This is a genomic window from Actinomycetospora soli (assembly GCF_021026295.1).
Taxonomy (GTDB): domain Bacteria; phylum Actinomycetota; class Actinomycetes; order Mycobacteriales; family Pseudonocardiaceae; genus Actinomycetospora; species Actinomycetospora soli.
Genome location: NZ_JAJNDA010000021.1, coordinates 1 through 57,356, shown reverse-complemented (window position 1 = coordinate 57,356; position 57,356 = coordinate 1). Strand labels below are relative to the sequence as shown.

Below are 57,356 nucleotides of genomic sequence, written 5' to 3'. Positions count from 1 at the left end.
CATCTCCGAGGAGGTCGGCCTCAAGCTCGAGTCGGCGGACCTCTCGCTGCTCGGCCGCGCCCGCAAGGTCACGGTCTCCAAGGACGAGACCACCATCGTCGACGGTGCCGGCGACGCCGAGCAGATCGCGGGTCGCGTGACCCAGATCCGCTCGGAGATCGAGCGCTCGGACTCCGACTACGACCGCGAGAAGCTCCAGGAGCGCCTCGCCAAGCTGGCCGGCGGCGTCGCGGTCATCCGCGCCGGTGCGGCCACCGAGGTGGAGCTCAAGGAGCGGAAGCACCGCATCGAGGACGCGGTCCGCAACGCCAAGGCCGCGGTCGAGGAGGGCATCGTCGCCGGCGGCGGCGTCGCCCTGCTGCAGGCCTCGACCGGCGACGTCTTCTCCGGCCTCGGGCTGGACGGGGACGAGGCCACCGGCGCCAACATCGTGCGCACCGCGCTCGAGGCGCCGCTGAAGCAGATCGCGCACAACGCCGGCCTCGAGCCCGGCGTCGTGGCCGAGAAGGTCCGTGGCCTGAACACCGGTGAGGGCCTCGACGCCGCCACCGGCGAGTACAAGGACCTGATCAAGGCCGGCATCATCGACCCGGCCAAGGTCACCCGCTCGGCGCTGCAGAACGCCGCGTCGATCGCCGCGCTGTTCCTCACCACCGAGGCCGTCGTGGCCGACAAGCCCGAGAAGGCGGGCGCCGGTGCCGGCGCCGACCCGACGGGCGGCATGGGCGGCATGGACTTCTAGTCCACCTGCTCGTTCCTGACGACGGGCCGTACCCCCTGCGGGGGTGCGGCCCGTTCGTCGTTCCTGCGCCTCTTCCGGGGTGGCAGGAAAGCGTCGTTGCTGTCACCCAGTGGCAGGGACGGCCCGTCCTCGATCAGGCCCCGGCCGCTCGCGTCTCGACCGCGTCCCGCCACAGCTCCCGCAGCACCGCTGCGCTGACGGCCCAGCGCTCCGCGCCGACGCGGGCGGCCAGCTCGTCCTCTCGCCGCGCGAGCGCCGCCCGCAACGCCCGCTCGACCCGGTCCCCGGCCTCCGTCCGCCGCACGACCCGGGCCCGGCGGTCCGCGGGATCGGGGACCACCTCGACCAGTCCGCCGTCCTCCAGGGGGCGCAGCGTCTGCGCCAGCGCCTGCTTGGTCAGCCCGCTGACCTCGACCAGGCGCGCCACCCGGGTGCCGTCCGGGGGCAGGGCCGAGAGCAGCCGAAAGTGCCGGGCGCCGAGGCCCGGGGCGTGCTCCGCCGCGACCTCGTACACCGTGCGGCGGAGGTCGAGGAGCAGCTGCTCGAGGAGCCCCGGGAGCGGCGGTTCGACAAGCTCGTTGACGATGACGTCCCCTCCCGGCACACTCGTCGGATTCCGACAAGGAGCTTGACCATACCGGGAGCGTGATCATGACGCCGTCGTTGCCGGGCGGAATCCCGCCGAGCGGGCTCGCGGACGGTCTGGGTCGGCTGCTCGGACGGCGGGTCGTCGACGTCGCGGTGCAGGCCGTCGGGTGCATCGCCCACGTGGCCACCGCCCCGACCACGGCCGGGCTGCACCGGGTGTCCGTCCTGGCCCGCACCGCCGACGGCGAGCGCGTGCCGGTCGGGGTGGTCGCCAAGGTCCTCCGGCCGGCCCGCTTCGGTCTCCCGCCGCAGATGCCGGACGACGCGCGGGACCACCTGGACCGGGTCATCCCGTGGCGTCTCGAGGCGGAGGTCGTCACGACCGTGCCGCCGGACCGGTTCCCGCCGGGGCTGCGGCTCCCCGCGCCCGTGGCGCTGACGGAGCGCGACGAGGAGATCGTGCTGTGGCAGGAGGAGGTGGAGGTGGCCGACCGGCCGTGGACCGCCGAGGACGTCGTCCGCGCGGCCGGTCTGCTCGGTCGCCTCGCCGCCCGCCGGGCGCGCGACGTGGTGCCGTGGACCGGGCCCTCCTTCGTCCGCTCGTTCCTCGACGACGCCGTCCGCTCGTGGGCGGCCCCGCTGCTCCTGGCGCCGGGGGCCTGGGAGCACCCGGAGTTCGCCGCCGCGGTCGAGCGGGGGCTCGAGGAGCCGGTGCGCGCCCTCCTCGACGACCTCGCCACCGACGACGCGCCCGGTGTCGCCCCCTGGGCCACCGTCCCCGTCCTGCCCGCGCACGGCGATCCGACGCCGGACAACCTGCTGCGTCCCGCGGCCGACCCCGGGTCCTTCGTCGCGATCGACTGGGCGAGCGCCACGAGCGCACCCGTCGGCTGGGACGTGGTCCCGCTCGTCCTCGGTCGCGCCGAGGCAGGGCGTGCGTCCGCCGCGGAGGCGGTCGCCGTCCTGCCCCGGGCGCTGGACGCGTACGCCGACGGCCTGGCGGCCGAGGGGTACGAGATCGACCGCGCGGTGCTCACCGCCGCGGTCCGGGCCCTCACGCGGATGCGCTACGGCGTCACGGTGCTGCCGCTGGACGCCCTGATCGGGGGCCGGACCCGGACGAGCGCGCGGAGTGCGCAGGCCGACCTGGTGGCCGCGGTGCTGGCCCTCTGACCTCTCCTGCCCCGGGCGTCTTCCGCTGACTGCGACCTGCACTGGTCGAACCGGGACGAATCACCTACCGTGCGTGCCCGACGAACCACCGTGAGGGAGCGCGCATGAGCCAGGTGACGGACCCGGCGTCGACCGAGCGTCACAAGCTGCCGGTGCGGACGCTCGTCGCGGCCAGCATCGGCAACGCCGTCGAGTGGTTCGACTGGACGATCTACGCGACCTTCGCGGTCTACTTCTCGTCCCAGTTCTTCGACAAGTCGAATCCGACGCTGGCGCTGATCGGCACGACGTCGACCTACGCGCTCGCGTTCTTCTTCCGCCCGCTCGGTGGAGTGCTGCTCGGGCGTCTCGCCGACCTGCGCGGCCGCAAGTTCGCGATGCTCGTGACGATCCTGCTGATGGCAGGCGGTTCGCTCCTGATCGCCGTGCTCCCGACCTACGCCGCCGTCGGCTGGCTCGCGCCGATCCTGCTGCTGCTCGCCCGGATCGCGCAGGGCCTCTCGCTGGGCGGCGAGGTGTCCAACGCCAGCGCGTACCTCGCCGAGATCGCGCCGCCGAACCGCCGCGGCCGGTACTCGAGCTTCTTCTACATCTCCACGGGCGTCGCGCTGCTCGCCGCGTCGCTGCTCGGGCTGCTGCTGACCTCCACGCTCAGCCGCCCCGACCTCGAGTCCTACGGGTGGCGCATCGCGTTCGTGGTCGGCGGCGTCCTCGGCCTCGTCGGGCTCTGGCTGCGCCGCAGCCTCACCGAGACCGAGCAGTTCGAGGAGAACGTCGAGAAGGCCAAGGCCACGAAGAACCCGCTGCTGCGGACGCTGACCCACTACCCGCGGTCGGTCCTGCAGCTCTTCGGCTTCACGCTGCTCTCGACGCTCTGCTACTACACGTTCTTCAGCGCCCTCACCCCGTACGCGGTGCAGTTCCGCGACGCCGCCGGCAGCGACGTCTTCCTCGCGCTGTCCATCGGCACGGTCGTGTTCATCGCGCTGCAGTACCCGATGGGCGCCTGCGCCGACCGGTTCGGGCGCAAGCCGCAGATGCTGGTGTGGTCGGCCGCGTTCGCCGTCCTGACCGTGCCGCTGAGCCTGCTCATCACCGACCGGCCGCCCCTGGTGAACCTCATCATCGTGTTCTCGGTGGGGCTGGGGCTCTACGCGGTGTTCTCCTCGATCGCGCCGGCGATCATGAGCGAGATCTTCCCGACCGAGCTCCGCGCCCTCGGCATCGGCGCCTGGTACAACCTGACGGTCGCCCTGTTCGGCGGCACCGCGCCGCTGCTCATCGCGGCGTTCTCCGGCGCGGGTCAGCCGCAGCTGTTCTTCTGGTACGTCACCGGGGGCGCCGTCGTGGCGTTCGTGATCATCCTGACGCTGCCCGAGACGAAGGGCCGCGTGCTCGACTGACCCGGCCCGACGTCGGGAAAATAGTTCCCGGCCTGCTCAGGGGACTCTCAGCGGATCCCGGCATCCTGGACACATGGAAGGCCTGCGGATCCTGCTGAACCTGGTGTGGCTCGTGCTGGCCGGGGTGTGGATGGCGATCGGCTACGTGATCGCCGGGATCATCTGCTGCGTGCTGATCGTGACGATCCCGTGGGGGATCGCCTCGTTCCGCATCGCACTGTTCACCCTGTGGCCGTTCGGGCAGCGCCTCGAACGTCGGCCCGACCACGGGATCGGGTCGACCCTCGGCAACGTCGTCTGGTTCGTCGTCGCGGGCTGGTGGCTCGCGATCGGGCACGTGGTCACCGCGATCGCGCTGGCCGTGACGATCATCGGCATCCCGTTCGCCTGGGCGAACCTGAAGCTCATCCCGGTGTCGCTCACGCCGCTCGGCCGCCGGATCGTCGACGTGGACGACCCGCGGACCTTCGGGGTGGGGCCGACGACGGCCACCACCCCGATCTCGAGCGCCCGTCGCGAGGTGCCCTGGTACGGGCGCTAGGCGCGCTCAGTCCGCGTCGACCTCCGGGACGGGCGGACCGAGGATGTCGTCGGCGTCGACGATCCGGTACGCGTAGCCCTGCTCGGCGAGGAAGCGCTGCCGGTGGGCGGCGTAGTCCGCGTCCACCGAGTCGCGCGAGACGACCGAGTAGAAGTGGGCCTGCCGGCCGTCGGCCTTGGGGCGCAGCAGCCGGCCGAGGCGCTGGGCCTCCTCCTGGCGGGACCCGAACGTCCCCGAGATCTGCACCGCGACCGAGGCCTCGGGCAGGTCGATGGAGAAGTTCGCGACCTTCGAGACGACGAGCCGCGGCAGCTCCCCGCGCCGGAACGCGTCGAAGAGCTTCTCCCGCTCCTTGTTCGTCGTCGAGCCCTGGATCACCGGGCAGTCGAGCGCCCGACCCATCTCCTCGAGCTGGTCGATGTAGGCACCGATGACCAGCGCGGGCTCGTCGGGGTGGCGCTCCAGGATCGAGCGGACGACCGGGATCTTGGTCCGCGCGCAGGCGCACATGCGGTAGCGCTCGTCGGCCTCCGAGGTGGCGTAGACGATCCGCTCGTTCTCGGTCATCGTCACGCGGACCTCGACGCAGTCCGCGGGCGCGACCCAGCCCTGCGACTCGATGTCCTTCCACGGCGCGTCGTAGCGCTTCGGGCCGATGAGGGAGAAGACGTCGCCCTCCCGGTTGTCCTCGCGGACCAGGGTGGCGGTGAGTCCGAGCCGGCGGCGGGACTGCAGGTCGGAGGTCATCCGGAAGACGGGCGCGGGCAGCAGGTGCACCTCGTCGTAGATGATCAGACCCCAGTCGCGCTCGTCGAAGAGCTCGAGCGCCCGGTGCACGCCCTTGGTCTTGCGGGTCATCACCTGGTAGGTCGCGATCGTGACCGGGCGGATCTCCTTGCGCTCGCCCGAGTACTCGCCGATCTCGTCCTCGGTCAGCGAGGTGCGGGCGACCAGCTCCCGCTTCCACTGCCGACCCGCGACCGTGTTGGTCACCAGGATCAGCGTGGTCGCCTTGGCCTTCGCCATCGCGGCCGCGCCGACCAGCGTCTTCCCGGCCCCGCAGGGCAGGACGACGACGCCGGAGCCGCCGGCCCAGAAGCCCTCGACGGCCGCGGCCTGGTAGTCGCGCAGCTCCCAGTCGGCCTGCTCGAGCTCGATCGGGTGCGCCTCGCCGTCGACGTAGCCCGCGAGGTCCTCGGCGGGCCAGCCGACCTTGAGCAGGATCTGCTTGAGCAGCCCACGCTGCGAGGGGTGCACGACGATCGTGTCGTCGTCGATGCGCTCGCCGAGCAGCGGCGCGATCTTCTTGTTGCGCATCACCTCCTCGAGCACGGCCCGGTCGAACGACACCATGACGAGGCCGTGCGCGGGGTGGTTGGTCAGCTGCAGCCGCCCGTAGCGCCCCATGGTCTCGACGACGTCCATGAGGAGGTTCTGCGGCACGGCGAAGCGCGAGTGGCTGACGAGGGCGTCGACGACCTGCTCGGCGTCGTGGCCCGCCGCGCGGGCGTTCCACAGCGCGAGCGGCGTGACGCGGTAGGTGTGCACGTGCTCCGGCGCGCGCTCGAGCTCGGCGAACGGCGCGATGGCGGTCCGCGCCGCCGCGGCGTTCTCGTGATCGACCTCGAGCAGCAGCGTCTTGTCGGACTGGACGATCAGCGGTCCGGTCCCGGGGGTGCTCACGGCGTCCGGCCTCCAGGGTCTCGCGGGTTCTCGACGACTCCTCGTCGGACTCCATTGTCCTCGCCCTGCCGACGATCTCCCGTGCGATCCCGCACGAGGGGCGTGACCTGCCACATCCCGTGATCGGAGCCGCTCGGAGGGGGTGCCCGCAGAACGGGGAGATGATCTCGTCGGGGGCCCGGTCTACACTCCGACGTCACCGACACCTGCTCCGAGGAGTGACACACCACCCGACGGGGCCGTCACGTCCGCACACCCGCGTCCGTGCCCGGCCGCTCTGCCCACTGCCCCCGGTCCGGGGCGCACCGGTCCGCCGTGGCGGGCCCAGGTGGCCGCTCCGACCCCGTAGCAACGGAACCGACCATGCGATCCACAGACGCGCGGAGTGCACGGTGCGTGCACCTCTGCTCGCCGACCGGGGTGACCCCGTCACTCACGGAGCGCCGTGGTGTCCGGTCCGTCGGCAGTGTAGCCCATGAACAACTACACAGGGTGCAGCAGGCGTCCGTTCGAGGGGGCGTGTCCGTGACAGGCGACCGACCGACCGGTGCAAGGGGAAGGACCAGCGCGTGACCGCTCCCGTCCGTCGAACCGACGCGCGAGGCGAGGCTCGTGGCGGTGTCACCGACGCGCAGGCCCGCCCGCCCCTGGGTGAGCGGCTCGCCCTGCGCAACTGGAGCCTGCCGGTCAAGCTCGCGGCCGTCCTGCTGGTCCCCACCCTGTTCGTCATCACCCTCGGCGTGCTGCGCATCGTCGAGCAGACCGAGAAGGCCCGTTCGTACGACGGCGTCCAGCAGGCGGTGGCGCTCGAGAGCAACAACGCGCGGCTGCTCGGCGCGCTCGACGCCGAGCGCCGCGCGGCGGCCGTGCTCCTGTCCACCAACCGCGCCGGCGGGTTCGCCCCGGTGCAGGAGGCGGCGGACGCGACGAACGACCAGCTGGCCCGGCTGCGCAGCGCCTACGGGTCGGCGGACTCGGTCGACGACCAGACCCGCTCGGCCTACCGCGACGCGTTCTCCGCGGTCGAGGGCCTCGACCGCGTCCGCGACGACGTGCGCGGCGGCGCGGTCGACCCGGCGGGGGCGATCTCCCGGTACACCGACGCGACGTCGGCGGTGCTCACCTTCGACGAGTCGCTGACCCGCGAGGCCGCCGACCCGTCCATCGCGGGGCTCTCCACCGGTCTCTACGCCCTGTCCGTCGTGCGTGAGCAGGACGCCTACGTCCAGGCCGTGGTCGCGGCCGCGATCGCGGGCGGACGGATCGACGCGCCGTCGATCGACCAGGCGCGCAACGCGACGCTGCGCCGGTCGATCGCGGTCGACGAGTTCCGCAGCGCGGTCGGCACCGACAACGCCGGCCTCGCCGACGCCCTGGTCGGGCCCGACGTCGACCAGCGCGACCGGTTGGCGCAGGTCGTGCTCGGCCGCGGCAGCGCCGGGCTGCCCCTGCAGGTCTCCGCCCAGGACTGGGACGCCGCGTCCACCGCCGTCCAGCAGAAGGTCACCGGCGTGTCCGACCAGCTGCGCGAGCGGCTGCAGACGAACGCGACCGCGCTGCAGGACGGCGCACGCAACGCGGCCGGTGTCGCCTCGGTGGTGCTGCTGCTCGCGCTCATGGCGGGCGCCGCGGTCGTCTTCTTCGTCACGCGCTCGCTGCTGCGCCCGCTGCGCCTGCTGCGCCGCACCGCGCTCGACGTCGCGGAGCGGCGCCTGCCCGACGCGGTGCGCAGCCTGCGCGAGGGCGAGGCCCCGGACACCGACGTGAGCCGGACGCCGATCGAGACGCGCGAGGAGATCGGGCAGGTCGCCCGCGCGTTCGACCAGGTGCACGAGCAGGCGGTGCGCCTCGCCGCCGAGCAGGCCGGTCTCCGGTCGGCCTACAACAGCATCTTCGTCAACCTCTCCCGGCGTTCGCAGGCGCTCGTCGAGCGCCAGCTGCGCCTGATCGAGCAGCTGGAGAACAAGGAGGAGGACCCGGAGGCCCTCGGCGACCTGTTCCAGCTCGACCACCTCGCGACCCGCATGCGGCGGAACTCGGAGAACCTCCTGGTCCTCTCCGGGACCGACCTCGCCCGTCGCGGCGGGCGCCCGGTCCCGCTGGTCGACGTGCTGCGGGCCGCCGCCTCCGAGGTCGAGCAGTACCAGCGCGTCGAGCTCTCGCCGCCGCCGTCGGTGCAGCTGCTCGGCCGCACCGCCGCCGACGTCGTCCACCTCGTCGCCGAGCTGCTGGAGAACGCCACCGCCTTCTCCGCGCCCGAGACCCGCGTCGACGTCGCCGCCCGGCCCGAGCCGGACGGCGCGGTGGTGCTCGAGATCGCCGACAGCGGGGTCGGCATGACCGCCGAGGACCTGGCCGACGCCAACCAGCGGCTCGGCTCCCCGCCCACCGTCGACGTCTCGGCGTCCCGGCGCATGGGGCTGTTCGTGGTCGGTCGCCTGGCCATCCGGCACGGCATCGGCGTCACGCTGCGCACCCGTGACGAGGGCGGCGTCGTCGCCGCCGTGCGCATCCCCGCCTCCGCCGTGCTCTCCGGTGCGCCCGGCAGCCGGCCCGGCAGCGGCCCGTCGACGCGCGCTCTCGGCGGCACCGGCCTCCCCGTGCGGTCGCCGGGCTCCAACCCCATCGGCGGCCAGGTCAACGGGACCGCGCGTCCCGACGCGCCCGGCATCCCGCGGCAGGAGCCGCGGGAGGGCACCACGGATCTCCCGCGTCGCACGGCGGCGCGCGGTACCGCCGCGGCCGGTGCCGCCGGCGCGGCGGCGGGCGCCGGTGCGGCGGCCTTCTTCGCTCCCGGTGGCTCGCCGGAGCAGACGTCGACGGGCTCCGAGACGCCCGCGACGACACCGGCCCCGCCGGAGGCCCCGGAGCCCGAGGCCGCCCCGCAGCGCCGCAACGGCCTGACCGGCGCGCTCGCCGCCGCACTGCCCCGGCGCCCCGTGCGTCCGGGGAGCGCGACGCCGCCGGAGGAGCCGCCCGCGACATCGGTGTCCGGCCCGCAGGCCGACGCGTCCGACGTCGAGGACGACGACGAGGACGACGACGACCGCGTCGCCACGGTGTGGGGCGGTGGCGAGGACGACGGCGTCGCCGTCTGGAGCCAGGGCACCCCGGACGCGGAGGAATCCGCACCGGGTGGTGTCCCGGAGCGCGCCGTCGCCGCGCACGCCTGGCGCGGTGCGGACGGCGAGGCGGAGCAGGACGACACCGCGGCCGACACCGCCGCGGCGACCGAGGACGCCGGGCCCCCCGGGCGGCACGGCCTGCGCCCCGAGCCGGCGACGGCGTGGGCGCCCGACGCCGGGACCCGCGACGGCCGTCCCGCACCGCGCCCCCGCCCGGCGCAGGGCTGGTCGGAGGCGCCCGGAGCAGTGCCCGCGGGTCAGGGTGGTCCGGCCGGCCCCGGTGGCCGCCCGCTCCCGCCGCGGCCGCTGCCGCCGCGCCCGGGTGGCCCGTTCCCCGGGACCCCGGGCGGCCCGCCGCCCGGACCCGGTCCGTGGGGTCCGCCCCGCGACCAGGGGCCGCGCCCGACCGGGTCGGCGCCCGCACCCGCGCCCACGATGTGGAACGGCGCGGAGATCGTGCCCCCGCCCGGCGCGGGGAACCCGGAGAGCCCGGAGAACCGTGACGGCACCGGGCACGACGGTGTCGGCGTGATGGGGGCCGCCCCCACGCAGCCCGCGGTCGCGGACCGGCCGGACGTCGCCGGGACGGAGGACCGCGAGGTCGTCGGGACGTCCGACGCCGCGACCCCGGAGCCCGAGGAGGCCGTCGAGGTCCCCGCACGGTCGGAGGTCGCGGCCCCGGAGGTCGCGTCCGAGGACACCGCGCCGGAGGACAGCGCGTCGGCGGACATCGCGTCCGAGGACATGACGTCCGGGGACATCGCGTCCGAGGACATCGCGTCCGGGGACATCGCGTCCGGGGACATCGCGTCCGGGGACATCGCGTCCGGGGACATCGCGTCCGGGGACACCTCGTCCGACGACGCCGAGTCGGAGGCGCTCCCGTCCCGTCCCAGCCGCCGGTCCCTGCGTCCGCTCGCGCAGCGTCGTGCGGACGGGCCGCTGCTGCGGCCCGGTTCGGCGCCCCGGTTGCGCCCGCGCCCGGCCGACGAGCAGGAGCTCGACGCCCCGGACGAGGTCCCCGCCGCGTCCGCCGAGGAGCTGTTCGCCCCCGGCGACGACACGGCCGCGCCCGCGGCCCCGGCGAGCCCGCCGGTGCCGACCGCGACCGGCGTCACCCACGGCCCGGCCACCGGGTACGCGAACGGCGCCGGCACGAACGGGCACGGCACGAACGGGCACGGCACGAACGGGCACGGCACGAACGGGCACGGCACGAACGGGCACGGGACCAACGGCAGCAACGGCAGCAACGGCACCGGCGCGCTGCCGGTGCGGCCGGTGGCCGAGGGCCTGCCGCGCCGCCCCGCGGCGGTCCTGCCGAACCGCGAGCGCACGCCGATCTTCGACGAGGTCGCGTCGGTCTGGTTCCGCGAGGCCGAGCCGAACGCGCCGGACGCCGTCGACCCCGAGTGGTCGGACACCGGCCGTCCCGGGTTCGACGCGGGGGCGCCGTCGCTCACCGCCGTCGACGCCGGCACCACCGAGTCCGGCCTGCCCCGCCGCCGGCCGCGTGCCCACCTCGTCCCGGGCAGCGCCCGACCTTCGCCGTCCCCGGTCGCGACCGGGGGCAGCGGCGGTCCGGGCGAGACACCCCGCCGCAGCGCGGAGGCGGTCCGCGGCCGGCTGGCCAGCTACCAGCGCGGGGTCGCGGACGGGCGCTCGTCCCGTCCCACCCCGTACCCCGCAGGCGGCGCCGCCGCCGACACCACGAACGCCATCGAGGAGGAGCAGTGACGGCACCCCAGTCGCAGCCCAGCAGGTTCGGCTGGCTGGTCTCCAACTTCGCGGAGCGGGTCCCGGGTGTGGCGCACGCCGTGGTCGTCTCCGCCGACGGGCTCCTGCTGACCGCGTCCAACCGCCTCCCGCGGGATCGGGCCGACCAGCTCGCCGCGGTGGCCTCCGGGCTGGTCAGCCTCACGCAGGGCGCGGCCCGCTGCTTCGAGGCCGGCGAGGTGGTGCAGACGGTGGTCGAGATGGAGCGCGGCATCGTGCTGCTGATGTCCATCAGCGACGGCTCGTGCCTGGCCACGCTCGCCGCGCCGAACTGCGACATCGGCCTCGTGGGCTACGAGATGACGCTGCTCGTCGACCGGGTCGGCCAGCTGTTGACCCCCGAGCTGCGCGCGGAGCTCCAGGGATCGGGGTTCCGGTGAGGTGGCCCGGGGGGAGTGAGCGACGGTGAGCGAGGACGACGCCTTCGCCGAGGTCCTGAACGGGATCACGGGTGGGTCGTCCCGGCGCCCGGGTGAGCGGCGGGGTCTGTTCCGGCGGCGCCGGAAGGACGACGCCGGGGCGGCCGCCGACGAGGAGGCGGCCCGCCGCCTCGACGCCGAGGACGCCGGCGGCGCCCACCGCGGTCCGCCCGGCGGCCCGCCGTCCGGACCGGCCGGCTTCGCCGGCGGACCGGGCTTCCCGGGGGGACCGGGCGGACCGGGCCACCCGGGGTCGGTGCCACGGCCGGGTTCGCTGTTCCCGAACGGCGACCCGGCACTCCCGCCGACCGCGCCGGGCGGCATCCAGGTGCCCGGCCGCCACGAGTTCGTGGCGCCGGACTATCCGGACGGGCCTCGGCACGGGAACGAGCCGCCGGAGGCCTCCTTCGTGCGGCCCTACGCCTGGACCCGCGGCCGGACCCGCCCGGCCTACGACCTCGCCGTCGAGACGCTGCTGTCGACGACGGCCCAGGGCCGTGACCCCGCCCAGGTCGTCCAGTACGAGCACCGCATGATCGCCGACCTCTGCGCCGAGCCCAAGTCGGTGGCCGAGGTCGCGGCGCTGCTCCGGCTGCCCCTCGGGGTGGCCCGGGTGCTGCTCGGCGACATGGCCGCGCACGGATCGATCGTGGTGCACGAGACCGCCTCGTCGACGGGTGACTCCCCGGACATGGCGTTGATGGAAAGGGTGCTGAGTGGACTACGACGGCTCTGACGAGGCGGTCCCGACGACCACGTCGGCCAAGATCGTCGTCGCCGGGGGGTTCGGGGTCGGCAAGACGACTTTCGTCGGCTCGGTCTCGGAGATCGACCCGCTGACCACCGAGGCGGTGATGACCGACGCCAGCGCCGGTGTCGACGACCTCACCGCCGTGCCGAACAAGCGGACCACCACGGTGGCCATGGACTTCGGCCGCGTCACCCTCGACGCCGACCTGATCCTCTACCTGTTCGGCACGCCCGGGCAGGACCGGTTCTGGTTCATGTGGGACGACCTCGTGCGGGGTGCCATCGGCGCGGTCGTGCTGGTCGACACCCGCCGCCTCGCCGACTGCTTCGCCGCGGTCGACTTCTTCGAGGACCGGAACCTGCCCTACGTGCTGGGCGTGAACCTCTTCGACGGCGTGCTCACCCACTCGCTGGAGGACGTGGCGGAGGCGCTCGCCATCGACCCCTCGGTGCCGGTGGTGACGGTCGACGCCCGGAACCGGGAGTCGACGAAGGAGACGCTGATCGCGCTCGTCGAGCACGCGATGCAGGTCTGGGCGGTCGGCGCGCGCGCCTGAGCCCCGCATCCGGACGAACGGGTCGTTCGTGCGCTCGTGCCGCACGACCGACCCGTCGGTCCGGGACGAGCCGGGTCAGTTCTCGGTCAGCACGCTGACCGAGGTGATCCGGTGCAGGGCGAACGACACCGCCGACCCGGGCCCGCCGTCGTCGGACTCGACGGCCGCGTCGGTGCCCTCGAGCAGCCCGCCGCCGACGCGCAGCGGCCGCACCACCCGCTGGGACGCGGTGCCGGCGGCGTCGACGTAGCCGATCCACACCGTCCGGCCGGTCCGCGCGGCGTCGGCGAGCACCGCCACGGTGGCGGAGGCCGTCTGGCGGGTCGACCCCGGCACGGTGGCCGCGCCGCGGGCCGCCGTCGCGGCCTTGTCCCCGGCCCGCAGCTGCGCCACGAGGGCGGCGATCTGGTCGCCGGACAGCGACGGCGAGCCGGACCCGGAGCGGTCGGGGCGGCGCGGAGCGGTGCGGCGTCCCCGCGCCCGCAGGTCCAGCACGCCGCCGTCGGCGTCCTCGGCGACCGGGGACAGCCCGGCCGCCCGCAGCGCGTCGAGCACCTCGGCCAACGGAGCCGTCGACACGACGACGGTCGGGGCGAGCCGGCGCAGCTCCAGCGCCTCCGCCGCGGGCAGCGCCATGACCTCGGCGAGCAGCGCCTCGTCCTCGGAGCGCAGGAAGGAGGCCGCGGTGCCGCCGCGCAGCCGCCCGTGGCGCCGGGCCACGTCGTCGACCAGGTACGTCAGGCCCTGCGGCACCGGGGTGGCCGACCGCTTCGCGAACAGCTCGTGCACGTCGGCGGCGGTCCACCCGAGGTCGAGCGCCCGCCGGATCGAGGCCTCGCTGATCCGGTACACCGTCGCGCCACCGGCCGACTCCACGTCGGCGAGCCGGTCCATCGCCGCCGCGAGGTCGGGCTCCAACCGCCCCGGGGCGACGGCGGTGAGGTCGGCCTGGAGCAGCACGTGGCCCACCGGCTCGGGCATCGCCGGCCGCAGGGCGGCCGCCGCGGCGGCGTCCGGGTCGTCGTCGGGGCGACGCGGGACGCGCAGCAGCTCCCGACCCGCCGTCGTGATGGCATCCAGGGCGACGACGCCGAGGGCCGTCGCCTCGCGCACGGTGGCGCGGACCAGGTCGTCGCGCATGCGCCCGCCGCGGCGCGGGGCGCGCCAGGCCAGCGACTCGACCAGCGACTCCACCGAGGGCGGACCCGCACCGTCGTCGAACTCGGCGAGCCGCGCCAGCACCCGGCGTCGGACCTGGGCGGCCCAGGGACGGCGGACCTCGTCGGAGAGCGGGCCGACGAGCTTGTCCATCGAGTCGCGCTGCCCGATCGACGACGGTTGGCGCGGCATCTCCAGCCACCCCCGTGCCAGCGCCACCCACTGCGTCTCCGGCGGGGAGGCGAGCCAGCGGTCGGCGGTGGTGGTGGGGCACCAGACGGCGTCGGCGTCCTCGCTGACGGCGAGCAGGGAGGCGGCGGCGAGGACCTCGACGAGCAGGCCCGCGGCGGTCTCGTCGACGTCGAGCTGCTTCGCGAGCCGGCGCAGGTCGCGGACGCCGAGGCCCCCGGAGCGCAGGACCGCGGGCGGGGCGTCGGACCAGGCCGCGATGACGGCCTCGGCACGACGGACCGTCTCGAGGGCCTCGCCCGCGGCGGTCGCGTCGATCGTCGCCGGGTCCTGCGTGCGGGGCGCGGGCATGGGGTCGCCGGCCACGATCGATCCGAGCGGCCGGTCGCCGCGCAGCCCGAGGCCGCCCTCGCGGGTCAGCTCGACCGTGTCGTCGTCGATCCGGCGCAGGATGCCGGCGGCGAGCAGGCGGGCGACCGGGTTGTCGTCCCCCTCCTTCGCGCGGCTGCGCCCGACCGGCCCGTCGCGGTCCAGGGCGTCGACGACGGCGCGCTGGTCGGCCGGCAGCCCGGCCATCACCGCCGCCGGGTCCTCGCGGTGCAGCAGCGAGTCCGACGGCGCGGGCCGCCCGAGGCCGGCGGGGTAGCGCCGGGCGGTGTCGCGCAGGGCGGGGACCGCGCGCACGCCCGCGGCCCCGGACCCGTCGTCGGAGACGTCCCAGACCAGCGCGAGGACCCGCAGCCGGTCGAGGGCGGCCCGGCCGAGGGCGCGGGGGACGTCGGCGCCGAGGAGGTCGAGGACGGCGTCGGGGTCGACGGGGGCCTGGTCGGCCTCGGCGACCAGCAGGGCGTCGACGAGGGCGAGGTGCAGCGCGTCGAGGTCCTCGCACGCCCGCCCGACGGAGGTCCGGACCCCCGCGCGGGTGGCGACGACGCCGGTGTCGGCGGGTGCGGGCAGGGCCAGGTCGGGGCGGGCCGCCAGCAGCGTGCCCAGCGTGTCGTCGTCCTGGGCACGCAGGTGCTCGAGGAGGGTCCTGGCCATCCCTACCAGGCTAATCGGTCGTGATCGGGGAGGTGGTGCGGTCGCCCCCTCCCGTCCGGATGCGGCAGACTGGACGCCAGACCACGTGACCAGGGAGGAACCGGTGGCGACGCAGCGCGACGGCGAGCAGGCCGAGAAGACCGTCCAGCCCCGGCAGGACCCGGGATGGCCGCAGGTCGACGGCGGGCACCCGATCACCGAGCTCATGGCGCCCACGCAGGGCGCGGCCTCCCCGTTCGGCGAGATCGAGTTCCCCCTGCCGGCCGACCAGCTCGGCTACGAGCACCCGGTGACGGAGATCAATCGCTGATGACGGTCGCCGGCCTCCTGCTGGCGGCGGGGGCCGGTCGCCGGATGGGCACGCCGAAGGCGCTCGTCGAACTCGACGGTGAGCCGTTGGTGGCGCGGGCACTGCGGGCCCTTCGCGACGGCGGGTGCACCCCGCGCGTCGTCGTGGTCGGTGCGGCCGCCGACGAGGCGGCCGCGGCCGCGCGCGCGGCCGACCCCGACGCGGTCGTCGTGACGGCGGACGCGTGGGCCCGGGGCATGGGGGAGTCGTTGCGGGCGGGGGTCGCCGCGGTCCCGGCCGGGGCCGACGCCGTGCTCGTGCTGCTCGTCGACACCCCGGGGATCGGGCCGGACGCGCTCGCCCGGGTCGCCGCCGCCGCGACCCGCGACGGGATCGTGCGTGGCGCCTACGGCGGCCGTCCGGGGCATCCGGTGGCCTTCGGACGGGACCATCTGGCCGCGGTGGCGGCCGCTGCGCACGACGATGTCGGGGCGCGGGGCTACCTTGCCGGGCGGGACGACGTGGCGGCCGTGGAGGTCGGCGACGTCGCCACCCGACACGACGTCGACACCCCGGCCGATCTGGCCGACTGGCAGGAGGGCTGAACCGTGGCGGTCCCCGGACCCGGCTATGCCATCACCGCGCGGGTGGAGGCGCCGCCGAGCGCCACCGCGGCGGGGGACCTCGCCGTCGCGGTCGGGCGGGTCGGCGGCGTGATGACGGCGTTCGACGTCGTCGAGTCGCGGACCGACTCGATCATCGTCGACATCAGCTGCAACGCCCTCTCCGAGCGGCACGCCGAGGAGATCACCGAGGCCCTCGGCGCGCTCGACGGCGTGCGGGTCCGCAACGTCTCCGACCGGACGTTCCTCGTGCACCTCGGGGGCAAGATCGAGGTCAACGCGAAGGTCGGCCTCCGCACCCGCGAGGACCTGTCACGGGCCTACACCCCCGGCGTCGCGCGGGTGTGCCAGGCGATCGCCCGGCGCCCCGACGACGCGCGCCGACTGACGATCAAGCGGAACACCGTCGCCGTGGTCACCGACGGGTCCGCGGTCCTCGGGCTCGGCAACCTCGGGGCCGCGGCGGCGATGCCGGTGATGGAGGGCAAGGCCGCGCTGTTCAAGCGCTTCGCGGGCGTCGACGCGTGGCCGGTGTGCCTCGACACGCAGGACACCGAGGAGATCATCCGCACCGTCGAGGTCCTCGCCCCGGTCTACGGCGGGATCAACCTCGAGGACATCGCCGCGCCGGCCTGCTTCGAGATCGAGGCGCGGCTGCGGGAGTCGCTGGACATCCCCGTCTTCCACGACGACCAGCACGGCACCGCCGTCGTCGTGCTCGGCGCCCTGCGCAACGCGCTACGGGTCGTGGGCAAGCGCGCGGAGGACTGCCGGATCGTGGTGTGCGGGGTCGGCGCGGCCGGGTCCGCCATCATCCGGCTGCTGCTGCCCCTCGGACCCGCCGACCTGATCGCGGTCGACGTCGACGGGATCATCCACGCCGAGCGGGAGGGCCTGCACCCGTCGCTGCGGTGGGTGGCCGACCAGACCAACGTGCAGGGGCGGACCGGCGACGTGCACGACGCGCTGCCCGGCGCGGACGTGTTCATCGGGGTGTCGGCGCCGAACCTGCTGCACGCCGACGACATCCGGGGCATGGCCGACGACGCCATCGTCTTCGCGCTCGCGAACCCCGATCCGGAGATCGACCCGGGGATCGCGCAGCACCACGCGGCCGTGGTGGCGACGGGGCGGTCGGACTACCCGAACCAGATCAACAACGTGCTGGCGTTCCCCGGCATCTTCCGCGGCCTGCTCGACGCCCAGGCCCGCGGCATCTCCGACGCGATGCTGCTCGCCGCCTCGGCCGCGATCGCCGACGTCGTCGCCGAGCCCAACCCGCTGTTCATCGTGCCGAGCGTCTTCGACTCCACGGTGTCGCCCGCGGTCGCCGCGGCCGTGCGGAAGGTCAGCGAGGCGGAGGGCGCCGAGCTCGAGTCGGTGCAGGCCGCGCTCGACCTGGGCGCGCAGTCCGCCGAGGGCGTCACGCAGGAGGACCTGTGAGCACCGCGCACGGCCTGACCCACGTCGACGAGACCGGTGCCGCGCGCATGGTCGACGTCGGCGACAAGGAGGTCACCCGGCGGGTGGCCACGGCGAGCGGGACGCTGCGCACCACCGCCGAGGTGTGCGCGGCGCTGCGCGACGGGACGGTGCCGAAGGGCGACGCCCTCGCCACCGCGCGGATCGCCGGGATCATGGGGGCGAAGCGCACGCCCGACCTCATCCCGCTCTGCCACCCGATCCCGCTCGCGGGCGTGACGGTGGACCTCGAGGTGGGCGACGCCGAGGTGCGGGTGACCGCCACCGCGCGCAGCGCCGACCGGACGGGCGTGGAGATGGAGGCGCTGACCGCGGTGTCGGTCGCCGGGCTCGCGCTGCACGACATGGTGAAGGCGCTCGATCCGGCCGCGACCATGGACGGGGTGCGGCTCGAGCGCAAGGAAGGCGGACGCTCCGGCGTCTGGACGAGGCCGGAGGGCCGATGAGCGAGGCGACCGGACCACTGCGGCGGGCGCGGGTCATCACCGCGTCGAACCGCGCGTCGGCAGGGGTGTACGAGGACCGCGGCGGCCCGGTGATCGTGGCGTGGCTGCGCGAGCGCGGGTGGACCGCGGAGGACCCGCAGGTCGTTCCCGACGGCGAGCCGGTGGCGGAGGCGCTGCGGGCCGCGGTCGCGGAGCGGGTGCAGGTGGTCCTGACGACGGGCGGCACCGGCATCTCGCCCACCGACGGCACCCCCGAGGCCACGCGCTCGGTGCTCGACTACGAGGTGCCGGGGATCGCCGACGCCGTGCGCGCGGCCGGCGCGGAGAAGGTGCCGACGAGCATGCTCTCCCGCGGGGTCGCCGGGGTCGCCGGGCGCACACTGGTGGTGAACCTGCCCGGCTCCCCGGGCGGGGTGCGCGACGGACTGTCCGTGCTCGAGCCGGTGCTCGAGCACGCCGTCGACCAGATTCAGGGAGGGGACCACCAGTGAGTGCACCGAGCGGCGGGGACGCGGCGCAGGGGAGCTCGACCATCGAGCACCGCGCGGCGGTGCTGCGGGCCGCCATCGGCGAGGAGCCGCTCGACGTCGCCGAGCACGCCGCCCTGGTGGACGGCCCGCGCAGTGGTGCGGTGGTGACGTTCGCCGGCGTGGTGCGCGACCACGACCACGGCCGCTCGGTCCGCACGCTCGACTACGAGGGCCACCCCTCGGCGGGCTCCGTGGTGGAGCGGGTCGCGGACGAGATCGCCGGACGGTTCGCCGGGGTCACCGCGATCGCCGTGTCGCACCGCGTGGGCCCGCTGGCGATCGGCGACGTCGCCCTCGCCTGCGCGGTCGCCGCCGAGCACCGCCGCGAGGCGTTCGACGCCTGCAGCGAGCTCGTCGACGAGGTGAAGCGGCAGCTCCCGGTGTGGAAGCGCCAGGAGTTCGCCGACGGCACCGAGGAGTGGGTGAACTGCCCGTAGCCCTCGCCGCGAGGGTGGCGTGGGGCAGGTCTGACGGCCCGCGGGCGTGCCCGGTGTGGACCTCGGGGCCGCGGCGGGCTTCCGGCGCCACCGGCACGAGCCCCACGGCCCGCCCGTCCGACGGGACGTATTCACCGCACCCCCGACACACGCCGACCCCCGTCGGTGCTCGGGGCACCGGCGGGGGTCGTGGCGTGCGGGCGGATCAGCTCAGGGCGAGCTGCTGACCCACCGAGATCGCGTCGGGGTCGGCGATCCCGTTGCGCTGCGCGACCTGCTGCCAGCTCACGCCGTGCGCACCGGCGATGGAGCTGAGCGTGTCGCCGGAGACGACGGTGTAGGCACCGGCGGGGGCGACGGCCGAGGGAGCCGGGGCCTTGATGGCCTCGGTCTCGCTGCTCTGCTTCTTCGACGAGCCGGACGAGCCGGACGAGCCGGACGAGCCGGAGCTCTTCGACGAGCCCGACGACGCGGACTTCGTCGACGACTCGCCGTTGGACTTGTTGGAGGTGTTGCCGGTCTTCTTGGAGCAGGTCGGCCAGGCGTTCATGCCCTGCTCGGCCTTGACGCGCTCGGCGACCTGGATCTGCTCCTCGCGGCTGGCGTTGTGGGCGCTGCCCGACCCACCGAAGGCCTTCCACGTGGACGGGGTGAACTGCAGGCCGCCGGAGAACCCGTTGCCGGTGTTCGTCGACCAGTTGCCGCTGCTCTCGCACTGCGCGAGCGCATCCCAGTCCGTGTCGGCGGAGGCGGTGCCGGCCGTGAGCGCGAGCGGGGTCGCCGCGAGCGCACCGACCAGCGTCAGCTGAGCCGCCTTCCGGGTGAGGGCGTGCGCCAGCGACTTCTCGGAACTACGAAGCATGACCTCTCGTCGCACCGCGTCCCACGAAGCAGCCGACCGGGAGGAGTCCTCCCCACGGATCGTCGACCGGTTCCACGCGGTCTCACCGTGGGTACGCCGCACGTGGGGCGCACCATGCCTTCAGCTCGCTCGGCCTGTCCGGTCCGCACCTCTCGTATCGGGTCACCCGGGGCCGCTGGACAGGCGTCGGACGCGGCGACCTCGGGGCTGGTCGATGGCCGCATCGGACACGGCCGACAGCGAACGGTACGGAGCACAGTCGTGGTTTCAAGCGCCTCTCAGAAAGCCCAAGATCACCCTATCGGCGCCTTGCCACAACTCCTCGTCACGATTCTTGCAGGTCACGGACGGTTCACGGCTCGATCGAGGCTGTGTAACACGCCTGTGACTCACAGACGTGGTGTCGCGGTCGTCACTCTCCGATCGGCCCGTTCTGCGGCGTGTGCCACAGCAACCTGAGCATGATCGCCCCTGGTAGGGGACGATGGAGCGGTGACCGCCGCCACCGAGTTCGACCGGCCCGACGCCGTCGCCGCCGCCCTCGAACGCACCGGATACCTCGCCGACCCGGGCCTCGCGTCCGCGGCGTTCCTCGCGATGCGCATGGGACGGCCGCTGTTCTGCGAGGGCGAGCCGGGCACCGGCAAGACGGCGCTCGCGCAGGCGCTGGCCGAGGTGCTCGGCGCGCCGCTCGTGCGCCTGCAGTGCCACGAGGGCATCGACGCCGCGCAGGCCCTCTACGACTGGGACTTCCCGCGCCAGCTGCTGCACCTGCGCACCATGGAGGCCGCCGCCACGGCGTCCGGGGACGCGCTGGACGCCGACGCCGTCGAGGCCTCCCTCTACGACCGGCGCTTCCTGCTCGCCCGTCCGGTGCTCGAGGCGCTCCAGACGACGCCGAGCGTGCTCCTCGTCGACGAGGTCGACCGCGCCGACGACGAGTTCGAGGCCTTCCTGCTCGAGGTGCTCGCCGAGAACTCGGTGACGATCCCCGAGATCGGGGTGGTGCGCGCCGAGCAGCCGCCGCTGGTGGTCCTCACCTCCAACCGCACGCGCGAGGTGCACGACGCCCTCAAGCGCCGCTGCCTCTACCTCTGGCTCGAGCACCCCGACCTGGGGCGCGAGATCGCGATCCTCAAGGCGCGGATGCCGCACCTGTCCGACGAGCTGGCCCAGCAGGTCGCGCAGGCCGTGCACCGGCTGCGCGGACTCGACCTGCTCAAGCCGCCCGGCGTCGCCGAATCCCTCGACTGGGCGGCCGCGCTCGAGCTCATCGGGGCGCGCCACCTCGACCTGGAGTCGGCGACCGCGACGCTCGGCGCGGTGCTGAAGTACCGGGAGGACGCCGACCGCGCCCGCGACGCGCTGGACGCCCTCCTCGCCTCATGACCTCGATGGACCGGGGCGGCAGCAGCGATGCTCCCGCCCCCCGCAAGCACGCCGGCGCGGTGCTCGCCTCCGGGATCGTCGACGGCCTCACGGAGCAGGACGAGGACGCCGTCCTGCGCGACTTCGTCGCCTTCACGCGGCTGCTGCGCAACGCCGGCGTGCCGGTCACGCCCGACCGCACCGCCACCTACCTGCGCGCGCTGGGCGAGATCGACGTGGCCAGCGAGGTCCAGACCTACTGGGCGGGCCGGGTCACGCTGTGCGGCGACCCCGACGACGTGGCGCGCTACGACCACGCCTTCTTCGCCTGGTTCTCCTCGGACCCGCGCGAGCAGCGGATGGGCCGGCCGGCCCCGCCGAAGCCGCGCACCGCGACCATCGCGGCGCTCAACCCGCCGCAGGGCACGGGGCAGGGCGACGACGACGACGAGACGCCCGAGCTCAAGGTGGCCGCCTCCGGGGAGGAGGTGCTGCGCGACCGCGACATCGCGGAACTGACGATCGGCGAGCGCGAGCACCTGCGCCGGATGCTCGCCCTGCTGACGCCGAACCCGCCGCGCCGGCGCGCCCGCCGTCGCCGGCCGCACCGCCGGGGCGAGCCCGACCCCCGGCGCACGCTGCGCGCGACCCTGCGCCACGCCGGGGAGATCCCGGGCCTCTCGCGCAAGAACCGCCGCGAGCGGCCGCGTCGGGTGGTCATCCTGCTCGACGTCTCGGGCTCGATGGCCCCGTACGCGGACGCGCTGCTGCGGTTCGCGCACGTGCTCACCCGGCGCACCCCGCAGGCCGTCGAGACCTTCACCCTCGGCACGCGCCTGACCCGGGTGACCCGGGAGCTGCGTCAGCGCGACCCCGAGCGGGCCCTGCGCGACGCGGGGAACACGATCCCCGACTGGTCCGGCGGCACCCGGCTCGGCGAGGTGCTGGCCGCCTTCCTCGACCGCTGGGGGCAGCGCGGCGTGGCCCGGCGGGCCGTCGTCGTGATCTTCTCCGACGGGTGGGAGCGGGGCGGCACCGACCTGCTCGGCGAGCAGATGCAGCGACTCGCCCGCCTGGCGCACCGCGTGGTGTGGGTGAACCCGCACGCCGGCAAGCGCGGCTACGAGCCGGTGCAGGGGGGAATCGCCGCGGCCCTCCCGCACGTTGACCGACTGTTGGCGGGTCACTCGCTCGCCACGCTCCAGGAGCTCACGGAGGTGCTCGCCGATGCGTGACGTGCTGGGAACCCTCGAGGGATGGTGGACCGAGGGCCGGTCGACGGCGCTCGCGACCGTGGTCGGGACGTTCCGCTCGGCTCCCCGCCAGCCCGGTGCCTCGATGCTGGTCGGCCCGTCCGGCGAGGCCGTCGGCAGCGTGTCCGGCGGCTGCGTGGAGGGCGCCGTCTACGAGCTCGGCTCGGACGTGCTGCGCGGCGAGGACCCCACCCTCCAGCGGTACGGGGTCTCCGACGACGACGCCTTCGCGGTCGGTCTGACCTGCGGCGGCATCCTCGACGTGTTCGTCGAGCAGGTGGACCGCGAGACCTACCCGCAGCTCGGCGAGATCGCCGCGGCGGTCCGCGAGCACCGGCCCGTCGCCACGGCGACGATCGTGTCCGGCCCCGGCGTCGGGCGACGCCTGGTGGTCTGGCCCGACAAGGTCGAGGGCTCGCTGGGCAGCGCCCGGCTCGACGACGCCGTGCGCGACGACGCCCGCGGGCTGCTCGCCGCCGGGCGCACCACGCTCGTCACCTACGGGACCGACGGCGAGCGCCGCGGCGAGGGCCTCGGGGTCTTCGTCGAGTCCTTCGCCCCGCCGCCCCGCCTCATCGTGTTCGGCGCCATCGACTTCGCGGCCGCGGTCGCGCGCATGGGCACCTTCCTCGGCATGCGGGTCACGGTGTGCGACGCGCGGCCGGTGTTCGCGACCTCCAGCCGCTTCCCCGAGGCGCACGAGGTCGTCGTCGAGTGGCCGCACCGCTACCTGGCCGCCGAGGCGGAGGCGGGCCGGATCGACTCGCGGACGGCGCTCGCCGTGCTCACCCACGACCCGAAGTTCGACGTCCCGCTGCTCGAGGTCGCCCTGCGGCTGCCCGAGATCGGCTACATCGGCGCGATGGGGTCGCGGCGCACCCACGACGACCGGCTGGAGCGGCTGCGCGAGGCCGGGGTGACCGACGAGGAGCTCGGCCGCATGTCCAGCCCGATCGGGCTCGACCTCGGCGCCCGCACCCCGGAGGAGACCGCGGTGTCCATCGCGGCGGAGATGATCGCCCAGCAGTGGGGCGGCGACGGCACCCCGCTGTCGGACCGGCAGGGGCCGATCCACGGTGACTCGAACGTCGAGCCCGGCATCCAGGCGGCGGAGCTCACGACGGGTTCACGCTGATCAGACGGCTACCGGCGAGTAGTCACGATCGTTCGCTCCGAGGCTGCCCATCGGACTCGTCCGTCTGTAACGTGGGCTACACCGAGCAGCCGAACCAACGGTGGGGAGGGGGCAGCGTGGTCCTCGTCGACTCCGTGACCCGCGCGGGTCAGTCCCTGGTGGTCAGCCGACGACCGGAGGGGGCGGGGTCCCCGGGCCGCGTCGCGCCGCCCCCGCGCAGCGCGGCGGCCGGGACGGGGCACCTGCAGTCCGAGCCGGAGACGCCGCGGCTCGCCAAGTTCCACGTCCCGGAGATCGTGTTCGGGTCGGGCTCGCTCTCCGAGGCCGCGCACGCGGCCGCCCGGCTGGGTGCCCGCCGACCCCTGCTGGTCACCGACGACGGCCTGCTCGCCGCGGGCTGGCCGCAGCAGCTGACCCACCACCTGCACGGCGCCGGGATGCGCCCCGCGGTGTGGAGCGGGGTGACCCCGAACCCCAAGGACCACGAGATCGCGGCCGGCCACGAGTACTACCGCGCCGAGCGCTGCGACGTGCTCGTCGCGGTCGGCGGCGGCTCGGTGATCGACGCGGCGAAGGGCATCGCGCTGCTCGCCGGCAACGGCGGCGCGATCACCGACTTCGAGGGCGTCGACCGGATGGTCAACCCGATCCCGCCGATGGTGATGGTGCCGGCCACCTCGGGTACGGGCGCCGACGTCAGCCAGTTCTGCATCGTCACCGACACCGTGCGGAACACCAAGATCACGATCCTCGGCCGTGCGCTCGTGCCCGACGTCTCGGTGGTCGACCCCCAGCTCCTCACGACGATGCCGGACTGGCTGAACGCCGCGACCGGGCTGGACGCGCTCACCCACGGCATCGAGGCCTACGTCTCGCGGGCGCACAACCCGCTGACCGACCACCACGCGCTGCAGGCGATCTCGCTGGTCGGCGGGCACCTCGAGCGCACCATGGACCACCCGCTCGAGCAGGAGTCGCGGGTCTTCATGGCCCAGGCCGCCCTCGAGGCCGGCCTCGCCTTCACCAACGCGATCCTCGGTGCGGCGCACGCGATGAGCCACCAGGTCGGCGGGCTTCTCGACCTGCCGCACGGCGTGATCAACGGGATCCTGCTGCCGCACGTGGTGCGGTTCAACGCGGAGCCCGACCCGGCGCGCTTCGTGCCGATCGCCCAGGCGCTCGGGTTCCGCGGTGCCGCCGACGGCCGCTGGTCGCAGGCGCTGGCCGAGGACGCCTCGGAGTGGGCGGCCGCGGAGGTGCGCCGCCTCGCCGACGAGCTCGGCGTGCCGAAGGGCCTCTCCGAGATCGGGGTGACCGAGGCCGACGTCGAGAAGCTCGCGACCATGACGATGGCCGACGCCTGCCTGTCGACCAACCCGCGCGAGGCGACCCGCGACGACATCGAGGCGCTGTTCCGGCAGGCCCTCTAGCGCAGTGACCGAGCACCGCATCACCGAGGGGCCGGACCTCGATCTGCTCACCGGCATCCGGTCGGGCAAGCCGTCCTTCTACGTCGAGTACCTCGCGTCGGCCGAGCGCCTGCGGCGGGTCATCCACGCCCTGGACCGCATCAGCCGCGCGCTCGTGCGCACCACCGAGGGGCCGGGGACGCTCGTCCGCTCGGTCGCCGAGGCCGCGTCGGAGCACCTGACCGCCCACTGGGTCGTCTTCGCCCTCGCCGACGGTGCGCTGCCGGAGGCGTCGCCCCGCCACCTCGTGCTCGGGCCCGACCTCGCCGAGGTGTCCGTCGACGGGCCCGGGGACCTGCCGCCGTTCGTCCTGCGGCACCTGCACGCGGTCCGCCGCGGCGACCACGACGAGTCCGACCTCGACGTCGGCGCCACCGACGGCGCCGCGACCGAGGCCCACCCGCACGACCCGCACCACCTGCACGTCCCGGTCCGCCTCGACGGCACGGTGGTCGGCGAGATCGTCGCCTGGACCGGCGTCGACCGGCGCATCGACGCCACCGACGCGTCCGTGCTGCGCGTCCTCGCCAGCCAGACCGCGGCCGCGCTGCAGAACTCGGCGCTGCACCAGCGGACGCTGCGGCTCTACGACGACGCGAGCCGGCACGCCGAGGACCTCGCCGCCCGCAACGAGCAGCTCCAGCGCACGCGCGACGCGCTGACCGTCGCGCGCCAGCGCGAGGTGCTCGACTCCGAGCGGCACCGCATCGCGCGCGAGCTGCACGACTCGGTCACCCAGTACGCGCTCTCGGCGGGCATGCAGATCGAGGTCGTCCGCTCGGAGATCCGCGACGAGGGGCAGCGCGAGCGGCTGGAGACGGCGAAGCAGCTCACGCGCCGCGCCGTGGAGCAGCTCCGCTCGGCGATCTACGCCCTGAACCACTCCGGCGAGCACGGGCACCGCAGCCTCCCGGCGATGCTCGAGGAGCTCTCGACGGTGCACATGCCCTCCGACCTGCGGGTGGAGGTCCGGATCGAGGGTCGACCGGTGTCGCTGCCCTCGGCCGCGGAGCGCTCGCTGTTCCGGGTCGCGGGCGAGGCGCTGTTCAACGCCGCCGTGCACGCGCAGGCGACGGTCGCCGTCGTCCGGCTCTCGTTCCGCAAGGACCGTCTCGTGCTCTCCGTGGCCGACGACGGGACCGGGGACCCCGAGCGCGTCCGCCGCTCGCTGCGCGTCTCCGCGGCCAACGACATCGACGGGTCGCACCGCGGGCTCGCGAACATGGCCGAGCGCGCCCGCGAGTTCGGCGGCCTCCTGCAGGTGCAGCGCGCCCGCCAGGGCGGGATCCGCGTGCAGGTCAGCATCCCGTTGCCCATCGAGGCCCGTCCGAGCCCGAGCGAGGCCACCGAGCCCACGGAACCGACAGAACCGTCAGGAACGACGGGGACGGCGGGTGCCGCCACGGGTGAGGATGGGGGCAGTCCGATCGACGCTGGGAGCACGACATGACCGACATCCGCATCCCCGCCCGCGCGGCGGTCCGCCGGGGCGAGGTCCGCATCGTGCTGGTGGACGACCACGCGATCGTCCGGCAGGGCCTGCGCTCGGTGCTGGAGCGCGAGCCGCAGCTGGCGATCGTCGGCGAGGCGTCCTCGGCCGCCGAGGCCCTCGCGGTGGTCGCCCACGAGCGGCCCTCGATCGTGCTGCTGGACCTCAAGCTCTCCACCAGCTCCGACTCCGAGGGCCTGCAGCTGTGCCGCCAGCTCACCCAGGCCCACCCCGGCGTCGGGGTGCTGGTCCTGACGACGTTCCTCGACGACCGCCTCGTCGTCGAGGCCGTGCACGCCGGCGCCCGCGGCTACGTGGTCAAGGACGTCGACACCACCGAGCTGATCGCCGCCATCCGCGCGGTCTCGCGCGGCGAGTCCGCGTTCGACTCGCGCTCCGCGGCGGCCGTGGTCCGCTCGCTCAACGGGCAGCAGCCGCACGGCGAGACGCTGACCGGCCGCGAGCTGGACGTGCTGCGCCTGCTCGCCCGCGGCATGAGCAACCGCACGATCGGCCGCGAGCTGTTCATCTCCGAGACGACGGTGAAGTTCCACGTCGGCAACCTCATGCGCAAGCTCGACGTCTCGCGCCGCGCCGAGGCCGTCTACGCCGCCTCGAAGATGGGCCTGATCTAGAACACCACCTCGGTCGCCGCGATCACGTCCTGGTCGGCGACCACCTCCACCGCGGTGACGCGCCCGTCGACGACGGTGAACCGGAACATCGACACGACGCGCTTCGCCGTGGCGTAGGCGAGGCCGGGGACGCCGTCGATCAGGACCGGCACGGCGGCCTGCGCCCGGCCCGCGAACACCCGGGCGACCGCGTCGGCGCCCGGCACCTCGGGGGCGAGGTCCGGGGCGCCGCGACCGGCGTTGATCGTCGCCATCCGCACCGCCACCGGGTCGGCGCGCAGGACGACCTCCGGGTCGAGCAGCTGGAGCAGCGCGCCGAAGTCGCCGTCGCGGGCCGCGCTCAGGAAGGCCGACACCACCTCCGCCGGAGCACGGGAGGGCCCCTCGTCGGCGTGCTCGGCCGCATCGTCGCCGGCCGGCCCCCGGACCCGACGCCGGCCGCGGCTGGCGAGCTGGCGCGTCGCGGCGACGGACCGGTCGACGATCGGGGCGATCTCCTCGAAGGGCAGCCCGAAGACGTCGTGCAGGACGAACGCGAGCCGTTCGCCCGGGCCGAGACGGTCCAGCACGAGGGTCAGGGCCGGCCCGACGGCGTCGGCCGAGACGGCCAGGGACTCGGCGCCGGGGTCGGCGTCGGCGAGCTCCACCGCGTCGTCGTCGGTGGGGCGCCGTGCCCGGAGCTGGTTGAGCGCGATCCGCGCGACGACCGTGGTGAGCCAGCCCGCCAGGTTGTCGATCGCGTCGGCGTCGTCCTGGCGGGCCAGGCGCAGCCACGCCTCCTGGACGGCGTCCTCGGCCGCGTCGGGGCCGACCAGCCGGCCGGCGACGGCGAGCAGGTGCGGACGGTGGGCGGCGAACCGCTCGGCCAGCTCGGTGGGGTCCATCGCTGTCACATCCTTCACGTCGCGGGTGTCGATGACATGACCGACCGGCGCGCGCGGACGTGACCGGCGGTCCCAATCCGAGGAGTCGTCATGACCACCAGCACCGTGCTCGAGGCCCGCATGCCCAACCCCGCCGCCGTGCTGCCCGGGGTGGGCGAGGCGATCGGCGGCCTGATCGCGGCCACCCGCGCGGGCGGCCTGCCCGAGCCGCTGCTCGCGCTCGTCCACCTGCGGGTCAGCCTCGTCAACGGCTGCGCGTCGTGCGTGCACGGGGGCACCGTCGAGGCCCGCGCGAAGGGGGAGACCGACGAGCGGCTCGCGACCGTCGGGGTCTGGCGGGAGGCGCCGTGGTTCAGCGACGAGGAGCGGGTGGCGCTGGAGCTCGCCGAGCACGTGACGCGCCTCGCCGACACCGGGGACGCCGTGCCGGACGCGCTCTGGGCGGAGGTGGTGCGGGTGTTCGACGAACCGGCCCGCGCGGCGCTGCTGCTCTGGATCGCCGTGGTGAACCTGTTCAACCGCTGCAACGCCCCGGTCCGGCAGGTGGCCGGGACGGGGTGGTGAGCCGCGCCCGGACGTGGCAGGAAAGCGTCGTTGCTGTCACGAGGTGACAGCAACGACACTTTCCTGCCACCAGGGGGCCCACGCAGGGAGGGGCCTCAGGGCAGCGGTGTCAGCAACCGGTGCGGGGAGCGGAGGGCGACGCTCACCGGGTCCTCGCGCCGTCCCGGCCCGCCGACGGCGCGCACGACGAGGTCCGGCGGGGGCGGCACGGTGCCGCACGTCGGGCAGTGGCCGTCCGCGGTGGTGTCGGTGCCGCACGCGACGTGCGCGAACCGGCGCACCGAGCCGCCCGCCTCGGTCTGCGCCGCCTCCCCGAACGCCGCGAGGGACCGCAGCGCCGGCCAGAGCGGCCACGCGGCCTCGGAGACGCGGTAGGACCTGCCGTCGGGAACGAGGAGCCCGGCGGCGACGAGCCGGTCGAGGCGGTCGGACAGCACGGCCCGCGGCACGTCGAGTCGGGCGACGAGGTCGGCGAAGCGGTGGACGCCGAAGAAGCAGTCCCGGAGGACGAGCAGGGTCCAGCGGTCGCCCACGACCTCGAGGGCGCGCGCGATCGCACAGTCCTGCGCGGGATATCCCTGGCCGAGCGGCATGACCACGATCCTAGTTCAATGACCGAACCTCCGTGCTAGCGTCCCGGACCGTGCGGTCCCGAACCACGCTGGCCGTCGCCTCCGCCGCGACGTTCCTGGCGCTCGTCGTCTTCACCTCCACGCTGGCGACCATGCCCGCCACCGCGGCCGCGCTCGGCGCGGGCCCCGAGGGCCAGGCCTGGATCCTCAGCTCGATGAGCATCGGGCTGGGGGTGGCGCTGCTGCCGGCCGGGGCCGTCGCCGACGACCTCGGACGACGACGGGCGCTGGTCCTGGGGGCGCTCGTCCTCGCGGTCGGGTCGGTGCTGTGCGCGGTCGCGCCGAGCACCGCGGTCCTGGTCGCGGGCCGCATCGTCGCCGGGATCGGCGCCGCCGCGCTCGTCGCGTCCAGCCTCGGCCTGATCGGGCACGCCTTCCCCGCCGGGACCCCCGACGCGCCGCGCGCCAGCGGCATCTGGGGTGCCTCGCTCGGCGGCGGCATCGCGATCGGCCCGCTCCTCGCGACCGGCAGCGAGCGGCTCGCCGGCTGGACGGCGGAGTACTGGATCGAGGCGATCCTGGCGGTCGGACTCGCGGTGTGGGCGCGGCTCGCGGTCGAGGAGTCGAAGGCCGAGCACCCGCGGCCCGTCGACCTGCCCGGGGTGGCCCTGCTCGCCGTCGGGATCGCGCTGCTGCTCACGGGCCTCGTGGAGGCGCGTACCGGCGCGCTCCGGCCCGCGCCCGTCGCGCTCGTCGTGGGCGGCCTGCTCGTCCTCGTGGCGTGGCTGCTGGTCGAGCGTCGTCGGGCCGCGCCGATGATCGACCCGACGTTGTTCCGGTCGCCGCGCTTCCTCGCGATGATGCTGGCCGCCCTCGCGACCGGCATGGGCATCATCGCGACGACGTCGGTGCTGCTCTCCGTGGCCGAGCGCGGCCTGCGGGCCTCCGCCCTGGCGGCGGCCGCCGTGCTGCTGGCCTGGTCGGTGACGAGCGTCGTCACGTCCCTGCTCGCGCGGCGGCTGCCCGCCTCGATCAGCGGGCGCCTACAGATGGCGGTGGCGCTGCTGGTGGTCGCCGGCGGGCAGGCGCTGCTGCTGGGGGCGACGCCGGAGTCGTCGGTGTGGCGGTTCGTGCCGGGGCTGTTCGTCGCCGGGATCGCGAGCGGGGTGCTGAACGCCGCGTTCGGGCGGGAGGCCGTCGCCAGCGTCCCGGCGGGCCGGGCGGCGATGGGCAGCGGCGCGAACAACACCGCGCGCTACGTGGGGTCGGCGATCGGCACGACGGTCGTCGCGGTGATCGCCACCCGGCCGGGCCTCGCGCCCGGACCCACGGGGCTGCTCGGCGGGTTCGACGACGCCGTGGTGGTCGCGGGCGTGTTCTCGCTGCTCGGGGCGATCGCGGTGTTCGCCTGTCGCGGCGCGGGCCCCGAGCAGGCATCCTTGAAGGATGGACAAGGCAGCGCTCGCCGAGACCCAGGGCCCTCTCAAGCAGCAGTACCGTGACGACCCGGAGTCGGCCACCGTCGTGCTCAAGGCCGACGGTGACCTCGACGGCTCCGGCATCGCGTGTCGGGTGCAGACCGCCCAGGCCATGGTGGAGGCCGGCCTGCACCCCGCCACCGGCGGCACCGGGGAGCTCCTCTGCTCCGGGGACATGCTCCTCGAGGCCCTCGTGGCCTGCTCCGGGGTGACGCTGCGCGCGGTCGCCACCTCGATGGGCGTCGAGGTCCGCGGCGGCACGATCCACGCCGAGGGCGACCTCGACTTCCGCGGCACGCTCGGCGTGTCCAAGGAGGCCCCGGTGGGCTTCAAGGACATCCGGCTGTCGTTCGACCTCGACACCGACGCCGACGACGACACGCTCGCCACGCTGCACAAGCTGACCGAGCGGTACTGCGTCGTCTACCAGACCCTCGTGCGCTCGCCCGAGGTGTCGCTGACGCTGGACAAGCGCGAGGCCGCACAGGCCTGACCCACCCGCGGAACGACGAACGGGCCGCCCGCCACGATCTCTCGTGGCGGACGGCCCGTTCGTGCGTTCCGGGGACCCCTAGTCCGTGTGGTACGGGTCGTAGTGGATCTGCATGAACGGTGTCCCGGCGTCGAGCATCGCGGACACCGTGGAGCGGACCATGGGCGGCGAACCGGCCACGACCACCTGCCGGTCGGCCCACGCGCCGTAGCGCGCGACGACCTCGCCGAGGGTGCCGGTCTCCGCGCCGTAGCGGCGGCCGTCCTCCTCGACGACGGGCACGACGGTCAGCCAGGGGTTGTCCTGCGCCATCCGCCGTAGCGTGTCGATGTCGTAGAGCGAGCTCCACGTGCGGCCGCCGACGAACAGGGCGACCTTGCGGTCAGAGCCGTCGAGCATGAGCTGCTCGATGAGTGCGCGGCACGGGGCGAGTCCGGTGCCGCCGGCGACCATGAGCAGGTCGGCCCGCGAGCGCGGGTCAAGCGTCATCTGGCCCATGGGCGGGCCGATGCGCCACACGTCGCCGACGCGGGCGTGGGACACGATCGCCCGGCTCACCCAGCCGCCGGGGACGGTGTGGACGTGGAACTCCATCACGCAGTCGGGGCCGGGCGCGTTCGCCGGCGTGAGCGAGCGCCACATCCGGGGCCGCTGCGGGGTCTCGACCGTGACGTACTGCCCGGCCAGGTAGGGCACCGGCTGGCTGGTCTGCACCCGCACGATCGCGAGGTCGGGGGCGACCCGCCGGTGCTCCATCACCCGTGCCATCCAGACGGCGGGTCCGCGCTCGGCGTCCGCCGCGTCCCGCATCGCCTGCGAGACGACGCCGTAGGCACCGACCCAGGCGTCCTTGACCTCGGCGGTCCAGAGCGGACCCGCGATCTCGCCGAGCGCACCGAGCAGGGCCTCACCGACCCGGTCGTAGTGCTCGCCGATGACGCCGAATTTGCGGTGGTCGCGGCCGAGCTGGCGCAGGAAGACGCTCAGCTCGTCGGGCCGGTCCACCATCTGCACCACGTGGATGAGCGCGCGCAGCAGTCGAGTGCGCTGCAGCTCCATCGTCACGGGGAAGAGCTCGCGGGTCTCCGGCGCGATGCGGAAGAGCCAGCCGTAGAACAGCTGCGTGAGCTCGTCGGCGCGGGGCGCCACGGCCTCGAAGCTGGACCGGATGATCGCGACCATGTCCGCGGCGTCGTTCGACGCGGCCGCGGCCTCCCGCGGCTGCGGCAGCCCCACGCCCTCGGGCACGGCGTGGTTCGGGCCCGGGCCGGACAGCGCGGTGGTGCGGGGCGGCTCGTCGTGGCGCGTCGTGGACCAGCCGTCGGAGGCGTAGCCGCGGTCGGAGCCGTAGCCGCCGTAGCCCCCGGTCTCGGGGCCCCCGGCGTACCCGGTGGAGTGACCCCCGGACGAGTAGGCGTCGGGGCCGTAGCCGCCGGTGGCGTACCCGCCCGTCTCGTAGCCGCCGGTCTCGTAGCCGGACCCGCCGGTGTCGTAGCCGCCGGTGTCGTAGCCGCCGGTCTCGTACCCGCCGGTCTCGTGGCCGCCGGACCACGGGTTCGGCTCCGGCCGGGCCGACGGGAGGCCGGCCGGCGGGAAGGTGCTGCGGGGCGGGGGCGGGGGCACGGGTCCGCGACCCTGGGGGTGGCTCATCGTCGTCCCGTCGTCGCGCCGGTCGTCGGCGATGTCGAACACGGCGTCGTCGGGGTCGTAGGCCCCGGTCGTGTGGTGAGCGCGGCCCGCCGCGGGGTCGAACGGCCCGGCTCCGAAGGGGTCCCGGCCGCCGACCGCGGACCGGTCGAGCGCCGAGGCGCCCCAGTTCCCGGAGTGCTCCCCGGGCGTCCGACCCTCGCGGGGAGGTCCCGCGGGCCCGACGGGGCCGTGCCGGCCCGCGTCCGGACCGTTGTTCCTCGCTGCGGTCACGTCCGGTCGACTCCTCATCTCGCGATGACTCGCTCGCCCCCCGCCCGGCCACCCCGGCGGTGGGCACTGTGGCGCGACGCTACTCCGCGTCCGCCCACGAACGAGCAGGGTGGCACACGGTGCGGTCAGCGTACGGCCACGGCCGGTGAACGGCGACGTACGCACCGCCGTCGTGGGAGCCCGGACGACCCGTCGTCACTGGTCGTGGCGGGTCGACCGTTCTTCCGGTGACGTGATCGTCACTCGTCCGAGGTCGGCGCGTCCGTCCCGGGAGTGTCGGTCGTGTCCGTCGCGTCGGTCGTGTCGCGGTCGTCGGCCGCGGACGGCGTGGTGGTGACGGTCGGGCCCGCCAGCTCCGAGCGTTCCGCGACCCGCCGCGGCGCCGCCGTCGAGGTGGGCGTCGTCGTCGTGGAGCGCGGGGTGGCCGAGCGCGTGACGGTCGGGCGCGGCGGCCGGGTCGGCCGCGGCGTCGTGCTGCGGGTCGGTCGCGGCTTCGTCGTGGTCGTCGAGGTCGCGCTCGAGGTGGTCGTCGACGTGGACCGGGGCGTTCCCGACGACGGGTCGGTGCGGGCCGGGCCGCCCGGCGCCGCCTCGCGGCGGTCGTCCGGGCGCAGGAGGTCGGCGCCCGCGACCGCGGGGTCGAGGTCGGCCGTCTCCGGGGCACCGCCCGTCGTCGTGCCGGGGAGCTCCGTCGCGGGGTCGGCGAGGACCGGGGACGGGGCGGCGGGCAGCTGGCCCTCGGCGCCGGTGGGGGTCAGCCCGAGCGCGAGCCCCACACCGCCGACGCTGAGGGCCCCGAAGGCGGCGACGGCGGCGGGCAGGGCGGTGGACCGACGGCGCCGCTGACGGCGGGCCCGCGGCGCGGCCTCGTCGAGGAGGGCGGCCATCTCGTCGGCGCGGGCGCGCAGGTCGCTCGCGCGCACGCGTCCACGCGCGCCTCCCCAGGAGCCGCCGCCGTGCGTGCGACCCCGTCCGGTTCGGCTCACTGTCGGCCTCCCACCGTCGGTCTCGTCACGCTGGGTTCCCGCGACGACTACTGCCGGTCGTCGGTCAGGGTGCCAGAGCGACGGGGCTCCCGTCGCGCCCACCTGACACGGAGAGCACCAACGGGTGACACAGGGTGAGATGGGTCCGCCCTCGGGTGGGCATCGGGCGACCCCCTACAGTGGGCCGGTGTGACCGGTCACGATCGGGTTTCGGCTGCGCCGCCGGAGTGGTCGCTCGGCCGAAAGGTCGATCATTCGAGTCCGGCTCGCGGCTGACGTGAGTCCGAACGGCGAGATCCGCTGCGCGGTCGCGTCGGTGAGGATGGAGTCCGGGCGCGCGGGGGTCCGGCTCGGACGTCGTCGGGGACGACGTGCACGACCGATATGTCGACGACGTGGCTGAAGGCATCGGCGACGGACGCAGGACCTCGGAGCACACGGAGGTGGCATGGCGCGCGGGATGGCCACGATGGCCGTCGTCGAGAGCTCGGCGGACGCCGGCCCGACGAGCACCCCGGCGACCGGGACGCCGGCCGCGGCCGTCCCGGCGGACGCCGTGACCGCGGCGGTCGCGCCGACCGGGACGCCGGCCGCCCGGAGCGGCGACCCCGGGGTCGCCACGGCGCCGCTCGTGGCCGCGCCCACGGCCGCCGTCGCGCCGGTCGCGGCCCCGGCCGGGCCCGCGGTGGTGCCGACCCCGGCCGACGGCGCCGCGCGTCCCCGGCCGCGACCCCGGCCCGCGCCGTCCCCGGAGCCGGCCGGCCCCTCGTGGGGAGCCCCGGCCGCCGAGCGGACGTCGGGGGTGCCCGCCGTGGACCCGGCCGAGGCCGAGGAGTTCCTCCGGCAGTTCTTCGCCGAGGCCGAGGAGCCCGGCGCCACGACGGTGAAGGGCGAGGCCGCGGCGGAGGTGACGCTCGAGGAGCGGATCGCCGCCGTGCGCGACGAGATCGCCCGGACCGGCACCTACGTCCACACGACGGCCGAGCTGACGTTCGGGGCCCGGGTCGCGTGGCGGAACTCCGCGCGGTGCATCGGCCGCCTCTACTGGCGGAGCCTCCACCTCCGCGACCGCCGCCACGTGAGCGCGCCCGACGAGGTCGCCGCGGAGTGCGTCGGCCACCTCGACGAGGCCACGCGGCGCGGTCGGATCCGGTCCACCATCACGATCTTCGCGCCGGACACCCCCACCGCGCCGGGGCCGCGCATCTGGAACGAGCAGCTCATCCGCTACGCCGGCTACCGCACCGGCGGCCGGGTGCTGGGCGACCCGCGGCACGTCGGCTTCACCGACCACGCCCGCTCGCTCGGCTGGGTGCCGCCGTCGCCGATGGGGCGCTTCGACGTGCTGCCGCTGGTCGTCTCCGGCGGCGGCGAGTGGGCGGAGAAGGGCCCGCAGTTCGTCGAGGTGCCGGCCGAGTCGGTCCTCGAGGTCGACCTGCACCACCCCGACCACAGCTGGTTCGCCGACCTCGGGCTGCGCTGGCACGCCCTGCCGGTGATCAGCAACATGCGCCTGGACATCGGCGGCGTCTCCTACCCCGCCGCGCCGTTCAATGGCTGGTACATGGCGACCGAGATCGGCGCGCGCAACCTCGCCGACGCCGACCGCTACGACATGCTGCGCGAGGTCGCCGAGAAGATGGGCCTCGACACCTCCAGCGACCGCACGATGTGGCGCGACCGCGCGGCCGTGGAGCTGACGCTCGCGGTGCAGCACTCGTTCGACGTCGCCGGCGTGTCGATGGCCGACCACCACGGCGAGTCCGAGCGCTTCCTGCGCCACCTCGAGCGCGAGGAGCAGGCCGGGCGCTCCTGCCCGGTCGACTGGAGCTGGATCGTCCCGCCGATCTCCGGTGGCCTCACCCCGGTGTTCCACCGGTACTACGACGAGCCGACCGACACCGGACCGATGTTCCGGGTCGACCCGCAGGCCGCGGCGCGCGGGAGCGGCTGCCCGATCTGACGCCCCCTCCCGGTCGGCAGGAAAGCGTCGTCGTTGTCACGCGGTGACAGCGACGACGCTGTCCTGCCACGAGGGGAAGGGGCGCCTCAGCCCGCGTCGGCCACCAACCAGCCACCGTGGTCGTCGGACAGCCGGTAGGGCAGGCCGGTGCGCTCGCCGAGCTCCACCAGGTCGTCGCGGGTGAACCGGCGCAGGTGCCCGTAGACCGGGTCGGGGGTCTCCTCGTAGGGCACGGCCACGACGAGCCGGCGGCGGGCCACGCGCACCATCTCGTCCACGATCGGCCCCGACCCGTCCTCGGGCAGGTGCTCGAGCAGGTGGATCGCCGTCACGGTGTCCACCGACCGGTCCGCCAACGGCACCGCCCGGGCGTCGCAGGCGAGCGTGCGGAGCCGCTGCGCGGCCTCCGGGACCACCCCGGCCCGGGCGACGGCCGCGAGCAGCCGCATCGTGCCCGGCGTGTGGTCGGTGGCGACGACGTCGAGCCCCCGCTCGGCCATGAGCAGCGGGAGGAAGCCGAAGCACGCGCCGAGGTCGGCCACCGTGCGCCCCACGACCTCGCCGAGAGCCCGCGCGTGGACCGGGGCGAACCCGGCCAGCGAGGCCTCCGGGGGCAGCCCCACCGTCGGCGCCCCGCGCGGGTGGCGCAGGACGGCCAGGGAGTTGGCGTAGAAGGTCGCCCACGCCGTGAGCGGGTCGAGCACCGTGGAGCGCACGATGCCGGTGACCACCCGCTCGAACAGGGGCGCGGAGTCGATCACGTCGCCGAGCTCGTCGGCGACGAACGTGGAGATGTCGTCGTCGAGCTCGTCGGGCCGGAACCGGTGGAGCACGAGCAGCCGGTCGCCGAGCCGGTGGAGCTCGAAGCGGTCGGTGACGAGCTCCGGGGTGCGGCCCTCGGTGAGCCGCACCGGCACGGCGGCCCGGTCGAGGTGGCAGACGACGACCGGGCCGTTCTCCCACCGCCCCGGGACACCCGGGGCCAGCGGGTCGATCCGCAGCGAACCCGCCGCCGGGGTCAGCGTCATCAGCGACCGATCATCTCGGACACCATGTCGTGGCTGACCTCGGAGAGGCCGGTCAGGTCGCGGACCACGCGGATGCGGTCGCAGAACTCGGCGTACTGCGGCAGGTCGCAGGCGCCGAGGCCCCACGAGTACCGCGGCTCGGGGGTGAGCCAGATCGTCTCCCGGGCCCGCCGGGTGATCTCGGCGAACGCCTCGATGTTCGGGTCGTTCCCGTTGCCGCGGCCGTCGCCGAGCACGATCACGGTGGACCGGCGGTTGACCGCGGAGGCGTGGTCCTCGAGGAACGTCCCGAACGCCTCGCCGTAGTTCGAGTTCGCGTCGACGTCGAGCATGTCGCCGCCGAAGATCAGCCCGAGGGCGTCCTCGACGGTGTGGTCGGAGAACAGGTCGGTGACCTCGACCAGCTCGCCGACGAACGCGAACGAGCGGACCTGCCCGAACATGTCCTGCAGCCCGTGCACCAGGTGCAGGGTGAACCGCGCCGTCGCCCGCACCGACAGCGACACGTCGGCGAGGATCACCAGGCGCGGCTTGTCCTCGGTGCGGCTCACGGTCACCGGGGTGAACGGGATGCCGTCGAAGCGCATGTTGCGGCGCATCGTCCGGCCGGCGTCGATCCGGCCCCGGGGGGACTGCCGGCGCCGGTGGGTCAGGGCGCCGTGCAGGGTCTTCGCCAACCGCCGGAGCGAGTCCTCGAGCTGCTGGCGCTCGTGCTCCTCGGCCCGGTCCACCTCGGCCTTCCGGGCGTCCTCGTCGGCGTGCCTGCCGTCCATCACCCGCTGCTCGATCTCCATCAGCCGCTCGAGGTGCCGCTTGATGGCCTCGGGCAGGTTCTCGAGCATCCCGGCGAGCCGCCGGCGCAACGCCATCGCGTCGGACTCGTCGCCCTCGTCGTCGATCCCGTCCTCCACGCCCTGCAGCCACCCGAGCAGGGCCTCCTGCTGGGCGACGTTGAGGTCGGCGTCGACCTTGGTGCCCGACGACGTGGCGATGTCGCCGGGCAGGCCGCCACCGTGCAGGTGGTCGGTCTCGATCTGGACCTTCTCGCCGGTGTTGGTCTGGTCGGTGGCGCCGTCCTTGGAGAAGACGATCTCGTCGGTCATCGCCGCGAGGTCGATCTTGTTGGCCTCCTGGTGCAGGTTGTACTGCTGCGCCATGTCCTCCGGGTCGAAGAACTGCTTGATGTCGACCGGCTTGCCGTGCTCGTGGCCCTGCTCGGGGGTCTCCGACGGCTCCTCGGACAGCGTGAAGTCGTTGAGCGTGCCGTCGTCGGACAGATCCTCGTGGCCGTGCCCGTGGCCATGCCCGGTGTCGGTCTTCCCGATCTTCACCAGGGCGAAGAAGGCGTCGAAGATCTCCTCGAACGTCGCCTCGTCGCGGATGTCCTTGACCAGGGACACCTGCAGCGCGGCCTTGAGCGTCGCCCGGTCGGCGAGCACGCCCGGCTCGCGGGCGCACCGCATGGCGTCGAGGACCTCCGAGGTGGAGATCCGGACCTGACGGACACGCAGGAGCCGCACGAAGCGGTGGATCGTGGCCTCCATCGGGGGCCTCCCTTCGCTGGTGGGTCGACCCCGACGGCTAGAGCGCGCGCTTCTTGCCCAGCCCGAACGACCGGTTCCCCTGCGAGGAGCTGACCTTGCGCGGGTTCGTCGGGTTCTTGTCCGAGCCGGTGCGCGCGGCCTCCTGGTTGTCCCGACCCGGGGCGCCGTAGACCCCCGCGTGCCGGCCCGGCTCGTCCTTCGCCGCCCGGACCGCCCGACCGTCGGGACCGTCCTCGTCGTCGTGCACGGGCGCCGGTCCGGCGGAGCGGCCGTTGGTCGGGGCGTCGTGCGCGTGGTCGCCGTCGTGGCCGTGCCCGTGACCGTGTCCGTGGCCATGACCGTGCCCGTGCGCGTCGTCGATCGTCGCGTTGGGGTCGACGAGGCCGGGCAGGGCGTTGAGCGCCTTGGTCACGTCCTTGTCGTACTTCACGACGACGCTGACGGTGTCGGACAGGATCTGGGAGTTGAGGTCGTCGATGCCCAGCACCGCGAGCGTGCGGGCCCAGTCGATCGTCTCGGAGATCGACGGCGCCTTGCGCAGCTCGAGCTCGCGCAGCCCGCGCACCACCTCGACGAGCTCGCGCGCGGCGGCCTCGGGGAGCCCGGTGTCCTTGGACCGGACGATGTCGAGCTCGCGCTCCGCCGTCGGGTAGTCGAGGAACAGGTGCAGGCAGCGGCGCTTGAGGGCGGCCGCCAGGTCACGGGTGTTGTTGCTGGTCAGGATCACGTACGGCGCGTTCTTCGCGGCGAACGTGCCCACCTCGGGGACCGAGATCTGGAACTCGCCGAGCGTCTCGAGCAGCACGGCCTCGAGGGCCTCGTCGGCGCGGTCGACCTCGTCGATCAGCAGCACGACGGGCTCCTCGGACCGGATGGCCTCGAGCAGCGGGCGCGGGGCGAGGAAGCGCTCGGAGAAGAAGACGGAGTCCTGCGCGCCGATGCGGTCGACGGCGGTGGGGATGTCGGGGGCGTCCTCGACGACCTGCCCGATCTTCTCCCGCAGGATCTGGGTGTAGAGCAGCTGCTTGCCGTAGTCCCACTCGTAGAGGGCCTTGGTCTCGTCCTGGCCCTCGTAGCACTGCAGGCGCAGGAACCGTCGGCCGGTGGCGACGGCGAGCATCTTCGCGAGCTCGGTCTTCCCGACGCCGGCCGGGCCCTCGAGCAGGAGCGGCTTCTCGAGCCGGGTCAGCAGGAAGACGGTGGTGGCCAGCCGCCGGTCGGCGATGTAGCCCTGCTCGGCGAGCGCGGCGACGACGTCGTCGACGGACTCGAACGGTCCGGTGGTCGCCGTGGGCTCGGACGTGCTGGTCACGCGGGGTTCCTCTCCTGCGGGTGTCGATCGGGGAGACGCGCCGGTGCCCGGCGGACCGAGGAGGGTCCGCCGGGCACCGGGCACTACGTCGCTCAGCTGAGCAGGTCGTCCAGGTCGCCGTTGAGGCAGTGGTCGACCACGGGGCGCACCGTCGTGAAGGTGCACTCCTTCGGGTTGCCCGGGGTGCAGGCGTCACCGAGGACGTGGTTGGTGATGCGGTCCACGTCGGCGTCGTTGCCCGTGATGGTCTTCTCGTTCTCGTAGAACTTGGTCGGGCCCTGGCCCAGCCGGTTCTTCGAGTACGAGTCCTGGGTGACGTCGGTGAACTTCTCCGGGATGCCCACGTCGCGCAGGAGCCGGATGGAGGCGGCGAGCGCGGCCTCCGCGGCCTGCACGTCGGTCATGTGCGTGGTGTCCACGCCCATGGCGTCGGCGATCTTCGCGAAGCGCTTGTAGGCGACCGGCATGTTGAACGCCCACACGCGGGGGAGCGCGATGGCGTTGTTCAGGCCGTGGTGGGTGTCGTAGAACGCCGACACGGCGTGCGAGATCGAGTGGATGATCCCGAGGCCGCCGGAGTTGAACGCCTGGGCGGCGATGTACTGCGCGTACATCATGCCCTCGCGGCCGGGGAGGTCCTGGCCGTTCCACACCGCCTGGCGCAGGTTCTGCGCGGTGAGCTCGATGGCGCGCAGCGCGTTGCCGAGGCTCGGCTCGAAGTTCAGGCGCGAGACGTAGGGCTCACTGGCGTGCGCGAGGACGTCGAAGCCGCACTGGGCGGTGAAGTCGATCGGGCAGTCGTAGTAGAGCACCGGGTCGTCGATGGCCAGCGAGGTCACCGAGTTGTCGTCGAACGCGACGTACTTGTGCGGGTTGTTCGGGTCCGTCGTGGTGTCGGTGATGACGTAGGCCCACGAGGTCTCCGAGCCGGTGCCGGCCGTCGTCGAGACCGCGATGTGCGGCGGGTTCTTCGGGTTCTCGGACTGGTTGAAGCCCTCGAACTCGTTCACGTTGCGGCCGTCGTGGGCCACCGAGATGCGGGCGCCCTTGCAGGCGTCGTGCGAGGAGCCGCCGCCGATGGAGACGAAGCTGTCACAGGAGTTCTCCTGGTACAGCTTCACGGCGTCCATGACGTTGTAGTCCTTGGGGTTCGACTCGACCTGGTCGTAGATGACCGTCTCGATGCCGTGCCACTTCATGGACTCGCTGATCTTGTGGACGATGTCGGTACCGCGGAGGCCCGACGTCATGATCAGCGTCTTCTTGAAGCCCATCTTGAGGGCCTCGGGGCCGATCAGCTCGTGCGAACCCGGCCCGAGGAGCGCCCGGGGGAACGGGTGGAACTCCTTGATGGGGAACGGCTTGAGCAGCTCGTCGACCTGCATCGCGATCCTCTCGTCGTCTCCGAAGACCGGCCTGGAGCTCAACCCGGTCTCTCGTCCGGCCGGACGCTAGGCGTGCCCCACGTCACTGGCGAGTGCCAAACGGTGATCCCGTTCACGGAGGCGGGAGATCACCTGCACCTTCGGAGGGTTTCGTGGGCTGCCCTTCGTACCGCCATCGTCCCCCGCTGCAGTTGCCAGGAGTGTGCGACAGGGGCGGATGGTTCGTCCAGCCCCGGCCGGGAACTCCCCGCGGCGTGGACCTCTCCGGGCGCACGGCGGTGGTGACGGGCGCGAGTCGCGGCCTCGGACGGGCGATCGCCCTCGGGCTGGTGTCGGCCGGCGCCCGCGTCGTCGGGATCGCGCGCTCGGGCTCGTCGGTCCCCGACGGCGTCGAGGCGCTGCCCCTGGACCTGGCCGAGGTCGACGCGATCGCCGACGCCGTGGCCGACGTCGGCGACGTGGACGTGCTGGTCAACGCCGCGGCCGTGATGAGCGACCGGCGCTCGAAGACGCTGGAGGTCTCGCTCGCCGACTGGCGCGCGGTTCGCGACGTCGACCTCGACGCCCCGTTCGCGCTGGTCTCGGCGTTCGTCCCGGGCATGGCGCAGCGGCGGTGGGGGCGGGTGGTCAACGTCAGCGCCTGCCTGGGGCGGATGAGCGGGCCGGGCACGGCGGGCGGGCTCGCGCCCTACCGGATCGCCAAGGCCGGCCTGAACGCGATGACGCGCAACCTCGCCCACGAGCTCGGCAACGGCCGCAAGGGCGTGCTGATCGACGCGACCTGCCCCGGCCACTGCCGCACCGACATGGGCGGCCCCGACGCACCCCGCTCGATCGAGGAGGGGGCCGACACCGCGATCTGGCTCGCCGGCCGCAAGGCCACGCTCTCCGACCCGCCGCCCACGGGGCGGCTGTGGGAGGACCGCGCCGAGGTGCCCTGGTAGGGCCTTCCCGACGGCGGCCGTGGTGGCGTCGGTCCTCCTGCGTCGGGTGATCAACAGTCCGTAGCGGGCCGGAGAAGGTGCCGCGAGCCCGCCAGGGGACTGGTGATCATGCGGCCGGTCGCCGCATGACGCGCACGGCGAGCCGGTCGAACGCCGTCGGGTCGTGCACCATCGCCGACGTCACGCGGACGACGGTCCAGCCGACGTCGAAGAGGTCGCCGTCCCGGAACGCGTCGCGGTTCTGTCCGGTGATGTCGCGGTGGCTCGGGCCGTCGTACTCGAGGGCGAGCTTCGCGTGGGGCCAGGAGAGGTCGGGGTGGACGTATCGGCCCGTCAGCAGGCGGACGGGGTGCTGACAGACCGCAGGCGGCACACCGCGGGAGAGCAGGCCGAGGCGCAGCCGGGTCTCGGGCAGTGACTGGGCGAGCGGATTCATCAGCTCGAGGACCTCGCGGACCTGCACGATCCCGCGCGCGCTCGGGTGGGCCGCCGCGAGCGTGCGCAGGTCGTCGGCGGTGAACCCCTGTCGGAACGCGAGGGCGTCCACGGCGGCGACGGCCTCGACCAGCGGGGATCGTCGGGCCAGGTCGAACGCCGTGCGCACCGGCGACGTGACGTGGGCGCCCATCGTGATCCCCCACTCGCCCGGGCGAGGGTGTCGACGCGCACGCGGACACCGTCCGGCGGGTTCCGGCAGCGACGAGCGAGGATGATCTCGGCGTCCTCCCACGGGCAGTCGGCGCCGTGGGCCAGGGCGGCCGGCGGACCGGCGACGACGCAGCGTCCACGCGACCAGAAGTGCAGCGCCTGCACCCGGAGGCGTATGTCGGTGAGGTCGGTGTCCGCGCCGACGTACGTGTTCGGGTAGAGCCGGACGAACTCCGGGCCGCGCAGACGGTCGGGGGTCAGCGCGCCGAGGCGCACCGCCACCGTCCCGAGGAAGGGTTGGGTGGTCGTCCTCGACACGTGCGTCACATGGGCTCGGACGCACCGCGGGGCGCTGCGGATCCGACTTTCTCGCGGCGGGTGATCAACGGTCCCCCGGCGGGCCGGAAAAGGTGTCGCCGGCCCGCCAGGGGACTGTTGATCACCGGGGCGGAGGCGGCGGGGCGCGCCTGGCGGGGCGCGAGGCGGGTAGGGCCTTCCCGACGGCGGGTGTCCCGCGGACGGGACCCGACCCGGCGTCAGGAACCCGCGAGGGCGGCGCGCGCCAGGTCGAGCGCGCGCTCCGGGGACACCCCGAGCTCGCGCATCCGCCCGGCGAAGGCGCGCGCGGCCTCGCGGGCCTCGTCGGGGCCGTCCGAGGCCTCGACGACGAACGTGCCGAGCCGCCCGCGCGTCTCCACGACGCCGGCCGCCTCCAGCTCCCGGTAGGCCCGCGCGACGGTGTTGGCGGCGAGGCCCAGGTCGACGGCGAGCCGCCGGACGGCGGGCAGTCGGGTGTGGGCCGGCAGCGCCCCGGTGCGCACCAGCTCCGTCACCGACGCCCGCACCTGCTCGTAGGGCGCCACGGGCGACGCCGGGTCGACGTCGATGCGGGAGACGGGATCCGGGGAGCTCACCCGAAGCCCCGCCCCAGGTCGTCGAAGGCCGCCACGACGAGGGACCGTAGTTCGGCGTGCGGGCTCGCGAGCCACACGGTGAACACGCCGCGCATCGCGGCGACCACGACGCGGGCGAAGACCTGCGGGCGCAGGTCGTCGGGCGCCTGACCCCAGCGCGCCGCGGCGTCGAGCGCCACCGCCCGCTCCCACGCCTCGTAGCGGACGGCCGCGCGGGCCGCCACCTCCGGCACCGTCTCGATGAGCGCGAGGCGTCGGCGCAGGACCGGTTCGTCGCCGGGGGAGTAGGCGTTGACCTGCAGGAACGCCTGGCGGGCGGCGGAGGTCGGGTCGGTCGACGGGGGGACCTCGGCGAGCGCGGAGACGAGCGCGGCGAGGGCGTCGTCGAGCTGGCCGAGGACCACGTCGAGCTTCGTCGGGAAGTAGCGGAAGAACGTCCGGCGGCCCACGCCGCCCGCCGCGGCGAGGTCGTCGACGGTGACGGCGTCGAACCCGCGCACCGTGAACAGCTCCAGCGCGGCCGCCTCGAGCCGGCGGGCCCGGAGCGTCCGAGTGGCAGAGGTCACCCGCGCAGTGTGCCCCGTCCGGGGAGGGGTCCTCCTCGCGCGTAGCAAACGAGACCGCGATCACGCCCCGCCCGATCGGCCGGGACCGGACCGTCCACGACGACCGTGTGGATGGCACCGAGTGCCAGTTAGCGTCCGACGCGTCCGAGGTGGTCGAACGCAGGAGGTCGGTATGGCTGAGCCCACGCACGAGGAGACCCCGCTCGTCGAGGAGACCCTCGTCGAGGAGGTCTCGATCGACGGCATGTGCGGCGTCTACTGATGACCGCGGCACCGGCGGAGGCCCACACCTCCGCCGGCGCCTTCGACCCCGCGCTCCCGTACCGGCTCTCGTCGTCGGTCTCGGTGCGGCCGGAGTCGTTCGGCGCCCTCGTCTACGACTTCCACACCCGGCGGCTCTCGTTCCTCAAGACCAGGCCGCTCGTGCGGGTCGTCGAGGCCCTCGCGGACCACGACGACGTCCACGGCGCCCTCGTCACCGCCGAGGTGCCCGAGGCCCAGCGCGACCAGTACCTGCGGGCCCTCTCCGGGCTCGCGGACGCCGGCACGATCCAGAGGCGGCACCCATGAAGCTCGTCGAGCACTTCACCCACGGCCTGAACTCCCCGATCTGCCTGACCTGGGAGCTCACCTACGCCTGCAACCTCTCCTGCGTGCACTGCCTCTCGTCGTCGGGTCGCCGCGACCCGAACGAGCTCTCGACCGAGGAGTGCAAGGCGGTCATCGACGAGCTGCAGCGGATGCAGGTCTTCTACGTCAACATCGGCGGCGGCGAGCCGACGGTCCGCAGCGACTTCTGGGAGCTGCTGGACTACGCGATCGCCCACGACGTCGGCGTCAAGTTCTCCACCAACGGCGTCAAGCTCGACAAGGCCCGCGCCGCGCAGCTGGCGAGGACCGACTACGTCGACGTCCAGATCTCCCTCGACGGCGCCACCGCGGAGGTCAACGACCACGTCCGCGGCCCCGGGTCCTACGACACGGCGATCCGGGCGATGGAGAACCTGTACGAGGCGGGCTTCGGCGAGTTCAAGATCTCCGTCGTCGTCACCCGGCAGAACGTCGACCAGCTCGACGACTTCAAGGCGATCGCCGACCGCTACGGCGCCCAGCTGCGGATCACCCGCTTCCGCCCGTCGGGGCGCGGCGCCGACTCGTGGGACGAGCTGCACCCGACCCGCGAGCAGCAGCGCCAGCTCTACGACTGGCTCGTCGCGAGGGGCGAGGACGTCCTCACCGGCGACTCGTTCTTCCACCTCTCGGCGTTCGGCCAGGAGCTGCCGGGCCTCAACCTCTGCGGCGCCGGCCGCGTGGTGTGCCTGATCGACCCGGTCGGCGACGTCTACGCCTGCCCGTTCGCGATCCACGACCAGTTCCTCGCCGGCAACGTCCGCTCCGAGGGAGGTTTCCAGGGCGTGTGGCAGGACTCGGAGCTGTTCGCCGAGCTGCGCGGCCCCCAGTCGGGCGGAGCGTGCACGAAGTGCTCGCACTACGACGCCTGCCAGGGCGGCTGCATGGCGGCGAAGTTCTTCACCGGGCTGCCGCTCGACGGTCCGGACCCGGAGTGCGTGCTCGGCAACGGCGAGGTCGCGCTGGCGAAGCTGGAGATGGACACCGTCATCCCCAAGCCCTCGCTGGACCACTCGCACCGCACGACGCGCGGTCCCCGCAAGGACGGCGGCCCGGTCCCGCTGACGCTGTCGGTGCGGCGCCCGGATAAGGCGTGCGACACCGACCCGCTGGCGGGTGAGGGTCGGCGGTTGCCGGCGGGCATCCGCGCCCACTAGGAGACGGAGCGGGCCCGACCCGTCCCACAGCCTCCCCCGGCGCCGCGGACCCCTCGTCGCGGCGCCGGGGTGAGCCCACCGATCGCCTCAGTCGTCGGAGCGTCCGGGGATCGTCAGCGGCGGCTCCTGCGGCTTGCGCGGGATCGTGATCCGGGGCCGCTGCGGCGTCTGCGGCGCCGGGTCGGACGACGTCCCCGTCCCGCCGGGGGCGCCGGGGGCGGAGCCCCCGGTCTCCGTCGACGCGCCACCACCCGTTCCCGACGACGGGTCGCGCGGCGGCGCGGGCGCGCCGCCGGTCCCGGGCGTGACGGGGGCCCGACCGTCGGCCGCGGCGGGAGCACCGGGTGCGCCCGGCAGCACGGGCGCCGCGGGCACGACGGGAGCCGGCGGGGCACCGGCCGGGGCGACCACGGCCGGGAGCGGGGTCGAGCCGACCCCCGCGAGGAGCGCGGCCCCACCGCAGAGGCCGCCGAGGACGAGGCCCGCGGCCACCACGACGAGACCCGTGCGGACCCGGGAGCGGGCGGGACGTGGACGATCCGGTCGCGCCGCTGCGGGCGCCTGGGGCCAGTGCGGGGGCCGGTCGCCGTCGGCGAGGTGGTGGGCGACGCCGTGCTGGTCGACCCAGAGGTCGCCGCGGACGTCGCGACCCCACCGCACGAAGAGGGGGCCGTCGCCGACCCGGTGCAGGACGGTGGTGTCGGACGCGTCGTGGGTCGTGGTCACGGGGTGCCTCCCGGAGGCTCGGCTCGATCCGGACGGCGAGGACCCGCCGTCGGACACGGAGTCTGCGGAGCACCCCCGGGACCGGGCCCGAGTAGCGGACTACTCGCCCCGACCCGGCGTCCGGGAGAACCTACTCACCCACCGAGGTCGATCGTGGCCAGATCGCGCCGGCCGGCGACGTGCAGCTTCGCGTAGACGCTGCTCAGCGTGTTGTCGACGGTCCGGACCGACAGCGTGAGGCGCTCCGCGATGGCGCGGCTCGTGAGGCCGCCGGCGGCCAGCCGGGCGACCTCGCGCTCGCGGGGCGTGAGGTCGTCGGGCACGTCGAGCAGGCCCAGGGCGGGGGTCCGCGCGCCCTCGCACCGCCCGGCGAGGGCCCGTGCGCGGGCCGCGGCCGCGCGCTCCGCCGCGGGCCGGCCCGCCCGGCGGTGGGCGCTCGCGGCGTGCGCGGCGACCTCGGCGGCCAGGAGCAGCCCGCCGCCCGCGGCGAAGACCTCGACGACCGCGTCGAGCGCGTCACCGTCGTCGGCGGCGAGGGCGCGGGCGTGCGCGAGGCTCGCCCGGGCGTACTCGCCCTCGACCCCCTCGACCTGGCGGGCCAACCGGTCGACGACCCCGTCGTCGACCACCCCGAGCCGGACCAGTCCGTGCAGCATGAGGAAGGTCAGCGGCCGCTCGTCGCGCTGCTCGGCGGCGTCGGCGGCGGCGGTCATGTCGCGCACCGCGCGGTCGAGGTCGCCCCGCACCGCGGCCGTCCAGGCGCGGGCCATGTGGATCCACGGGGCGTACTCCGGGTCGGGGTCGCCGAGGTCCGCGAGAACCGCCTCGGCCGTGGCCGGGTCACCCCCGAGCGCCGAGGACTGGGCCAGGCCCGCCCGCAGCACGGGGACCAGCGGGGCGGAGCCGACGCGGACGCCCGCCGTCGCGTCCCGCAGCCGGCGGGCCGAGGTGCGGACCTGTCCGGCCAGGAACAGCACGAGGCCGCCGAAGCCGCCGAGGACGATCTTCGCGCCCGTCAGGCCGGCGTCGAGGGCCTCCTCGTAGCGCTGCTCGGAGAGCCGGATGCTCTCCGCGAAGCGGCCCGCGAACGCGTGCCCGGAGACCTCGCCCATCGCGAGGTGCATCGTCTGCCACTCCGGGGCTGGGTCGGGGAGGGCCGTGGCGAGGGCGAGCCCGCGGGGCGCGAGCTCCGCGAGGGTGTCGAAGCGGCCGCGGCCGCGCAGCGCCGTGACGCCGACGACGCAGGCCCACAGGGTGGTCGCGTCGCCGGCCTCGACGTCGACGAGCAGGGGCGCCACCAGGTCCCAGGCCTCGGCGTAGCGGCGTTCGTAGGCGAGGACCGCGGCCCGCAGCACCGTGAGCCGTCGGTCGGTGCCCAGCGCCCCGGTGTCGACCGCGCGGAGGACGGCGGCGGCGCGGTCGGGCCGGCCGAGGGCGTAGAAGAGGTTCTGCGCGCGGGTGGTCACGAGCCGGACGCTGCGGTCGACGGTGTCGGCCTCGAGCGTCGCGAGCAGGGTCTCGGCCTCGTCGGCGCGGCCCGCGGCGAGCAGGACGCGGGAGGAGAGGAACGTGGCGTCGAACCCGCCGCCGGCCTCGACGGCCGCGTCCGCCAGCCGCCCGGCCGTCGTGGGGTCGCTCGGCAGGACGCGCTCGGCGATCTCGCACAGCTCGACCGGATCGACGGGCTGGGCAGCGCCGAGCCGCCACAGCAGCAGCCGCACGCGGTCGCGGGCGCGGCGGGCGCCGATCGCCGCCTGGGCGTCGGCGAGCCGGCGGTGCACGCTGCGGACCCGCAGCGGACTCGCCCGGCCGCGCAGCAGCTCGGCGTAGAGCGGGTGGGCGAGGCGTACGTCGACACGGCGTCCGAACTGCTCGGACACGACGAGCCCGGCGCGGTCGAGGCGGTCGAGCACGGCCGGGTCGACCAGCGAGGCGAGCAGGTCCGGCCCGGTGGGCTCGGAGAAGGCGAGGAGCTCGCACGCGTCGAGCTCCTCGGGCTCGAGGGCGCCGAGGCGGTCGTCGAGGACGTCGTCGAGGCCCTGGGTCGGCGTGGCGTCGCCGGTCCAGACCCACACCCCGTCGAGCGGGCGCAGCGTCCCGTACCGGCACGCCCCCGTGACCAGCTCCCGGACGTAGAGCGCGTTGCCGCGGGTGAGGTGCCACAGCCGGTGCGCCGCGGCGCCGTCGAGCTGGCCCCCGAGGGACGCGGCGACGAGCTCCTCGACCTCGGGGCGGGTCAGGGCGCCGAGCTCCAGCCGCTCGAGGACGCGTTCCCGCCGCAGCGCGGCCAGGGCGTCGGGCACCGGGGCGCCGGAGCGGGCGGTGAGCACGACGGTGGCCGACCTGGTCAGGGCGAGCTGCCCGACGACGGCGGCCGAGATCGGGTCGAGCCGGTGCGCGTCGTCGATGCCGAGGACCAGCCGGGACCCGGCGTCCGCGCGCGCCACGAGCGCGCGGGCCGCCCACTGCACGAGGTTGGGCTCGCCGTCGCGTTCGCCCCACGGCGGGAGGAGCGGCCCGAGCGCCCCGAGGGGCACGTCCGCGGTCGCCGAGGTGGCGAGCGCCCGCCGGACGGTGTCCCCGGCGGCGGCGCGGCGGGCCAGGAGCTCGGCGGCGGCGCGCGACTTCCCGACCCCGGCCGGTCCGACCAGCAGCACCCCGCGATCGGCGTCGAGGGCGGCGTCGGCGAGGGCGAGCAGGTCCGTGCGGCCGACGAAGGGCCAGGTCCGGGACCCCGTCTGCGCGCTCACGGGGCCGGGGCGACCCGGGAACCGGGACGGGGGAGCACGAGCACGGACGAACGGTGCCAGAACGGTGCGGCCCCGGACAACACACGTGTCGGCGCGTGTCCGGGCGGCGACGATCAATCGCCGCCCCCCGAGCTGCCGGAGCTGCCGGAGTCGCTGCTGCCGCCGGAGTCGCTGCTGCAGCTGCTGCTCGTGTCGGAGCTGCCGTGGTCGGACGTGGAGCCGGGGTCGCAGCCGGTCCACCCGCCGTCGTGGACCGGATGGTGCTGCCACCCGTGGTCGTGGGGCGCGGACTGCCACCATCCGGGGTCGTGCCCGGACCCGCCGTCGTGATAGCGGTGGGCCCCGTGAGCCCCCACGAGGCCGGCGACGACGACGCCCCCGGCCGCCCGGCCGAAGGCGGCCTCCAGGCGTCGTCGGGCGACGTGGGTGAGGACGAGGACCGTCGTCACGGAGGCGATGACGACGCCGAGCACGGCCGGCACCAGGACGGCGGGGTCGGGCCCGGTCAGGACGGCCAGGACGAGCCCGGCGACCGCCAGGACCTCGAGGGCGGCGACGGCGACGACGGGGAGGCGGGGCGTGGAGTCCATGGCGGGAGCCTGGCCGGGACGTCGGCCGTGCCGGTAGACCCGGACGGACCGAGCAGGTCCCGCGGCGACTACTCGGGTCCCGCGGCGGACTACTCGCTCACCGCCGCGTGCGAGGTGCGGGGACGGCGCCTGCCCTCGCGCGTCCTGTTCGGGCCGCACGCGACGAACTCCTCGCCCGACCGCGCGCTCGGCCCCGTCGAGCACGACCGCGCGCGGGCGGCCGGGGGAGCGGGGGTGATCGTCACCGAGGTCGCGTCGGTGACGGCGGACGACCGGCCGTACGAGTACGCGCCGCTGGCCGCGTCCTGCTCCGCGGACTGGGCGGCGGTCGCAGCGGCGTGCGCGCCCGCGACGGTCCTCGCGGGGTTGGGGCACGCGGGCTCGCAGTCGTCGGTGCGCGGGGTGCTGCGGGCGCCGTCGTCGGTGCCCGACCCGGCCACCCGCGTGGTGCCGCGCCCGCTGTCCCCGGCGGAGATCGACGAGCTGGTGGGGGCCTTCGCGACGGCGGCCCGCGCGGCCGTCGACGCCGGGTGCGCCGGGGTGGAGATCGCGGCCGGCCAGTACTCGCTGCTGCGGCAGTTCCGGTCGGGGCTCACCACTCCGACGCCGGACGACCGTGTCCTGCTCGCCGTGCTGGAGGCGGTGCGCGCGGCCGTGCCCGGGGCGTGGGTCGGGCTGCGGCTCGGGGTCGACGAGCTCGCGCCGTGGGCCGGGATCACGCTCGCGTCGTCGTGGGGGACGGTCGACCGCGTCGCGGACCTGGTCGACCACGTCGTGCCGGTGCGGGGCTCGGCGATGTCGGTGGCGTCGACGCGGCCGGACGCGCACACCGCGCCGGGGTTCCTGGCCGACGCCTGCCGGGCGGTGCGGGACGTGGTCGCCGGGCGCTGCGCCGTGGTGCTCGCGGGCAGCGTGGTCGACCCGGCCGACGCGCAGGCGGCGCTGGACTCGGGGGTGGCGGACCTCGTCGAGATGACCCGCGCGCAGCTCGCCGACCCGGACCTCGTCGCCACCGTGCGGGCCGGCCGAGCGCCGCGGCCGTGCGTGCTGACCAACCAGCGCTGCCGCGTGCGGGACGTCCGGAACCCGACGATCGGGTGCACGGTGGAGCCGTCGGTGGGCGAGCACGGTCCCCGTGCCGGCAATGCGTCACTGCTTGCGCCCGGTGACAGCAACGCCGCATCGTCGGCGCCCCGAGGCCGGCGCTCCGACGGTGCGGATTTCCTGGCGTCCAGTGCACGCAGTGACGCGCTGCCGGCACCGGAGGTGCTCGTCGCCGGAGCCGGGCCCGCCGGGATGGAGGCCGCGCGGACCCTCGCGCTGGGCGGACGGGCGGTGCGGGTCGTCGAGCGCGCCGACGAGCCCGGGGGTCTGCTCCGCACGATCGCCACCCTCCCCGGCCGCCACCGCTTCGCCCGCCTCGCCGACTGGTACGTCGACGAACTCGCCCGGCTCGGGGTGTCGATGCAGGTCGGGCGGGTCGTCGACGGTCCGGCCGACGTCGTGGCCACCGGCGGGCGGGACAGCGACCGGTCCGGGCTCACGCCCCTCGCCGTCCTGCGCGGCGCACCCCTCGACGGACCCGTCGTCATCGACGACCCGCTCGGTGACGGCACCGCGGTCGCCCTCGCCGAGCACCTCGCGCCCACCCACCAAGTCACCCTCGTGACGGCCGACCAGGTCGCCGGCAAGCAGGTCCCCGACCTGGTCGGGGCGAACACCCGCCTCCAGCGGGCCGGGGTGGAGCGCGTCCTCGAGCACCGGGTCGTGGAGCGGCACGCCGACCACGTCGTCGTCGCCGACGTCGTCACCGGCACCCGCCGCACCGTCCCGGGCACCCTGGTCGACGCCGGACCGCGGCGGCCGGGCCACCCGGCGTCGGGACGGCTGATCGGTGACGCCCTCGCCCCCCGCACCGTCGCCGAGGCGATCCGCGAGGGACGCCGCGCGGCCGCGGAGATCCTCCGTGCTGGGTGAGCCGATCCGGCTGGGCAGCAGAGTCGTCCGGAACCGGATCGTCTTCCCGGCCCACCTCACCAATGCCGCCGTGCGGAACTGCCCGAGCGCGGAGCACGCCGCCTACTACGCGGCACGCGCCGCCGGCGGCGCCGGGCTCGTCATCGTCGAGGAGCAGGCGATCGACCGGCCCTACGAGAAGGCCGTCCTCGGCACCGACCCCGCCGTCGTGCCGGGCTACCGGGCGATCACCGACGCGGTGCACGCGCACGGTGCCCTGGTGCTCGCGCAGGTCGGGCACAACGGCGCGCAGTCCTCGTCGCTCTACTCCCGGACACCCGTCGAGGCGCCCTCCGCGATCCCCGACCCGATGTTCCGCGAGATGCCCGTCGCGCTCGACGACGCCGGCATCGCCCGCATCGTCGCGGGCTTCGCGACCGTCGCCCGCCACTGCGTCGCCGGCGGCTTCGACGGGGTGGAGATCCAGGGCTCACAGGCGTCGGTCGTGCGCCAGTTCCTCTCGCCGCTGACCAACCACCGAGACGACCGCTACGCCGACGGCGTCGTGTTCCTCCGCGAGGTGCTCACCGCCGTCCGCGCCGAGCTCGGCGACCGTGTCCTCGGCGTCCGGCTGCAGGGCGACGAGGGTCTCGACGGCGGGTTGACCGCGGCGGACGCGGCCCGGGTCGCCACGCGGATCGCCGACCTCGTCGACGTCGTGAACACCGCGGTCGGGGTCGCGACGGCCACGCTCCCGCTGATCGAGCCGCCCATGGGCGTGCCGGCCGGCTATGCGGAACCGGTGCCGTCCGCGGTGCGGGCGGCGTTGGTCGGCACCGGGATCCCGGTCATCGGCGTCGGGCGCTACACCACCCCCGAGCAGGCACGACGCGCTCTCGAGGTCGGCGCCTGCGACCTCGTCGGCGTGGTCCGCGGCCAGATCGCGGACCCGTCGTTCGCGACGAGGGCCCTGGCCGGGGACCGCGTCCGGCGCTGCATCGGGTGCAACCAGGAGTGCATCGCGGCGGTCGGGCTGAACCGGCGGCTGGGCTGCGTGGTCAACCCCGACGCGGGCCGCGAGGCGGTGCCGGTGGCGGTGTCCCGTTCCCGACGACGGGTGCTGGTGGTCGGGGGCGGTCCCGCGGGGCTCGCGGCCGCGGCCGAGGCGGCGGAGCGGGGCCACGACGTGCACCTCGTGGAGCGCTCCGACCGGCTCGGCGGGCAGCTCGCCATCGCCGCGGCCGCCCCGGAGCGTCGGGAGCTGGCGTTCGCGGTCGCCGACCTCGCCCATCGCTGTCGGGACGCCGGGGTGCGGATGTGGCTGCGCCACGTGAGCAGTAACGGTCGCTGTGGCGACCCTTTCTGCTCACCTGCGGAGCACGTCATCGTCGCCACCGGGGCCCGCCCGGACCCGCCGTCGGGAACGGTCGACGTGAGCGACGTGCTCACCGGCGCCGCCTCGCCGTCGGGACGGGTGCTCGTGGTCGACGACCTCGGCGGGCCGGCCGCGCCGAGCGTCGCCGAAGTCCTCGCGCAGCGGGGCGCGCACGTACGGCTGATGACCAGCGGCATGGTCGCGGCGGAGGGGCTCGGCCCGCTGCTGGAGCGGGAGCGTTGGCGACGACGGGCCGCGGCGCTCGGGATCGAGCTGCTGACCGACCGGGTGCTCCTCGGCGGCGGGGTCCTCCACCACCCCACCGGCGCGCTCGAGCCGCTCGACGCCGACGTCGTCGTGCACGCCGGACCGCGGGTCCCGGACGAGATCGAGGGTCCGGGCACGAGGGTCGGCGACGTCCTCGCCCCCCGCGACGCCGCCGCCGCGATCCGCGAGGGCACGGACGCCGCGCGCGCCATCAGGTAACCCCGGGGTTGCCCGACCGAAAGGGCAACCATTAGGTTCCCTGTCGTGGACGACGCGGTGTTCCGGGCCCTGGCCGACCCGAGCCGTCGCCACGTCCTCGACGCCCTGCACGAGCGGGAAGGCCGCACCCTGTCCGACCTCGTGTCCGGGCTCGACATGTCGCGGCAGGCGGTCGCGAAGCACGTCGCCGTACTGGAGGAAGCGGGCCTGGTCGTGGTCCGCCGACAGGGCCGCGAGAAGCGCCACCACCTCAACCCGGCGCCGTTGGGCGAGCTCGCCGACCGCTGGATCCACAAGTTCGACCGGGCGCGCGTCGACGCGCTCACCGACCTCAAGCGCGCACTGGAGGACGACGTGACCGAGGCGTTCGTGTACGAGACCTACATCCGCACCACGCCGGAACGGCTCTGGCAGGCCCTCACCGACCCGGGCTTCATCCGGCGCTACTTCGGCGGCGGCGGGCCGGACTCGGACTGGCAGGTCGGCTCACCGGTGCACTGGAGCATGACCGGCGAGCCGCACCAGGACTGGGACCAGCACGTCCTCGAGGCCGACCCGCCGCGGCGCCTCGCCTACACCTGGCACAACTACCGGCCGGAGATGCAGCGGTTCTCCGGCTGGTCGGACGAACAGCTGGCCCGGCTGCAGCAGGAGCCGATCTCGCGGGTCGCGTTCGAGATCGAGCCGGTCTCCGCGGACGCCGTCAAGCTGACCGTCACCCACGACGGCTTCGTCCCCGGCAGCGAGATGCGGCGCGGCGTCTCCGGCGGGTGGCCGGAGATCCTGTCGAACCTGAAGTCGCTGCTCGAGACCGGCGAGGTCGTGGTGGCCTGACACCCTGGGCGCGTGCAGATCAGCCGCGCCCGGTCCGCCGACACCGCCGACGTCGACCTGCTGCTCGTCCCCGTCGGGGCCACCGAGCAGCACGGCCCGCACCTGCCGCTGGGCACCGACACCGCGGTCGCCCTCGCCGTCGCGTCGAGGCTCGGGCTCGCGACGACGGCGCCGGTCGCCTTCGGCGCGTCCGGGGAGCACGAGGGCTTCCCCGGCACGATCTCGATCGGCACCGAGACCCTCGCCGCGGTGCTCGTGGAGACCGGCCGCTCGGCCTGCCGCTGGGCTCGACGGCTGTGCTTCGTCAACGGCCACGGCGGCAACGTCCCCGCGCTGGTCACGGCGACCACGCTGCTGCGCTACGAGGGCCGCGACGTCGCCTGGCACTCCTGCGGGGTCCCGGGCGCCGACGCGCACGCCGGCCGGCACGAGACGTCGGTGATGCTCGCGCTGGCACCCGACGACGTCGCCCTCGACCGCGCCGAGCCCGGCAACACGGCCCCGCTGCGGGAGTTGATGCCGCGCATCAGCGCCGGGTCGATCCGCGACGTCAGTCCCAACGGCGTGCTCGGCGACCCGACCGGCGCGTCGGCGGGGGAGGGCGCGGAGACGGTCGCGGTGATGGCCGCCGCGCTGCGCGACGCGATCGCCGACTGGCGGGTCGGCGAGCACGGCCGCCTGACCTGAGGGCTACTCGTAGAAGTAGGCGCCGCGGGTCTTGACGGTGCCCATCCCGGCCTTCCCGGTGACGACGATCGTCGGTCTCCCCGGCGCGGCCGGGGCCCGGTGCCTGTTCTTGACGCTGCCCCAGCCGGAGGAGACGCCGTCGGTGTCGACCGACCAGTCGTCGGGAACGATCAGCACGAGCGACCCCATGCTCCCGTGCACCTCGATGTGGACCCGCTCGTGCGGGCAGATCGCCTCGCGGAAGTCGAGCTTCACGTCGGAGCCCGAGGGGACCGCGACGATGTGCGCCGGGACCTCCCACACCCCGACGCGCTTCTCGCTCGCCATGCTCGCGGTGAGCGTCAGCGGTGGGCCCGCGGGCACCGGCGCGGGCACGGCGGTCGTCGCCACCCAGGGCAGCCGGACGCCGGGCAGGTCGGCCACCACGGCCTCGAGCTCGCCGTAGGTGCGCGACGCGTAGACCGTGGCCAGTCGCTCGTCGACCTCGCCGAGGTCGAGCCGACCCTCGCCGTGCGCGTCGTGCAGCACGCGCGCGACGGCCTCCCGGTCGGAGTCGCCCGCCCTGAGGTCCCGGTGCGCCGGCGCGTCGGCCATGATCCCCAGCGTAGCCGGAATGTCCGGTTCGGCGCCCCTGCCGCGGACCCGGCCTAGACTCGCGCCCCGCCATGAGCACCCCGCGCCTGCCGGACGGCTGGACCGTCCGCCCCGACCCCCGCACCTGGCGCGTCGACGGCGGCGCCACCTGGATCGGCGGGTCCCCGCCCCGGGTGCTGCGCCTCTCGTCGGCGGCGCGCGCCCGGCTGGGCGGCCCCGAGCTCGTCGTCACCGACCCGACCTCCGCGGCGCTCGCCCGCCTGCTCTCCGACGCCGGGGTCGCCCACCCGGTCGGCGGCGACGGTCCGGCGCCGGACGAGGTCACCGTGGTCGTCCCCGTGAAGGACCGCACGGCGGAGCTCGACCGGCTGCTCGCGGCCGTCCGGGCGACCGCACCCGCCGTCGGGATCGTGGTGGTCGACGACGGGTCCGACGATCCCGCGGCGACCGCGGCCGTCGTCGGGAGGTACGGCGGCCGGGTGGTGGGGCACGAGACCTCCCGCGGACCGTCGGCGGGTCGCAACACCGGGGCGCGGGCCTGCACGACCCCCGTCATCGCGTTCCTCGACTCCGACGTCGTCCCCGAGCCGGGGTGGCTCGAGACGCTGCTGGGGCACCTCGGCGACCCGGCCGTCGGCATCGTCGCCCCGCGGATCGTGGCCTTCTCCGACGGCGGCGACGAGAACGCCGTGACCCGCTACGAGCGCCGTCGCTCCTCGCTCGACCTCGGTGCCCGCCCCGCGCCGGTGACCGCCCGTTCGCGCGTCGCCTACGTGCCGAGCGCGGCGCTGCTGGTGCGGCGCGAGGCGTTCGGCACGGGGTTCCGCGAGGACATGCCGGTGGCCGAGGACGTCGACCTCGTGTGGCGGATCGCCGCCGCGGGGTGGCGGCTGCGCTACGAACCCGCCGCCCGGGTCGCCCACGAGCACCGCGCCCGCGTCCGCGCCTGGCTCGCGCGCAAGGCGTTCTACGGCACGGGCGCCGCGCCGCTCGCCCGCCAGCACCCGCGCCGCGTCCCGCCGGTGGCGCTCGCCCCGTGGACGGCGGCCGCGGTGGCGCTGCTCGGGGTGCAGCGGCGGTGGTCGTTCGCGACGGCGGGTGTGGTCACCCTGGTCGCGACCGCCCGGCTCGCGCGTGGTCTGCGCAAGCCCGGCGAGCCGTGGTTGTCGGTGCGCCGCCACCCCACCCCGTGGCAGGAAAGCGTCGT

At 74.9% G+C, this 57,356-nt stretch carries 50 protein-coding genes and 1 pseudogene (1 of these 51 running past the window's edge); 32 read left to right on the top strand and 19 right to left on the bottom strand.

The genetic code is table 11. The features are described 5' to 3' along the window. A protein-coding gene (groL, locus tag LN037_RS26165; RefSeq protein WP_230759027.1) for a chaperonin GroEL crosses the window boundary here: on the top strand, nucleotides 1–742 show its end. It extends 893 nt beyond the left edge of the window; the window shows 742 of its 1,635 coding nt (coding positions 894–1,635); its start codon lies beyond the left edge, outside the window; the stop codon is at nucleotides 740–742. Nucleotides 743–875: 133 nt separating this feature from the next. Here groL and LN037_RS26160 read toward each other — a convergent pair whose 3' ends face one another. After that, nucleotides 876–1,346, bottom strand: a complete 471-nt coding sequence (locus LN037_RS26160) for a MarR family transcriptional regulator (RefSeq protein ID WP_230759025.1) — start codon at nucleotides 1,344–1,346, stop codon at nucleotides 876–878. Nucleotides 1,347–1,393: 47 nt separating this feature from the next. Here LN037_RS26160 and LN037_RS26155 point away from each other — a divergent pair, with 47 nt between their 5' ends. From LN037_RS26155 to LN037_RS26145, 3 genes are all read left to right on the top strand, one after another. Next, nucleotides 1,394–2,503, top strand: coding sequence for a serine/threonine-protein kinase (locus tag LN037_RS26155; protein ID WP_230759024.1), 1,110 nt, complete (start codon nucleotides 1,394–1,396; stop codon nucleotides 2,501–2,503). Between the two features lie 104 nt (nucleotides 2,504–2,607). Beyond that, a complete protein-coding gene (locus tag LN037_RS26150) occupies nucleotides 2,608–3,906 on the top strand; it encodes an MFS transporter (RefSeq protein ID WP_230759023.1) in 1,299 nt (432 codons plus the stop codon). Between the two features lie 82 nt (nucleotides 3,907–3,988). Beyond that, nucleotides 3,989–4,447, top strand: coding sequence for a YccF domain-containing protein (locus LN037_RS26145; RefSeq protein WP_230759087.1), 459 nt, complete (start codon nucleotides 3,989–3,991; stop codon nucleotides 4,445–4,447). Nucleotides 4,448–4,453: 6 nt separating this feature from the next. Here LN037_RS26145 and LN037_RS26140 read toward each other — a convergent pair whose 3' ends face one another. Further along, nucleotides 4,454–6,130, bottom strand: coding sequence for a DNA repair helicase XPB (locus LN037_RS26140; RefSeq protein ID WP_230759022.1), 1,677 nt, complete (start codon nucleotides 6,128–6,130; stop codon nucleotides 4,454–4,456). 569 nt (nucleotides 6,131–6,699) lie between these two features. On the opposite strand from LN037_RS26140, the gene LN037_RS26135 reads away from it, so the two are divergent. From LN037_RS26135 to LN037_RS26120, 4 genes are read left to right on the top strand one after another with little or no spacing between them, the layout of a single operon-like run. After that, nucleotides 6,700–10,992 (top strand): sensor histidine kinase, encoded by a 4,293-nt coding sequence (locus LN037_RS26135; protein WP_230759021.1) that lies wholly within the window; start codon nucleotides 6,700–6,702, stop codon nucleotides 10,990–10,992. Further along, a complete protein-coding gene (locus LN037_RS26130) occupies nucleotides 10,989–11,411 on the top strand; it encodes a roadblock/LC7 domain-containing protein (protein ID WP_018332375.1) in 423 nt (140 codons plus the stop codon). Before LN037_RS26135 ends, LN037_RS26130 begins: the two co-directional genes overlap by 4 nt. A 25-nt stretch (nucleotides 11,412–11,436) precedes the next feature. Next, nucleotides 11,437–12,186 (top strand): DUF742 domain-containing protein, encoded by a 750-nt coding sequence (locus tag LN037_RS26125; RefSeq protein ID WP_230759020.1) that lies wholly within the window; start codon nucleotides 11,437–11,439, stop codon nucleotides 12,184–12,186. Continuing rightward, nucleotides 12,167–12,757, top strand: coding sequence for a GTP-binding protein (locus tag LN037_RS26120; RefSeq protein WP_230759018.1), 591 nt, complete (start codon nucleotides 12,167–12,169; stop codon nucleotides 12,755–12,757). The genes LN037_RS26125 and LN037_RS26120 overlap by 20 nt, the downstream gene beginning before the upstream one ends. A 75-nt stretch (nucleotides 12,758–12,832) precedes the next feature. Here the strand turns inward: LN037_RS26120 and LN037_RS26115 are convergent, their stop codons facing one another. Next, nucleotides 12,833–15,145: a helicase-associated domain-containing protein gene (locus tag LN037_RS26115; RefSeq protein ID WP_230759016.1), complete on the bottom strand. Its 2,313-nt coding sequence runs from the start codon at nucleotides 15,143–15,145 to the stop codon at nucleotides 12,833–12,835. 103 nt (nucleotides 15,146–15,248) lie between these two features. Here LN037_RS26115 and LN037_RS26110 point away from each other — a divergent pair, with 103 nt between their 5' ends. From LN037_RS26110 to LN037_RS34075, 5 genes and pseudogenes are all read left to right on the top strand, one after another. Then, nucleotides 15,249–15,455 (top strand): hypothetical protein, encoded by a 207-nt coding sequence (locus tag LN037_RS26110; protein ID WP_230759014.1) that lies wholly within the window; start codon nucleotides 15,249–15,251, stop codon nucleotides 15,453–15,455. Continuing rightward, entirely contained in the window at nucleotides 15,455–16,039 is a 585-nt protein-coding gene (locus tag LN037_RS26105) for a nucleotidyltransferase family protein (protein WP_230759012.1), read from the top strand. Before LN037_RS26110 ends, LN037_RS26105 begins: the two co-directional genes overlap by 1 nt. Before the next feature lie 3 nt (nucleotides 16,040–16,042). Further along, on the top strand, nucleotides 16,043–17,500 hold the full coding sequence (locus tag LN037_RS26100) for an NAD-dependent malic enzyme (RefSeq protein ID WP_230759010.1): 1,458 nt from the start codon (nucleotides 16,043–16,045) through the stop codon (nucleotides 17,498–17,500). Further along, nucleotides 17,497–17,985 carry a cyclic pyranopterin monophosphate synthase MoaC gene (gene moaC, locus LN037_RS26095; RefSeq protein ID WP_308286193.1) on the top strand — a complete coding sequence of 163 codons (489 nt, stop codon included), beginning with the start codon at nucleotides 17,497–17,499 and terminating at the stop codon, nucleotides 17,983–17,985. Before LN037_RS26100 ends, moaC begins: the two co-directional genes overlap by 4 nt. Further along, nucleotides 17,982–18,952, top strand: a pseudogene (locus LN037_RS34075) (molybdenum cofactor biosynthesis protein MoaE). Before moaC ends, LN037_RS34075 begins: the two are co-directional and overlap by 4 nt. Nucleotides 18,953–19,157: 205 nt before the next feature. Here LN037_RS34075 and LN037_RS33205 read toward each other — a convergent pair. Next, complete coding sequence (locus tag LN037_RS33205) at nucleotides 19,158–19,814, bottom strand: LysM peptidoglycan-binding domain-containing protein (RefSeq protein ID WP_305059565.1); 657 nt, start codon at nucleotides 19,812–19,814, stop codon at nucleotides 19,158–19,160. A 492-nt stretch (nucleotides 19,815–20,306) separates the two neighbouring features. Here LN037_RS33205 and LN037_RS26070 point away from each other — a divergent pair, with 492 nt between their 5' ends. From LN037_RS26070 to LN037_RS26045, 6 genes are all read left to right on the top strand, one after another. Then, nucleotides 20,307–21,203 carry an AAA family ATPase gene (locus LN037_RS26070; RefSeq protein WP_230759007.1) on the top strand — a complete coding sequence of 299 codons (897 nt, stop codon included), beginning with the start codon at nucleotides 20,307–20,309 and terminating at the stop codon, nucleotides 21,201–21,203. Then, complete coding sequence (locus LN037_RS26065) at nucleotides 21,200–22,417, top strand: vWA domain-containing protein (protein WP_230759006.1); 1,218 nt, start codon at nucleotides 21,200–21,202, stop codon at nucleotides 22,415–22,417. The genes LN037_RS26070 and LN037_RS26065 overlap by 4 nt, the downstream gene beginning before the upstream one ends. Next, on the top strand, nucleotides 22,410–23,570 hold the full coding sequence (locus tag LN037_RS26060; protein WP_230759005.1) for an XdhC family protein: 1,161 nt from the start codon (nucleotides 22,410–22,412) through the stop codon (nucleotides 23,568–23,570). The genes LN037_RS26065 and LN037_RS26060 overlap by 8 nt, the downstream gene beginning before the upstream one ends. A gap of 116 nt (nucleotides 23,571–23,686) precedes the next feature. Further along, on the top strand, nucleotides 23,687–25,000 hold the full coding sequence (locus LN037_RS26055; RefSeq protein WP_230759004.1) for an iron-containing alcohol dehydrogenase: 1,314 nt from the start codon (nucleotides 23,687–23,689) through the stop codon (nucleotides 24,998–25,000). A 4-nt stretch (nucleotides 25,001–25,004) separates the two neighbouring features. Beyond that, nucleotides 25,005–26,489, top strand: coding sequence for a MadS family sensor histidine kinase (locus tag LN037_RS26050; protein ID WP_308286191.1), 1,485 nt, complete (start codon nucleotides 25,005–25,007; stop codon nucleotides 26,487–26,489). Beyond that, nucleotides 26,486–27,163 carry a MadR family response regulator transcription factor gene (locus tag LN037_RS26045; RefSeq protein ID WP_018332359.1) on the top strand — a complete coding sequence of 226 codons (678 nt, stop codon included), beginning with the start codon at nucleotides 26,486–26,488 and terminating at the stop codon, nucleotides 27,161–27,163. The genes LN037_RS26050 and LN037_RS26045 overlap by 4 nt, the downstream gene beginning before the upstream one ends. On the opposite strand, the gene LN037_RS26040 is transcribed toward LN037_RS26045, so the two are convergent. Further along, nucleotides 27,160–28,047: a sigma-70 family RNA polymerase sigma factor gene (locus tag LN037_RS26040; RefSeq protein ID WP_230759003.1), complete on the bottom strand. Its 888-nt coding sequence runs from the start codon at nucleotides 28,045–28,047 to the stop codon at nucleotides 27,160–27,162. The genes LN037_RS26045 and LN037_RS26040 overlap by 4 nt on opposite strands. 90 nt (nucleotides 28,048–28,137) lie before the next feature. Between LN037_RS26040 and LN037_RS26035 the strand changes: the two genes are divergently transcribed. Beyond that, nucleotides 28,138–28,611 carry a carboxymuconolactone decarboxylase family protein gene (locus LN037_RS26035; protein ID WP_230759002.1) on the top strand — a complete coding sequence of 158 codons (474 nt, stop codon included), beginning with the start codon at nucleotides 28,138–28,140 and terminating at the stop codon, nucleotides 28,609–28,611. A gap of 95 nt (nucleotides 28,612–28,706) precedes the next feature. Here the strand turns inward: LN037_RS26035 and LN037_RS26030 are convergent, their stop codons facing one another. Continuing rightward, nucleotides 28,707–29,204 (bottom strand): winged helix-turn-helix transcriptional regulator, encoded by a 498-nt coding sequence (locus LN037_RS26030; protein ID WP_230759001.1) that lies wholly within the window; start codon nucleotides 29,202–29,204, stop codon nucleotides 28,707–28,709. A 50-nt stretch (nucleotides 29,205–29,254) separates the two neighbouring features. Between LN037_RS26030 and LN037_RS26025 the strand changes: the two genes are divergently transcribed. After that, complete coding sequence (locus LN037_RS26025; protein ID WP_230759000.1) at nucleotides 29,255–30,685, top strand: MFS transporter; 1,431 nt, start codon at nucleotides 29,255–29,257, stop codon at nucleotides 30,683–30,685. After that, a complete protein-coding gene (locus LN037_RS26020) occupies nucleotides 30,630–31,154 on the top strand; it encodes an OsmC family protein (protein ID WP_230758998.1) in 525 nt (174 codons plus the stop codon). Before LN037_RS26025 ends, LN037_RS26020 begins: the two co-directional genes overlap by 56 nt. Before the next feature lie 78 nt (nucleotides 31,155–31,232). On the opposite strand, the gene LN037_RS34145 is transcribed toward LN037_RS26020, so the two are convergent. Together LN037_RS34145 and LN037_RS26010 are read right to left on the bottom strand one after the other, a co-directional pair. Further along, a complete protein-coding gene (locus LN037_RS34145; RefSeq protein ID WP_230759080.1) occupies nucleotides 31,233–32,336 on the bottom strand; it encodes a globin domain-containing protein in 1,104 nt (367 codons plus the stop codon). A gap of 977 nt (nucleotides 32,337–33,313) precedes the next feature. After that, nucleotides 33,314–33,997, bottom strand: a complete 684-nt coding sequence (locus LN037_RS26010; RefSeq protein ID WP_230758996.1) for a hypothetical protein — start codon at nucleotides 33,995–33,997, stop codon at nucleotides 33,314–33,316. A gap of 511 nt (nucleotides 33,998–34,508) precedes the next feature. Here LN037_RS26010 and LN037_RS26005 point away from each other — a divergent pair. Then, entirely contained in the window at nucleotides 34,509–36,023 is a 1,515-nt protein-coding gene (locus LN037_RS26005; RefSeq protein WP_255694985.1) for a nitric oxide synthase oxygenase, read from the top strand. 86 nt (nucleotides 36,024–36,109) lie between these two features. Here the strand turns inward: LN037_RS26005 and mftM are convergent, their stop codons facing one another. The 4 genes from mftM to mdo form a co-directional block, all read right to left on the bottom strand. Continuing rightward, on the bottom strand, nucleotides 36,110–37,051 hold the full coding sequence (gene mftM, locus LN037_RS26000; RefSeq protein ID WP_230758994.1) for a mycofactocin oligosaccharide methyltransferase MftM: 942 nt from the start codon (nucleotides 37,049–37,051) through the stop codon (nucleotides 36,110–36,112). Next, nucleotides 37,051–38,595, bottom strand: a complete 1,545-nt coding sequence (locus LN037_RS25995) for a VWA domain-containing protein (RefSeq protein WP_230758992.1) — start codon at nucleotides 38,593–38,595, stop codon at nucleotides 37,051–37,053. The genes mftM and LN037_RS25995 overlap by 1 nt, the downstream gene beginning before the upstream one ends. A 37-nt stretch (nucleotides 38,596–38,632) precedes the next feature. Beyond that, nucleotides 38,633–39,907, bottom strand: coding sequence for an AAA family ATPase (locus LN037_RS33200; RefSeq protein WP_308286189.1), 1,275 nt, complete (start codon nucleotides 39,905–39,907; stop codon nucleotides 38,633–38,635). A gap of 92 nt (nucleotides 39,908–39,999) precedes the next feature. Then, nucleotides 40,000–41,292: an NDMA-dependent methanol dehydrogenase gene (mdo, locus tag LN037_RS25985; RefSeq protein WP_230758991.1), complete on the bottom strand. Its 1,293-nt coding sequence runs from the start codon at nucleotides 41,290–41,292 to the stop codon at nucleotides 40,000–40,002. 254 nt (nucleotides 41,293–41,546) lie between these two features. Between mdo and LN037_RS25980 the strand changes: the two genes are divergently transcribed. Beyond that, nucleotides 41,547–42,236, top strand: a complete 690-nt coding sequence (locus LN037_RS25980; protein ID WP_230758990.1) for an SDR family NAD(P)-dependent oxidoreductase — start codon at nucleotides 41,547–41,549, stop codon at nucleotides 42,234–42,236. 106 nt (nucleotides 42,237–42,342) lie between these two features. Here the strand turns inward: LN037_RS25980 and LN037_RS25975 are convergent, their stop codons facing one another. From LN037_RS25975 to LN037_RS25965, 3 genes are all read right to left on the bottom strand, one after another. Continuing rightward, nucleotides 42,343–42,864: an endonuclease domain-containing protein gene (locus LN037_RS25975; protein WP_230758989.1), complete on the bottom strand. Its 522-nt coding sequence runs from the start codon at nucleotides 42,862–42,864 to the stop codon at nucleotides 42,343–42,345. A 556-nt stretch (nucleotides 42,865–43,420) separates the two neighbouring features. Beyond that, nucleotides 43,421–43,798 (bottom strand): GntR family transcriptional regulator, encoded by a 378-nt coding sequence (locus tag LN037_RS25970; RefSeq protein ID WP_230758988.1) that lies wholly within the window; start codon nucleotides 43,796–43,798, stop codon nucleotides 43,421–43,423. Beyond that, nucleotides 43,795–44,364, bottom strand: a complete 570-nt coding sequence (locus LN037_RS25965; RefSeq protein ID WP_230758987.1) for an acyl-CoA-like ligand-binding transcription factor — start codon at nucleotides 44,362–44,364, stop codon at nucleotides 43,795–43,797. Before LN037_RS25965 ends, LN037_RS25970 begins: the two co-directional genes overlap by 4 nt. A 172-nt stretch (nucleotides 44,365–44,536) precedes the next feature. Between LN037_RS25965 and mftA the strand changes: the two genes are divergently transcribed. From mftA to mftC, 3 genes are read left to right on the top strand one after another with little or no spacing between them, the layout of a single operon-like run. Then, nucleotides 44,537–44,626: a mycofactocin precursor MftA gene (mftA, locus tag LN037_RS25960; RefSeq protein WP_018332344.1), complete on the top strand. Its 90-nt coding sequence runs from the start codon at nucleotides 44,537–44,539 to the stop codon at nucleotides 44,624–44,626. Next, entirely contained in the window at nucleotides 44,626–44,934 is a 309-nt protein-coding gene (gene mftB, locus LN037_RS25955) for a mycofactocin biosynthesis chaperone MftB (RefSeq protein WP_230758986.1), read from the top strand. Before mftA ends, mftB begins: the two co-directional genes overlap by 1 nt. After that, complete coding sequence (gene mftC / locus LN037_RS25950) at nucleotides 44,931–46,151, top strand: mycofactocin radical SAM maturase (protein WP_230758985.1); 1,221 nt, start codon at nucleotides 44,931–44,933, stop codon at nucleotides 46,149–46,151. The genes mftB and mftC overlap by 4 nt, the downstream gene beginning before the upstream one ends. 87 nt (nucleotides 46,152–46,238) lie before the next feature. Here mftC and LN037_RS25945 read toward each other — a convergent pair whose 3' ends face one another. From LN037_RS25945 to LN037_RS25935, 3 genes are all read right to left on the bottom strand, one after another. Beyond that, nucleotides 46,239–46,877, bottom strand: a complete 639-nt coding sequence (locus LN037_RS25945) for a hypothetical protein (RefSeq protein ID WP_230758983.1) — start codon at nucleotides 46,875–46,877, stop codon at nucleotides 46,239–46,241. Nucleotides 46,878–47,011: 134 nt separating this feature from the next. Beyond that, nucleotides 47,012–49,627 (bottom strand): helix-turn-helix transcriptional regulator, encoded by a 2,616-nt coding sequence (locus tag LN037_RS33890; protein ID WP_230758981.1) that lies wholly within the window; start codon nucleotides 49,625–49,627, stop codon nucleotides 47,012–47,014. 113 nt (nucleotides 49,628–49,740) lie between these two features. After that, nucleotides 49,741–50,217: a hypothetical protein gene (locus LN037_RS25935; protein ID WP_230758979.1), complete on the bottom strand. Its 477-nt coding sequence runs from the start codon at nucleotides 50,215–50,217 to the stop codon at nucleotides 49,741–49,743. 27 nt (nucleotides 50,218–50,244) lie between these two features. On the opposite strand from LN037_RS25935, the gene LN037_RS25930 reads away from it, so the two are divergent. The 4 genes from LN037_RS25930 to mftE are packed head-to-tail and all read left to right on the top strand — an operon-like array spanning nucleotide 50,245 to nucleotide 55,555. Then, the gene (locus LN037_RS25930; RefSeq protein WP_230758977.1) at nucleotides 50,245–52,194 is read left to right on the top strand and encodes an oxidoreductase; all 1,950 of its coding nucleotides are present in this window, start codon (nucleotides 50,245–50,247) and stop codon (nucleotides 52,192–52,194) included. After that, entirely contained in the window at nucleotides 52,184–54,034 is a 1,851-nt protein-coding gene (locus LN037_RS25925; RefSeq protein WP_230758975.1) for an FAD-dependent oxidoreductase, read from the top strand. The genes LN037_RS25930 and LN037_RS25925 overlap by 11 nt, the downstream gene beginning before the upstream one ends. Nucleotides 54,035–54,079: 45 nt before the next feature. Then, complete coding sequence (locus LN037_RS25920) at nucleotides 54,080–54,868, top strand: ArsR/SmtB family transcription factor (RefSeq protein WP_230758973.1); 789 nt, start codon at nucleotides 54,080–54,082, stop codon at nucleotides 54,866–54,868. A gap of 12 nt (nucleotides 54,869–54,880) precedes the next feature. Beyond that, nucleotides 54,881–55,555, top strand: coding sequence for a mycofactocin biosynthesis peptidyl-dipeptidase MftE (gene mftE, locus LN037_RS25915; RefSeq protein WP_230758971.1), 675 nt, complete (start codon nucleotides 54,881–54,883; stop codon nucleotides 55,553–55,555). A gap of 3 nt (nucleotides 55,556–55,558) precedes the next feature. Here mftE and LN037_RS25910 read toward each other — a convergent pair whose 3' ends face one another. Further along, nucleotides 55,559–56,149 (bottom strand): DUF1707 SHOCT-like domain-containing protein, encoded by a 591-nt coding sequence (locus tag LN037_RS25910; RefSeq protein ID WP_230758969.1) that lies wholly within the window; start codon nucleotides 56,147–56,149, stop codon nucleotides 55,559–55,561. Between the two features lie 71 nt (nucleotides 56,150–56,220). Between LN037_RS25910 and mftF the strand changes: the two genes are divergently transcribed. Further along, a partial coding sequence (gene mftF / locus LN037_RS25905; RefSeq protein ID WP_230758966.1) for a mycofactocin biosynthesis glycosyltransferase MftF occupies nucleotides 56,221–57,356 on the top strand: 1,136 nt, incomplete at its 3' end.

Excerpts from the sequence above, each read along its gene's own strand:
- LN037_RS26155 (WP_230759024.1), top strand. The coding sequence starts at position 1,394 with ATGACGCCGTCGTTGCCGGGCGGAATCCCGCCGAGCGGGCTCGCGGAC.
- LN037_RS26150 (WP_230759023.1), top strand. The coding sequence starts at position 2,608 with ATGAGCCAGGTGACGGACCCGGCGTCGACCGAGCGTCACAAGCTGCCG.
- LN037_RS26115 (WP_230759016.1), bottom strand. The coding sequence starts at position 15,145 with ATGGCCAGGACCCTCCTCGAGCACCTGCGTGCCCAGGACGACGACACG.
- LN037_RS26105 (WP_230759012.1), top strand. The coding sequence starts at position 15,455 with ATGACGGTCGCCGGCCTCCTGCTGGCGGCGGGGGCCGGTCGCCGGATG.
- LN037_RS33205 (WP_305059565.1), bottom strand. The coding sequence starts at position 19,814 with ATGCTTCGTAGTTCCGAGAAGTCGCTGGCGCACGCCCTCACCCGGAAG.
- LN037_RS26065 (WP_230759006.1), top strand. The coding sequence starts at position 21,200 with ATGACCTCGATGGACCGGGGCGGCAGCAGCGATGCTCCCGCCCCCCGC.
- LN037_RS26060 (WP_230759005.1), top strand. The coding sequence starts at position 22,410 with ATGCGTGACGTGCTGGGAACCCTCGAGGGATGGTGGACCGAGGGCCGG.
- LN037_RS26045 (WP_018332359.1), top strand. The coding sequence starts at position 26,486 with ATGACCGACATCCGCATCCCCGCCCGCGCGGCGGTCCGCCGGGGCGAG.
- LN037_RS26040 (WP_230759003.1), bottom strand. The coding sequence starts at position 28,047 with ATGGACCCCACCGAGCTGGCCGAGCGGTTCGCCGCCCACCGTCCGCAC.
- LN037_RS26035 (WP_230759002.1), top strand. The coding sequence starts at position 28,138 with ATGACCACCAGCACCGTGCTCGAGGCCCGCATGCCCAACCCCGCCGCC.
- LN037_RS26030 (WP_230759001.1), bottom strand. The coding sequence starts at position 29,204 with ATGCCGCTCGGCCAGGGATATCCCGCGCAGGACTGTGCGATCGCGCGC.
- LN037_RS26020 (WP_230758998.1), top strand. The coding sequence starts at position 30,630 with ATGGACAAGGCAGCGCTCGCCGAGACCCAGGGCCCTCTCAAGCAGCAG.
- LN037_RS34145 (WP_230759080.1), bottom strand. The coding sequence starts at position 32,336 with ATGGTCGCGATCATCCGGTCCAGCTTCGAGGCCGTGGCGCCCCGCGCC.
- LN037_RS26005 (WP_255694985.1), top strand. The coding sequence starts at position 34,509 with ATGGCGCGCGGGATGGCCACGATGGCCGTCGTCGAGAGCTCGGCGGAC.
- mftM (WP_230758994.1), bottom strand. The coding sequence starts at position 37,051 with ATGACGCTGACCCCGGCGGCGGGTTCGCTGCGGATCGACCCGCTGGCC.
- LN037_RS25995 (WP_230758992.1), bottom strand. The coding sequence starts at position 38,595 with ATGGAGGCCACGATCCACCGCTTCGTGCGGCTCCTGCGTGTCCGTCAG.
- mdo (WP_230758991.1), bottom strand. The coding sequence starts at position 41,292 with ATGCAGGTCGACGAGCTGCTCAAGCCGTTCCCCATCAAGGAGTTCCAC.
- LN037_RS25975 (WP_230758989.1), bottom strand. The coding sequence starts at position 42,864 with ATGGGCGCCCACGTCACGTCGCCGGTGCGCACGGCGTTCGACCTGGCC.
- mftA (WP_018332344.1), top strand. The coding sequence starts at position 44,537 with ATGGCTGAGCCCACGCACGAGGAGACCCCGCTCGTCGAGGAGACCCTC.
- mftB (WP_230758986.1), top strand. The coding sequence starts at position 44,626 with ATGACCGCGGCACCGGCGGAGGCCCACACCTCCGCCGGCGCCTTCGAC.
- mftC (WP_230758985.1), top strand. The coding sequence starts at position 44,931 with ATGAAGCTCGTCGAGCACTTCACCCACGGCCTGAACTCCCCGATCTGC.
- LN037_RS25935 (WP_230758979.1), bottom strand. The coding sequence starts at position 50,217 with ATGGACTCCACGCCCCGCCTCCCCGTCGTCGCCGTCGCCGCCCTCGAG.
- LN037_RS25910 (WP_230758969.1), bottom strand. The coding sequence starts at position 56,149 with ATGGCCGACGCGCCGGCGCACCGGGACCTCAGGGCGGGCGACTCCGAC.